General features: G+C 65.9%; 54 protein-coding genes and 1 pseudogene. 45 read left to right on the top strand and 10 right to left on the bottom strand.

Annotated features, from left to right (window positions below):
* Positions 1-19 precede the first annotated feature (19 nt).
* The 4 genes from ftsY (at position 20) to MSIMFI_RS20105 (ending at position 5,753) form a co-directional block, all read left to right on the top strand.
* Positions 20-1,327: a signal recognition particle-docking protein FtsY gene (gene ftsY / locus MSIMFI_RS20120; protein WP_191498841.1), complete on the top strand. Its 1,308-nt coding sequence runs from the start codon at positions 20-22 to the stop codon at positions 1,325-1,327.
* A 191-nt stretch (positions 1,328-1,518) separates the two neighbouring features.
* Positions 1,519-2,943, top strand: coding sequence for an ammonium transporter (locus MSIMFI_RS20115; RefSeq protein WP_186242410.1), 1,425 nt, complete (start codon positions 1,519-1,521; stop codon positions 2,941-2,943).
* Between the two features lie 2 nt (positions 2,944-2,945).
* Positions 2,946-3,284: a nitrogen regulatory protein P-II gene (gene glnB, locus MSIMFI_RS20110; protein WP_055577570.1), complete on the top strand. Its 339-nt coding sequence runs from the start codon at positions 2,946-2,948 to the stop codon at positions 3,282-3,284.
* A 24-nt stretch (positions 3,285-3,308) separates the two neighbouring features.
* A complete protein-coding gene (locus tag MSIMFI_RS20105; protein ID WP_191498840.1) occupies positions 3,309-5,753 on the top strand; it encodes a [protein-PII] uridylyltransferase in 2,445 nt (814 codons plus the stop codon).
* On the opposite strand, the gene MSIMFI_RS20100 is transcribed toward MSIMFI_RS20105, so the two are convergent.
* The gene (locus MSIMFI_RS20100; protein WP_191499094.1) at positions 5,750-7,423 is read right to left on the bottom strand and encodes a DEAD/DEAH box helicase; all 1,674 of its coding nucleotides are present in this window, start codon (positions 7,421-7,423) and stop codon (positions 5,750-5,752) included. The two genes, MSIMFI_RS20105 and MSIMFI_RS20100, sit on opposite strands and share 4 nt — an antisense overlap.
* Before the next feature lie 183 nt (positions 7,424-7,606).
* Between MSIMFI_RS20100 and ffh the strand changes: the two genes are divergently transcribed.
* The 5 genes from ffh (at position 7,607) to MSIMFI_RS20075 (ending at position 14,740) form a co-directional block, all read left to right on the top strand.
* Positions 7,607-9,202 carry a signal recognition particle protein gene (gene ffh, locus MSIMFI_RS20095; RefSeq protein WP_191498839.1) on the top strand — a complete coding sequence of 532 codons (1,596 nt, stop codon included), beginning with the start codon at positions 7,607-7,609 and terminating at the stop codon, positions 9,200-9,202.
* Positions 9,198-10,283, top strand: coding sequence for a metal-dependent hydrolase family protein (locus tag MSIMFI_RS20090; protein WP_224770360.1), 1,086 nt, complete (start codon positions 9,198-9,200; stop codon positions 10,281-10,283). Before ffh ends, MSIMFI_RS20090 begins: the two co-directional genes overlap by 5 nt.
* 183 nt (positions 10,284-10,466) lie before the next feature.
* A complete protein-coding gene (locus MSIMFI_RS20085) occupies positions 10,467-12,233 on the top strand; it encodes a serine/threonine-protein kinase (RefSeq protein ID WP_191498837.1) in 1,767 nt (588 codons plus the stop codon).
* A 70-nt stretch (positions 12,234-12,303) separates the two neighbouring features.
* Complete coding sequence (locus MSIMFI_RS20080) at positions 12,304-14,145, top strand: N-acyl-D-amino-acid deacylase family protein (protein ID WP_191498836.1); 1,842 nt, start codon at positions 12,304-12,306, stop codon at positions 14,143-14,145.
* A 1-nt stretch (position 14,146) separates the two neighbouring features.
* Complete coding sequence (locus MSIMFI_RS20075) at positions 14,147-14,740, top strand: TetR/AcrR family transcriptional regulator (protein WP_191498835.1); 594 nt, start codon at positions 14,147-14,149, stop codon at positions 14,738-14,740.
* A 20-nt stretch (positions 14,741-14,760) separates the two neighbouring features.
* Here MSIMFI_RS20075 and MSIMFI_RS20070 read toward each other — a convergent pair whose 3' ends face one another.
* Complete coding sequence (locus tag MSIMFI_RS20070) at positions 14,761-15,642, bottom strand: D-alanyl-D-alanine carboxypeptidase family protein (RefSeq protein WP_191498834.1); 882 nt, start codon at positions 15,640-15,642, stop codon at positions 14,761-14,763.
* Positions 15,643-15,689: 47 nt separating this feature from the next.
* Here MSIMFI_RS20070 and MSIMFI_RS20065 point away from each other — a divergent pair, with 47 nt between their 5' ends.
* From MSIMFI_RS20065 to trmD, 5 genes are all read left to right on the top strand, one after another.
* Complete coding sequence (locus MSIMFI_RS20065; RefSeq protein ID WP_191498833.1) at positions 15,690-16,109, top strand: nuclear transport factor 2 family protein; 420 nt, start codon at positions 15,690-15,692, stop codon at positions 16,107-16,109.
* 172 nt (positions 16,110-16,281) lie between these two features.
* Positions 16,282-16,794 carry a 30S ribosomal protein S16 gene (gene rpsP, locus MSIMFI_RS20060; protein WP_191498832.1) on the top strand — a complete coding sequence of 171 codons (513 nt, stop codon included), beginning with the start codon at positions 16,282-16,284 and terminating at the stop codon, positions 16,792-16,794.
* Positions 16,795-16,802: 8 nt separating this feature from the next.
* Entirely contained in the window at positions 16,803-17,045 is a 243-nt protein-coding gene (locus MSIMFI_RS20055; protein WP_085250341.1) for an RNA-binding protein, read from the top strand.
* Positions 17,046-17,070: 25 nt separating this feature from the next.
* The gene (rimM, locus tag MSIMFI_RS20050) at positions 17,071-17,604 is read left to right on the top strand and encodes a ribosome maturation factor RimM (RefSeq protein WP_191498831.1); all 534 of its coding nucleotides are present in this window, start codon (positions 17,071-17,073) and stop codon (positions 17,602-17,604) included.
* Positions 17,605-17,606: 2 nt separating this feature from the next.
* Positions 17,607-18,293: a tRNA (guanosine(37)-N1)-methyltransferase TrmD gene (trmD, locus tag MSIMFI_RS20045; protein ID WP_186242421.1), complete on the top strand. Its 687-nt coding sequence runs from the start codon at positions 17,607-17,609 to the stop codon at positions 18,291-18,293.
* A gap of 79 nt (positions 18,294-18,372) precedes the next feature.
* On the opposite strand, the gene MSIMFI_RS20040 is transcribed toward trmD, so the two are convergent.
* Entirely contained in the window at positions 18,373-19,329 is a 957-nt protein-coding gene (locus MSIMFI_RS20040; RefSeq protein ID WP_191498830.1) for a serine hydrolase, read from the bottom strand.
* 376 nt (positions 19,330-19,705) lie between these two features.
* Between MSIMFI_RS20040 and rplS the strand changes: the two genes are divergently transcribed.
* The 14 genes from rplS (at position 19,706) to MSIMFI_RS19970 (ending at position 34,019) form a co-directional block, all read left to right on the top strand.
* On the top strand, positions 19,706-20,047 hold the full coding sequence (rplS, locus tag MSIMFI_RS20035; protein WP_012393605.1) for a 50S ribosomal protein L19: 342 nt from the start codon (positions 19,706-19,708) through the stop codon (positions 20,045-20,047).
* Between the two features lie 78 nt (positions 20,048-20,125).
* A complete protein-coding gene (gene lepB, locus MSIMFI_RS20030; RefSeq protein WP_191498829.1) occupies positions 20,126-20,950 on the top strand; it encodes a signal peptidase I in 825 nt (274 codons plus the stop codon).
* Between the two features lie 13 nt (positions 20,951-20,963).
* Positions 20,964-21,701, top strand: coding sequence for a ribonuclease HII (locus MSIMFI_RS20025; RefSeq protein ID WP_191498828.1), 738 nt, complete (start codon positions 20,964-20,966; stop codon positions 21,699-21,701).
* Positions 21,702-21,795: 94 nt separating this feature from the next.
* On the top strand, positions 21,796-22,101 hold the full coding sequence (locus tag MSIMFI_RS20020) for a DUF2469 domain-containing protein (protein WP_067243032.1): 306 nt from the start codon (positions 21,796-21,798) through the stop codon (positions 22,099-22,101).
* A gap of 92 nt (positions 22,102-22,193) precedes the next feature.
* The gene (locus MSIMFI_RS20015) at positions 22,194-23,174 is read left to right on the top strand and encodes an NAD-dependent epimerase/dehydratase family protein (RefSeq protein WP_191498827.1); all 981 of its coding nucleotides are present in this window, start codon (positions 22,194-22,196) and stop codon (positions 23,172-23,174) included.
* Positions 23,167-25,530, top strand: coding sequence for an FdhF/YdeP family oxidoreductase (locus MSIMFI_RS20010; protein WP_191499093.1), 2,364 nt, complete (start codon positions 23,167-23,169; stop codon positions 25,528-25,530). The genes MSIMFI_RS20015 and MSIMFI_RS20010 overlap by 8 nt, the downstream gene beginning before the upstream one ends.
* Entirely contained in the window at positions 25,530-26,351 is an 822-nt protein-coding gene (gene fdhD, locus MSIMFI_RS20005; RefSeq protein ID WP_191498826.1) for a formate dehydrogenase accessory sulfurtransferase FdhD, read from the top strand. The genes MSIMFI_RS20010 and fdhD overlap by 1 nt, the downstream gene beginning before the upstream one ends.
* A gap of 111 nt (positions 26,352-26,462) precedes the next feature.
* Positions 26,463-26,840, top strand: a complete 378-nt coding sequence (locus tag MSIMFI_RS20000) for a YraN family protein (protein WP_191498825.1) — start codon at positions 26,463-26,465, stop codon at positions 26,838-26,840.
* The gene (locus MSIMFI_RS19995; RefSeq protein WP_191498824.1) at positions 26,840-28,351 is read left to right on the top strand and encodes a YifB family Mg chelatase-like AAA ATPase; all 1,512 of its coding nucleotides are present in this window, start codon (positions 26,840-26,842) and stop codon (positions 28,349-28,351) included. The genes MSIMFI_RS20000 and MSIMFI_RS19995 overlap by 1 nt, the downstream gene beginning before the upstream one ends.
* Complete coding sequence (gene dprA, locus MSIMFI_RS19990; protein WP_191498823.1) at positions 28,348-29,523, top strand: DNA-processing protein DprA; 1,176 nt, start codon at positions 28,348-28,350, stop codon at positions 29,521-29,523. Before MSIMFI_RS19995 ends, dprA begins: the two co-directional genes overlap by 4 nt.
* Positions 29,524-29,555: 32 nt before the next feature.
* Positions 29,556-30,404: a siderophore-interacting protein gene (locus MSIMFI_RS19985; protein ID WP_191498822.1), complete on the top strand. Its 849-nt coding sequence runs from the start codon at positions 29,556-29,558 to the stop codon at positions 30,402-30,404.
* A 34-nt stretch (positions 30,405-30,438) separates the two neighbouring features.
* Positions 30,439-31,599: a lactate 2-monooxygenase gene (locus tag MSIMFI_RS19980; RefSeq protein WP_191498821.1), complete on the top strand. Its 1,161-nt coding sequence runs from the start codon at positions 30,439-30,441 to the stop codon at positions 31,597-31,599.
* Positions 31,600-31,631: 32 nt separating this feature from the next.
* The gene (locus tag MSIMFI_RS19975; RefSeq protein WP_191498820.1) at positions 31,632-32,531 is read left to right on the top strand and encodes a tyrosine recombinase XerC; all 900 of its coding nucleotides are present in this window, start codon (positions 31,632-31,634) and stop codon (positions 32,529-32,531) included.
* 285 nt (positions 32,532-32,816) lie between these two features.
* On the top strand, positions 32,817-34,019 hold the full coding sequence (locus tag MSIMFI_RS19970) for a PPE family protein (RefSeq protein ID WP_263597431.1): 1,203 nt from the start codon (positions 32,817-32,819) through the stop codon (positions 34,017-34,019).
* A 9-nt stretch (positions 34,020-34,028) separates the two neighbouring features.
* Here the strand turns inward: MSIMFI_RS19970 and MSIMFI_RS19965 are convergent, their stop codons facing one another.
* Positions 34,029-34,520, bottom strand: coding sequence for a M23 family metallopeptidase (locus MSIMFI_RS19965; protein ID WP_191498818.1), 492 nt, complete (start codon positions 34,518-34,520; stop codon positions 34,029-34,031).
* Positions 34,521-34,778: 258 nt separating this feature from the next.
* On the opposite strand from MSIMFI_RS19965, the gene rpsB reads away from it, so the two are divergent.
* From rpsB to MSIMFI_RS19945, 4 genes are all read left to right on the top strand, one after another.
* Positions 34,779-35,615, top strand: a complete 837-nt coding sequence (gene rpsB, locus MSIMFI_RS19960) for a 30S ribosomal protein S2 (RefSeq protein ID WP_186242435.1) — start codon at positions 34,779-34,781, stop codon at positions 35,613-35,615.
* 13 nt (positions 35,616-35,628) lie between these two features.
* The gene (gene tsf / locus MSIMFI_RS19955; RefSeq protein WP_191498817.1) at positions 35,629-36,447 is read left to right on the top strand and encodes a translation elongation factor Ts; all 819 of its coding nucleotides are present in this window, start codon (positions 35,629-35,631) and stop codon (positions 36,445-36,447) included.
* A 32-nt stretch (positions 36,448-36,479) separates the two neighbouring features.
* Positions 36,480-37,880 (top strand): amidase, encoded by a 1,401-nt coding sequence (locus MSIMFI_RS19950; protein WP_191498816.1) that lies wholly within the window; start codon positions 36,480-36,482, stop codon positions 37,878-37,880.
* Positions 37,881-38,209: 329 nt separating this feature from the next.
* Positions 38,210-38,686 (top strand): MPT63 family protein, encoded by a 477-nt coding sequence (locus tag MSIMFI_RS19945; RefSeq protein WP_186242438.1) that lies wholly within the window; start codon positions 38,210-38,212, stop codon positions 38,684-38,686.
* Between the two features lie 113 nt (positions 38,687-38,799).
* Here the strand turns inward: MSIMFI_RS19945 and MSIMFI_RS19940 are convergent, their stop codons facing one another.
* Complete coding sequence (locus MSIMFI_RS19940; RefSeq protein WP_186242439.1) at positions 38,800-39,537, bottom strand: winged helix-turn-helix domain-containing protein; 738 nt, start codon at positions 39,535-39,537, stop codon at positions 38,800-38,802.
* A gap of 380 nt (positions 39,538-39,917) precedes the next feature.
* Between MSIMFI_RS19940 and pyrH the strand changes: the two genes are divergently transcribed.
* The 8 genes from pyrH to MSIMFI_RS19900 all read left to right on the top strand — a co-directional run bounded on the left by pyrH (position 39,918) and on the right by MSIMFI_RS19900 (position 46,489).
* Entirely contained in the window at positions 39,918-40,685 is a 768-nt protein-coding gene (gene pyrH, locus MSIMFI_RS19935) for a UMP kinase (RefSeq protein WP_186242440.1), read from the top strand.
* A 174-nt stretch (positions 40,686-40,859) separates the two neighbouring features.
* On the top strand, positions 40,860-41,417 hold the full coding sequence (gene frr, locus MSIMFI_RS19930; protein ID WP_186242441.1) for a ribosome recycling factor: 558 nt from the start codon (positions 40,860-40,862) through the stop codon (positions 41,415-41,417).
* Positions 41,418-41,449: 32 nt separating this feature from the next.
* Positions 41,450-42,364 (top strand): phosphatidate cytidylyltransferase, encoded by a 915-nt coding sequence (locus MSIMFI_RS19925; protein WP_191498815.1) that lies wholly within the window; start codon positions 41,450-41,452, stop codon positions 42,362-42,364.
* Positions 42,365-42,416: 52 nt separating this feature from the next.
* Positions 42,417-43,520, top strand: a complete 1,104-nt coding sequence (gene rlmN / locus MSIMFI_RS19920) for a 23S rRNA (adenine(2503)-C(2))-methyltransferase RlmN (protein WP_191499092.1) — start codon at positions 42,417-42,419, stop codon at positions 43,518-43,520.
* Positions 43,521-43,704: 184 nt separating this feature from the next.
* Positions 43,705-44,214, top strand: coding sequence for a protein disulfide oxidoreductase (locus MSIMFI_RS19915; RefSeq protein WP_191498814.1), 510 nt, complete (start codon positions 43,705-43,707; stop codon positions 44,212-44,214).
* 4 nt (positions 44,215-44,218) lie between these two features.
* Positions 44,219-45,085, top strand: a complete 867-nt coding sequence (locus MSIMFI_RS19910; protein WP_191498813.1) for a cytochrome c biogenesis CcdA family protein — start codon at positions 44,219-44,221, stop codon at positions 45,083-45,085.
* A 59-nt stretch (positions 45,086-45,144) separates the two neighbouring features.
* Complete coding sequence (locus MSIMFI_RS19905; protein WP_191498812.1) at positions 45,145-45,654, top strand: histidine kinase; 510 nt, start codon at positions 45,145-45,147, stop codon at positions 45,652-45,654.
* Between the two features lie 22 nt (positions 45,655-45,676).
* Positions 45,677-46,489: a DUF4097 family beta strand repeat-containing protein gene (locus MSIMFI_RS19900; RefSeq protein WP_191498811.1), complete on the top strand. Its 813-nt coding sequence runs from the start codon at positions 45,677-45,679 to the stop codon at positions 46,487-46,489.
* A gap of 3 nt (positions 46,490-46,492) precedes the next feature.
* On the opposite strand, the gene MSIMFI_RS19895 is transcribed toward MSIMFI_RS19900, so the two are convergent.
* From MSIMFI_RS19895 to MSIMFI_RS19880, 4 genes are all read right to left on the bottom strand, one after another.
* The gene (locus MSIMFI_RS19895) at positions 46,493-46,759 is read right to left on the bottom strand and encodes a DUF2631 domain-containing protein (RefSeq protein WP_186242447.1); all 267 of its coding nucleotides are present in this window, start codon (positions 46,757-46,759) and stop codon (positions 46,493-46,495) included.
* A 60-nt stretch (positions 46,760-46,819) separates the two neighbouring features.
* The gene (locus MSIMFI_RS19890; protein ID WP_191498810.1) at positions 46,820-47,416 is read right to left on the bottom strand and encodes a fasciclin domain-containing protein; all 597 of its coding nucleotides are present in this window, start codon (positions 47,414-47,416) and stop codon (positions 46,820-46,822) included.
* Between the two features lie 107 nt (positions 47,417-47,523).
* Positions 47,524-49,263, bottom strand: a complete 1,740-nt coding sequence (locus MSIMFI_RS19885) for a cytochrome c biogenesis protein DipZ (protein WP_191498809.1) — start codon at positions 49,261-49,263, stop codon at positions 47,524-47,526.
* A gap of 121 nt (positions 49,264-49,384) precedes the next feature.
* Positions 49,385-50,047, bottom strand: a complete 663-nt coding sequence (locus tag MSIMFI_RS19880; protein ID WP_191498808.1) for a fasciclin domain-containing protein — start codon at positions 50,045-50,047, stop codon at positions 49,385-49,387.
* 70 nt (positions 50,048-50,117) lie between these two features.
* Between MSIMFI_RS19880 and dxr the strand changes: the two genes are divergently transcribed.
* The 5 genes from dxr to MSIMFI_RS19855 all read left to right on the top strand — a co-directional run bounded on the left by dxr (position 50,118) and on the right by MSIMFI_RS19855 (position 56,670).
* The gene (gene dxr / locus MSIMFI_RS19875) at positions 50,118-51,389 is read left to right on the top strand and encodes a 1-deoxy-D-xylulose-5-phosphate reductoisomerase (protein ID WP_191499091.1); all 1,272 of its coding nucleotides are present in this window, start codon (positions 50,118-50,120) and stop codon (positions 51,387-51,389) included.
* A gap of 19 nt (positions 51,390-51,408) precedes the next feature.
* On the top strand, positions 51,409-52,623 hold the full coding sequence (locus MSIMFI_RS19870; protein WP_191498807.1) for a M50 family metallopeptidase: 1,215 nt from the start codon (positions 51,409-51,411) through the stop codon (positions 52,621-52,623).
* Positions 52,624-52,645: 22 nt separating this feature from the next.
* Positions 52,646-53,809 carry a flavodoxin-dependent (E)-4-hydroxy-3-methylbut-2-enyl-diphosphate synthase gene (gene ispG, locus MSIMFI_RS19865; protein ID WP_191498806.1) on the top strand — a complete coding sequence of 388 codons (1,164 nt, stop codon included), beginning with the start codon at positions 52,646-52,648 and terminating at the stop codon, positions 53,807-53,809.
* Between the two features lie 37 nt (positions 53,810-53,846).
* Positions 53,847-54,701 (top strand): GNAT family N-acetyltransferase, encoded by an 855-nt coding sequence (locus MSIMFI_RS19860; RefSeq protein ID WP_191498805.1) that lies wholly within the window; start codon positions 53,847-53,849, stop codon positions 54,699-54,701.
* 157 nt (positions 54,702-54,858) lie between these two features.
* The gene (locus tag MSIMFI_RS19855) at positions 54,859-56,670 is read left to right on the top strand and encodes a penicillin-binding transpeptidase domain-containing protein (protein WP_191498804.1); all 1,812 of its coding nucleotides are present in this window, start codon (positions 54,859-54,861) and stop codon (positions 56,668-56,670) included.
* A gap of 3 nt (positions 56,671-56,673) precedes the next feature.
* Here the strand turns inward: MSIMFI_RS19855 and MSIMFI_RS19850 are convergent.
* Positions 56,674-57,080, bottom strand: a pseudogene (locus MSIMFI_RS19850) (PE-PGRS family protein); the annotation flags it as partial.

Here is a 57,080-nt window from a genome sequence, read left to right as displayed (position 1 = left end):
ACTTGGAAGGATTGTCAGCGTGTCCGAAGGTCTGTGGATCGCCATCGCGGTCATTGCCGCCCTGGTTGTCATCGCCGCGCTGGTCTTTGGCCTGGTGCGCTATCGCCGGCGCCAGATCAGCCTGTCAGGCCGGCCCGACACCGGTGTAGTCGACCGCTCCGGTGGTTACACCGCCTCGTCCGGCATCACCTTCAGCCAGACGGCCCCGCCCGCCGAGACGGCCGAGCCCGCCGAACGGATCGACACCAGCGGATTGCCGGCCGTCGGCGACGATGCGACCGTTCCTCACGACGCGCCCAAGCGCACCATCTCCGATGTCTACCTGCCCGAGGTTGAGCCGGAGCCAGCGGCCCCAGAGATACCCGAGGCCGCCGAGACACCCAAGGCCCCCGAGATAGAGGCCATCGCACCGACCGAAGGCCGATTGGAACGGCTACGTGGACGTCTGGCCCGATCGCAGACCGCACTCGGGCGCAGCGTGTTGGGACTAATCGGTGGCGGCGACCTGGATGAGGACTCCTGGCAGGACGTGGAAGACACCCTGCTGGTCGCCGACCTCGGCCCGGTCGTCACCGAGTCCGTGGTGTCGCAGCTGCGCACCCGGCTGGCCAGCAGCAATGTCCGCACTGAGGCCGACGCTCGGGCGGTGCTGCGTGACGTCTTGATCAAAGAGCTGAAGCCCGGCATGGATCGCTCGATCCGCGCCCTGCCGCATGCCGACCATCCGTCGGTGCTACTGATCGTCGGTGTCAACGGCACCGGAAAAACCACCACGACCGGCAAGCTGGCGCGGGTGTTGGTCGCCGATGGCCGCCGGGTCGTGCTCGGCGCTGCCGACACCTTTCGCGCCGCGGCGGCCGATCAACTGCAAACCTGGGCGTCGCGGGTGGGCGCAGAGGTGGTGCGTGGGGCCGAAGGCGCCGACCCAGCTTCGGTTGCTTTCGACGCCGTCGGCAAGGGCATAGCGGCTGGAGCCGACGTCGTGGTCATCGACACCGCGGGCCGACTGCACACCAAGGTCGGGCTGATGGACGAGCTGCACAAGGTCAAGCGCATAGTGAGCCGCCGCGCATCTGTTGATGAGGTGTTATTGGTGCTTGACGCCACCATTGGGCAAAACGGACTGGCCCAGGCCAGGGTGTTTGCCGAGGTCGTCGACATCACCGGCGCGGTGCTCACCAAGCTGGACGGAACGGCCAAGGGCGGCATCGTCTTCCGCGTTCAACAAGAACTCGGGGTGCCGGTAAAGCTAGTCGGACTCGGCGAAGGGCCCGATGATCTGGCGCCGTTTGAACCTGCCGCCTTCGTGGATGCCCTGCTCGGCTGATCGGGACGGCGGCGACCCGCTGCGCCCGGCTGGTTGCGATGGTGGTGACCAGCTCTTACACAGCAAGTTTTACGTTAATCCTGATGAAACATCGCGGCCCCATTGTCGCAACAACTTATGCGCATGGTTCTGGATCAGGTCGCCAGTCATCAACCTGGGGCCTCCCCAACGCTGACTGGAGGTGATAGCGAGTGAGTGACTTCCCGGTAATGGGTGTGCCCAATACGGGTGACACCGCCTGGATGTTGGCAAGTTCCGCGCTCGTGCTGCTGATGACGCCGGGCCTGGCGTTTTTCTACGGCGGCATGGTGCGTGCCAAGAGCGTGCTGAACATGATCATGATGAGCGTCAGTGCGATGGGCGTCGTGACCGTGCTCTGGGTGCTCTATGGGTACTCGATGGCATTCGGTGACGACAAAGGCAACGTCGTCGGCAACCCGGCCGAGTTCTGGGGCCTGAAGGGTCTGATCGGTGGCAATGCCGTCGCGGCGGATCCGGCTACGGGGACTGCAGCCGTAAACGTTCCGTTGGCGGGCACCCTGCCGGCCACCGTATTTGTGGCATTCCAGTTGATGTTCGCGATCATCACGGTCGCGCTGATCTCGGGTGCGGTGGCCGACCGGCTGAAGTTCGGCGCCTGGCTGTTGTTCGCCGGGCTATGGGCGACTTTTGTCTACTTTCCGATCGCGCACTGGGTGTTCGCCTTTGACAAGTTCGCGTCCGCACACGGTGGCTGGATCGCCAACAAACTGCACGCGATCGACTTCGCCGGCGGGACCGCGGTCCACATCAACGCAGGTGTGGCCGGCTTGATGTTGGCGCTCGTCCTGGGCAAGCGCCGGGGTTGGCCGACGACCCTCTTCCGGCCGCACAACCTGCCGTTCGTGATGCTCGGAGCCGGGCTGCTGTGGTTTGGCTGGTACGGATTCAACGCCGGGTCGGCGACCAGCTCGAACGGCGCGGCGGGGTCGACTTTCATCACGACCACGGTAGCTACGGCCGCGGCCATGCTCGGCTGGCTGCTCACCGAGCGCATTCGCGACGGCAAGGCCACGACGCTGGGCGCAGCGTCGGGCATCGTCGCCGGACTGGTTGCCATCACGCCGTCCTGCTCGTCGGTCAACGTCCTGGGCGCGTTGGCGGTGGGCGTGTCGGCCGGTGTGCTGTGTGCGCTGGCGGTCGGGCTGAAATTCAAGTTTGGCTTTGACGACTCGCTCGACGTAGTCGGCGTGCACCTGGTCGGTGGCCTGGTGGGCACGCTGCTGGTGGGCCTGCTTGCCGCACCCGAGAGCGTGGCCATCAATGGGGTGGCTGGGGTGTCGAAGGGATTGTTCTACGGCGGTGGTTGGGCTCAGCTGGAACGGCAGGCCATCGGCGCCTTCAGCGTGCTCATCTACTCCGGCGTTGTCACGCTTATCCTGGCGCTTATCCTGAAGTACACGATTGGGCTGCGTCTGGGTGCGGAGCAGGAATCCGCGGGCATCGATGAGTCTGAGCACGCCGAGAGCGGCTACGACTTCGCGGTGGCCAGCGGTTCCGTTCTTCCCCGTGCCAGCCTGTCGGACAGCACAAACGGCCTGACGGAGCGTGTGGGCGAGAAAGTGGAGGCGGAATAGAAATGAAGCTGATCACCGCGATCGTGAAGCCGTTCACCCTCGACGACGTCAAGACCAGCCTCGAAGACGCGGGAGTCTTGGGTATGACGGTCAGCGAAATCCAGGGCTACGGGCGGCAGAAGGGCCACACCGAGGTCTACCGGGGCGCCGAATACTCCGTCGATTTCGTGCCGAAGGTTCGCATCGAGGTCGTCGTCGACGATTCCATCGTTGACAAGGTCGTGGACAGCATTGTCCGGGCGGCGCGCACCGGCAAGATCGGCGACGGCAAGGTGTGGGTCAGCCCGGTGGACACCATCGTGCGGGTGCGCACCGGTGAACGCGGATCCGATGCGTTGTGAGAAGAATCGCGAGAATAGCCCGGTGTGACACCGCATCGGCCTAACCCGACCGAAAGCGCCCGCGCGGCAGTCGATTTGGCTGCCGCGCGGCGCGCTCTGTTGGCCGCTGAAGGTTTGGACATGCCGCCCGCCGAGCTGCGGCAGGCGACGCTGGACCTACACGAGTCCTGGCTCACCGCTAAGGCCGCCGAAATCGGGATCACCGAGGACAGCGGCTTCGCGCTAGTGGGTGTCGGCGGGCTGGGTCGTCGTGAGCTGCTGCCGCATTCGGACCTGGATCTGGTGCTGTTGCACGACGGCAAGCCTGCCAACGTGCTGGGTGAGGTTGCCGATAAATTGTGGTATCCGTTGTGGGACGCCAACATTCGACTTGACCACAGCGTGCGCACTGTCAGCGAGGCGTTAGGTACCGCCAACTCCGATATGACGGCCGCGCTAGGCATGTTGGAAGCCCGCCACATCGCTGGTGAAGAGCGGCTGTCGACCGAACTGATCGGCGGGGGACGACGGCAGTGGCGCAGGGGAATTCGTTCCCGGATAGACGAACTCGTCGAAATGACGCACGCCCGCTGGCTGCGCTTGGGCCGGATCGCGCACCGCGCCGAGCCCGACCTCAAGTCGGGGCGCGGCGGCCTGCGCGACGTCCAGTTGCTGAACGCACTGGCGCTGGCTCAGCTCATCGACCGCCATGGCATGGCGAATCCGGACATGCCGGCCGGTTCGCTGGACAGTGCGTACCTCACGTTGCTCGATGTGCGTACCGAACTGCACTGGGTGTCGGGTCGCGGCCGCGATCAGCTGTTGGCCCAGTTCGCCGACGAGATCAGCGCCGCTTTGGGAGTCGGTGACAGATTCGACCTGGCGCGCATGCTGTCAGACGCGGGTCGCACCATCAGCTACCACGCCGTGACCGGCCTGCGGACGGCGGTCAACGCACTGCCGCGGCGCGGAATCTCGGCCTTGGTCCGGCGGCCCAAGCGGCGGCCCCTGGACGAGGGTGTCGTCGAGTACGCGGGCGAAATCGTGCTCGCCCGCGAGGCCCAGCCCGAAAACGACCCCGGCCTGGTGCTGCGCGTGGCCGCCGCGTCGGCCGACACCGGTGTGCCTATCGGCGCGGCCACGCTGAGTAGGTTGGCCGACAACGTCCCGCAGCTGCCCATTCCCTGGCCGCGTGAGGCGTTGGACGACCTGCTGGTGGTGCTTTTGGCCGGCCCGACCGCGGTGGCAACCATTGAAGCGCTCGACCGCACCGGGTTGTGGGGTCAGCTGTTGCCGGAGTGGGAGGCGATCCGCGACCTTCCGCCCCGCGACGTGTCCCACAAATGGACCGTGGACCGTCATGTCATCGAAACCGCGGTCAATGCGGCGCCGCTGACCACCCGCGTGGCGCGACCCGATTTGCTTGCCCTGGGCGCCCTGCTGCATGACATCGGTAAGGGTCGGGGTGTGGATCACAGCGTGCTCGGGGCCGAGTTGGTCCTACAGATCGGCAAGCGGCTGGGTATGGCGTCCCCAGACATCGAGACGCTCTCCAAAATGGTCCGCCATCACCTGCTGCTGCCCGTGACCGCCACCCGAAGCGATCTGAACGACCCCAAGACCATCGAGGTCGTCGCCGAAGCGCTGGCCGGGGACCCGCAATTGCTCGAACTGCTGCACGCACTGACCGAGGCCGACTCGAAGGCCACCGGACCCGGGGTGTGGAGCGATTGGAAGGCATCGCTGGTTGAGGAGCTGGTGCGTCGCTGCCGGATGGTGATGGCAGGCGAGCCGCTGCCGCAGGCCGAACCCACCGCGCCGCACTATCTTTCGTTGGCGGCCGACCACGGGGTCCATGTGGAGATCAAGCCGGACCAGAGCGAACGCATTCACGCGGTGATGGTGGCCCCCAACGAGCGGGGATTGGTGTCGAAGGCCGCCGCCGTGCTGGCCCTGAACTCGTTGCGGGTGCATTCGGCGACGGTCAATATCCACGACGGTGTTGCGATCACGGAATTTGTGGTCTCGCCGCTGTTCGGTTCGCCGCCCGCGGTCGACCTGCTGCGTCAGCAGTTCGTGGGTGCCCTGCATGGCGACATCGACGTCCTCGACACGCTGGAGCAGCGGGACAGCGATGCCGCCAGCTCGGCGTCCGCACGGGCGGGAGAGGTGCAGGTGGGGGTGCCCGTCACCCGTTCGACCGCCCCACCCCGCATCCTGTGGCTCGACACCGACACGCCAGGCCAGCTGATCCTGGAAGTGCGTGCCATGGATCGCACGGGTCTGCTCGCACTGCTGACCCGTGCGATGGAGCGCGCCCAGGCAGACATCGTCTGGGCTAAGGTCAACACCTTTGGATCGACCGCCGCGGACGTGTTCTGTGTGACCGTGCCCGCCGACTCCGATGCACGAGTCGCGGTCGAAAAGCACCTCTTGGCCGTCTTGGGCGCCCGAGCGGACGTATTGGTCGACGAGCCCGTCGGCGATTAAGTCTCCGCGTTGAGCTGCCGCACGGCATCGATGCGTGCTTTGAGCTGGTCCCGGGTTGCCGCGGCGATCGGGGGGCCGCCGCATCGCCGGCGCAGTTCGTTATGGATCCATCCGTGTGGTTTGCCGGTGCGGTGGTGGGCTATCGAGACCAGCGTGTTGAGTTCGCGGCGCAGCTCGCGGAGCTGACCGTGGGTGGTTAGCTGTGCCGGTGCTGCCTGGCCGGCCGCCGCGCGCTTCTGGAGTTGCTCGTCCTGGCGTCGGTGCAGCAGGGCGCGCATCTGCTCGGCGTCGAGCAACCCGGGGATGCCGAGGTAGTCGGCCTCTTCCTCGCTTCCAGCGGGTGCGGCGGTGCCGAACGAGGATCCATCGAAGATGACTTGATCCAGTTCGGCGTCGGCTCCCAGTGCGGTGAAGCCCTTCTCCACATCGTCCTGCTCGGTTTGCGTTCTCGTGGCAGGATCGCCGTCGAGGGGATCATCCATCGATTCCCGATCCGGTTTGCCGAGCACATGGTTGCGCTGGGCCTCCAGCTCACTGGCCAGCTGCAAAAGATTGGGTACCGACGGCAGGAAGATGCTCGCCGTTTCGCCTGGGCGGCGTGACCTGACGAACCGGCCGATGGCTTGTGCAAAGAACAGCGGCGTCGAGGCGCTGGTGGCGTAGATCCCAACCGCCAGCCGGGGCACGTCGACGCCTTCGGACACCATGCGCACCGCCACCAGCCACCGGCCGGTACTCGCGGCGAATTCGGTGATGCGGGCCGATGACCCCGGGTCGTCAGAGAGCACCACGGTCGGGGTTTCGGAGGTCAGCTTCTTTAGCAAGGCGGCGTATGCGCGTGCCGCGGTCCGGTCGGAGGCGATGATCATGCCGCCGGCGTCGGGCACGTGCGTACGCAGTTGGCGTAGCCGCTGGTCGGCGGCGGTGATCACCGCCGGCATCCACTCCCCGGCGGGGTCCAGTGCGGTGCGCCACGCTCGCGCGGTCTGTTCGGCGGACAGCGGCTCGCCCAGGCGCGCCTCGTGCTCTTCGCCGGCGCTGTCCCGCCAGCGCGCCTGCCCCGAGTAGGCGAGGAACACCACCGGCCGGACCACACCGTCGGCCAGCGCTTCGGCGTAGCCGTAGGTGTGATCGGCCTGCGACCGCGGCACCCCGTCAGCGTCGGGCTCGTAGGTGACGAAGGGGATGGGGCTGTCGTCGCTGCGAAATGGCGTGCCCGTCAACGCAAGTCGGCGGGTGGCGTCGGTGAATGCTTCCCGGATGGCGTCGCCCCAGGTTTTTGCGTCACCTCCGTGGTGGATCTCGTCGAAGACGACCAAGGTCTTGCGTTGCTCGGTGCGCACCCGGTGCAGCGTCGGATGCGCAGCGACCTGGGCATAGGTGACGACGACGCCGTGGTACTCCGGCGAGGTCTGGGGATTGGAGTTGGAAAACCTCGGGTCAAGCGAAAGGCCATGACGTCCGGCCGCCTGCGCCCACTGGATCTTGAGGTGCTCGGTCGGCACGACGACCGTGATCTGGTCGACGGCGCGATGGCCCAGCAGTTCGGCCGCGACGCGCAGGGCGAATGCCGTTTTCCCCGAGCCGGGAGTCGCCACGGCCAGGAAGTCCCGCGGTTGGGTGCCGAGGTACTTGACTAATGCCCGGCGCTGCCAGCCGCGGAGCTGCATCGACAACAGATCCCCCCCGTAGCTGCCCGACCGTGAGTGCGGCTGTGAAATGTAGCATGGCAACGCATTTCGGCGTAGTTGCGACATGATTCGCCGAAACTCAACCCAGGGCGATGTGTGTCGGCGTGTCGTCGCCGCAGTGTGAGTGTCGCGCTGCACCCGTACACCATTAGGCTGGCGGGCGTGTTTGAATCGCTGTCCGACCGGTTGACCGCTGCCCTTCAGGGGCTGCGCGGCAAAGGCCGACTTACCGACGCCGATATCGATGCCACCACCCGCGAAATCCGGCTGGCGCTGCTGGAAGCCGATGTTTCGCTGCCGGTGGTTCGTGCGTTCGTTCACCGGATCAAGGAACGCGCCCGGGGCGCCGAGGTGTCCGGCGCCCTCAACCCGGCGCAACAGGTCGTCAAGATCGTCAACGAAGAACTCATCGGCATCCTCGGCGGCCAGACCCGCGAGCTGACGTTCGCGAAGACACCGCCGACCGTGGTGATGCTTGCCGGCCTGCAGGGCTCCGGTAAGACGACGCTGGCCGGCAAATTGGCGGCACGGCTCAAAGGCCAGGGGCACACACCGCTGCTGGTGGCCTGCGACCTGCAGCGCCCGGCCGCGGTTAACCAGCTGCAAATCGTTGGCGAGCGTGCCGGGGTTCCGGTGTTCGCACCGCATCCCGGCGCTCCGCCTTCTGGCCCGGATACCGGGCCTGCCGGTGACCCGGTAGCCGTCGCCGCGGCGGGGCTCGCCGAAGCTCGGGCCAAACACTTCGACGTGGTCATCGTCGACACCGCCGGACGGCTGGGTATCGACGAAGAGCTGATGGCCCAGGCAGCCGCCATCCGCGATGCGGTCAATCCCGATGAGGTGCTGTTCGTCCTGGACGCGATGATCGGCCAGGATGCCGTCGCCACCGCTCAGGCGTTCGGTGAGGGCGTCGGATTCACCGGTGTGGTCCTGACCAAGCTCGACGGTGACGCCCGTGGTGGTGCCGCATTGTCGGTCCGTGAGGTGACCGGTGTTCCCATCCTCTTCGCCTCCACCGGGGAGAAGCTGGAGGACTTCGACGTCTTCCACCCGGACCGGATGTCCAGCCGCATCCTGGGCATGGGCGATGTGCTGAGCCTGATCGAACAGGCCGAGCAGGTCTTCGACGCTCAGCGGGCCGAAGAAGCCGCGGCCAAGATCGGTGCCGGCGAGCTGACCCTGGAAGATTTCCTCGAGCAGATGCTCGCGGTGCGCAAAATGGGGCCGATCGGCAACCTGCTGGGCATGCTGCCCGGTGCGGGGCAGATGAAGGAGGCGCTGGCCGAGGTCGATGACAAACAACTCGACCGGATCCAAGCCATCATCCGCGGGATGACGCCCGAAGAGCGGGCCGACCCCAAGATCATCAACGCGTCCCGGCGGTTGCGTATCGCCAACGGCTCGGGTGTGACGGTGTCCGAGGTCAACCAGCTGGTCGACCGCTTCTTCGAAGCCCGAAAGATGATGTCGTCCATGCTCGGCGGCATGGGAATACCGGGCCTGGGACGCAAATCTGCGACACGAAAGTCCAAGGGAGCCAAAGGAAAAGCCGGCAAGAAGGGCAAGAAGGGCGGGCGGGGTCCGACGCCGCCCAAGGCCAAGAGCCCATTCGGGCCGGGTATGGCCGGCATACCGGGCATGGCCGGCCTACCCGGGGGGTTCCCCGATCTGTCGCAGATGCCCGAAGGGCTCGACGAGCTGCCGCCCGGGTTGGCCGACTTCGATCTGTCCAAGCTGAAGTTCCCGGGCAACAATTAGCCGGGCCGTGCGCCTGCACGTGCGAGGTCGGGGGCTTCCCGACGAGACGGCGATCGAACTGTGGGCGGTCGACGGCCGTATCAGCGCGGAGCCGGTGGCCGGCGCAGACACCGTCTTTGACGGCGGCTGGATCCTGCCCGGATTGGTGGACGCCCACTGTCACGTCGGGTTAGGTCAGCATGGCGCCATCGAACTTGACGAGGCGATCGCTCAGGCCCAGACCGAACGCGACGTCGGCGCCCTGCTGTTGCGTGACTGTGGCTCACCCACGGATACCCGCAGCCTCGACGATCATGAAGACCTGCCGCGCATCATCCGGGCCGGGAGGCATCTGGCCAGACCCAAGCGCTATATCGCCGGTTTTGCGGTCGAGATCGAGGACGAATCTCAGCTGCCGGCCGCCGTGGCCCAGCAGGCGCGGCGCGGCGACGGCTGGGTCAAACTGGTCGGCGACTGGATCGACCGCGAGATCGGTGATCTCGCCCCACTGTGGTCCGACGACGTCCTCAAAGCCGCGATCGATGCCGCACACTCCCACGGGGCACGCGTCACCGCACACGTCTTCAGTGAGGACGCGCTACCCGGACTGATTACCGCTGGGATCGACTGCATCGAGCACGGCACCGGGCTCACCGACGAGACCATCGCCCTGATGCTCGACCACGGCACCGCGTTGGTCCCCACGCTGATCAATCTCGAGAACTTCCCGGGCATTGCCGACGCCGCGGGGCGCTATCCGACCTACGCGGCCCACATGCGCGACCTCTATTCCCGCAGCTATCGACGGATCGCCGCGGCGCGGGAGGCGGGGGTGCCGGTCTACGCCGGCACCGATGCCGGCGGCACGATCAAACACGGGCGGATCGCCGACGAGGTTGAGGCCCTCAAGAGCATCGGCATGAGTCCCACCGAGGCGCTGGGGGCGGCGTGCTGGGATGCCCGGCGCTGGCTGGGCCGGCCCGGCTTGGACGATGGGGCCCCGGCTGGTCTCTTGTGCTACTCCGCGGATCCGCGGCAGGGGCCCGGTGTGCTGAATCAGCCCGATCTCGTGATCCTGCGCGGCAAGGTGTTTCGGATCTAGTCCCCGCAGCGATCGCAAGCGCGGCGAAGCCGGGCGCGGCGGGTCGCTGCGCATCAAGCCCGCCGCGATCGCAAGCGCGGCGAAGCCGGGCGCAGCGGGTCGCTGCGCATCTAGTCCCCGCAGCGGGTCGCTGCGCATCTAGCCTGCCGCGCGGGGTGCCGCCAACGCGGTTACGATCGCGGAATGGCGTTGGCCAACGGCGCGATCTTTGCCGGCTACACCGTTGTCCGGATGCTGGGTTCCTCGGCGACCGGCCAGGTCTACCTGGTCCAGCAGCCGGGATCGCCGGGCTGGCAGGCGCTGAAGGTTCTTCCGCTGGCGATGTCGGCCGACGACGAATTCTGTCGGCGATTCCACCGGGAGACAGCGATCGCCGCAAACCTTTATCACCCCAACATCTTGGAGGTCCATGAGCGCGGCGAATTCGACGGACAGCTGTGGATCGCCATGGACTACGTCGACGGCATCGACGCCGTGCAGCACATGGCCAACCGTTTCCCGACCGTCTTGCCCGTCGGTGAGGTGCTCTCCATCGTCACAGCGGTGGCCGAAGCACTCGATTACGCGCACCAGCGGGGACTGCTCCATCGCGATGTCAAGCCGGCCCACATCCTACTGACAAATCCCGGCGTAGGTGAACCCCGAATCCTGTTGACCGACTTCGGGATTGGGCGCCAACTGGGCGGCCCCGACGGCGGGGTCGCCTACCCCGCACCAGAACAACTGATGGGTGCCCCAGGCGACGGGCGCGCCGACCAGTACGCGTTGGCGAGCACCACGATGCACCTGCTCACCGGTGCACCGCCGGTCGATAGTGCCGATGCCGCGCCGCCGCCGCTCAGCGTTCTACGCCCAGATCTGGCACGCCTGGACGGCGCGCTATCCAAAGCGCTTGCCAACCAACCCGCTGACCGCTTCGGCAGCTGCCGCGAGTTCGCCGCCGCGCTCGCCGAACGAGCTGGTATCGCGATCGGTGACCGCAGTCCCGACGCCCTCGCGACCATTGAGGACGCGGCGCCCGTGTACGTGGTCGACTACCCGGCTTACGACTGGCCGGAGATCGCGCACGCCAAAGAACAAGGCGCCCCGGACCCGCCACCGCCGGCCGCGACCCCGAAACGGCGCGCCACGATCCTGCAGTCGGCAGCCGCGGCGTTGGCCCGGCGCTTGGACGAGTTTTCCACCGAGACCAAGGAATCCGCGGCGCCGAGGCGGCTTAATACGCGTCGGATCGTCGTCGGCGTCGCAGCGGCGTTGCTGCTCGTTGGCCTGTTCGCCGTCGGCATCACCATCGGGCGAGAGACGAGCACGACCTCCACGCAGGCGAGCAGTCCCGCGACAAGCGCAGCGGCCGTGCCCAGCGCCCCCACGACCACCGCCGTGGGCACCCCGCCGGTACCACTCGACGGTACGTACCGCATCGAGGTCGAACGTTCAAAACAGACGTTTGACTACACCCCGACCCCGCAACCGCCGGACGTGAACACCTGGTGGGCAATCCGGTCGTCCTGCACGCCCACGAGGTGCCTCGCCGCGGCAAGAATGCTCGATGACAATGACCACACACTGCCGAAACCAGGGGTTCGTCCGTTAGTCATGGAGTTCGGCGACGGCCAGTGGCGGACCCGGCCCGAAACGGTGCAGTTCGCCTGCATCGGGCGCAACGGTGCGGCGAGTACTCAGACCACGACGCAGGTACTGTCGCTGCGTCCGCAACCGGAGGGCGATCTCGTCGGTGAGATGGTCGTCACCGTGGAAACCAATGAGTGCAATCAACAGTTCGCCGTCATCCGGATCCCGTCGGTGGCAAGCCGCAGCGGCGATGTGCCGCCGTCGGTCGCCATGCCGGACCCGGCGCAAGTTCCCGCACCGTCCCCGGCTAACCCATCGCAATCCTCCACAGCCAATCCAACACCGCCGTCCACAACGGCGTCGGGCCCCGGTCGCTGATAGAACTTGACCAGCACTTTCAGTCGAGAAGCGGCGCACCCAAATAAAAGATTGCGAGTGATCACTATCTATGTTAGCTTCGTTGCAACTCGACCACCTGGAGGGAACCGTGACTTACGACGTGATCATTCGCGACGGGCTGTGGTTCGACGGCACCGGCAGCGCACCACGCACCCGCACGCTGGGCATTCGCGACGGCGTGGTTACCACGGTTTCCGCGACACCGCTGGACGAGGCCGGCTGCCCGGAGGTGATCGACGCGGCGGGGAAGTGGGTCGTTCCCGGCTTCATCGACGCACACACCCACTACGACGCCGAGATCCTGCTGGATCCGGGGCTGCGGGAGTCGGTGCGCCACGGGGTCACCACGGTGCTGCTGGGCAACTGCTCGCTGTCGACGGTCTACTCCAATTCCGAAGACGCCGCCGACCTCTTCAGCCGAGTGGAAGCGGTGCCGCGCGAATTCGTCTTCGGCGCCCTGGAAAGCCACAAGACGTGGTCGACAGCCGCGGAGTACATCCAGGCGATCAACGCCTTGCCCCTTGGGCCGAATGTGAGCTCGCTGCTTGGTCATTCGGACCTGCGCGCTGCGGTCCTTGGCCTCGACCGTGCCACCGACACCACCGTCCGGCCCACCGATGCCGAAGTGGACAAGATGGCGAAGCTGCTCGACGAGGCACTCGATGCTGGTCTGCTCGGTATGTCCGGGATGGACTCGGCGATCGACAAGCTCGACGGCGACCGTTTTCGGTCGCGTGCGCTGCCGTCCACCTTCGCGACCTGGCGCGAGCGGCGCAGGCTGATCAAGGTGCTGCGCAAGCGCGGGCGGATTTTGCAGAGCGCGCCCGACGTGGCTAGCCCGATGTCGGCGCTGATGTTCTTCTTGACCAGCAGCCGGATACTCAACCGTCGCAAGGGCGTTCGGATGAGTCTGCTGGTCTCGGCCGATGCCAAGGCGATGCCGCTTGCGGTGTACGTCTTTGGGCTCGGCACTCGCGTGCTCAACAAGCTGCTGGGCTCCAGTATCCGGTTCCAGCACCTGCCCGTCCCATTCGAGTTGTATTCCGATGGAATCGATTTGCCGGTCTTCGAAGAGTTCGGCGCCGGAACGGCGGCCCTACATCTACGAGACCAGTTGGAGCGCAACGAGTTACTGGCCGACGAGACTTACCGCCGGAAGTTCCGGCGTGAATTCGACCGCATCAAACTTGGACCGTCGTTGTGGCATCGCGACTTCCATGACGCGGTGATCGTCGAATGTCCCGATAAGTCGTTGATTGGCAAGAGTTTTGGGAAGATCGCCGACGAGCGCGGACTGCACCCGCTGGACGCGTTTCTGGATGTGCTCGTGGAGAACGGGGAGCGCAACGTGCGGTGGACCACCACCGTCGCCAACCACCGGCCCAAGCAGCTCAACAAACTCGCCGCCGAGCCGAGCGTCCACATGGGCTTCTCCGATGCCGGCGCGCACCTGCGAAACATGGCGTTCTACAACTTCGGGTTGCGTCTGCTCAGGCGCACGCGGGACGCCCAGCTGGCCGGGACGCCGTTCATGCCCCTGGAGCGGGCGGTGTATCGCCTGACCGGCGAATTGGCCGAATGGTTTGGCATCAATGCCGGTACCTTGCGCACGGGTGACCGTGCGGACTTCGTGGTGATCGATCCGGCGTTCCTGGATGACTCGGTGGACGGCTACCACGAGGACGAGGTGTCGTTCTACGGCGGTTTGCGTCGCATGGTCAATCGCAACGATGCGACCGTGGTCGCCACCGGCGTGGGCGGCGCCGTGGTCTTCCGCGGAGGCCAGTCTGGAGGCCAATTCCGCGAGGGTTACGGTCAGACCGTGAAGTCGGGCCGGTTCTTGCGGGCAGGGGAGCGGCAACGGCAGGCGGCCCTGAGCGTCGGAGCCTGAGATGGCCAGGACCCAACAGGAACGCCGCGAGGAAACCGTCGGGCGGCTGCTCGAGGCCAGCATCGACACCATCATCGAGGTGGGTTACGCCCGGGCATCGGCCGCCATGATCACCAAGCGCGCAGGGGTGTCCGTGGGGGCGCTGTTCCGCCACTTCGAGACGATGGGCGACTTCATGGCGGCAACGGCGTCCGAAGTGTTGCGTCGACAACTGGATACGTTCACCAAGCGGGTTGCCGAAATACCGGCCGACCGGCCGGCGCTGGACGCGGCGTTGGCCATACTGCGGGACATCACCAGCGGACCCGCCAACGCCGTGCTGTACGAGCTGATGATCGCCGCGCGCACCGACGACAAGCTCAAAGACACCTTGCAACACGAGCTTGGGCAGTACTCCGCAAGGATTTGCGATGCCGCCCGGGCGCTGCCCGGCGTCGAGAGCATTCCGGAGGAAACATTTCCGGTCATCGTGGCACTGCTGACCAACGTGTTCGACGGCGCCGCCGTAGTGGAAGGGGTGCTGCCACAACCGGAAATCGAGCAGCAACGAATTCCGGTGCTGGCGGCGCTGCTGACCGCAGCACTACTGCAATAACCCTGCGCGTCGGCGCGGCACTAAAGGGAGCCGATGCTGGCATGCGGGTTGAGCGCGAAACCCCAGTCAAACAAGCTTGCGGCCTGATCCCAATAGGTCGGTCCGCCCTCTTTCACCAGTCCGTACATCATCGCGATCACCAATCTGCGGCCCCCGTGGGCAGCCGCGCCGACAAACGTCTTACGCGCGGCGTTGGTGAAGCCCGTTTTGCCGCCGATCGCGCCCGGATACCGCTGCAGCAGCTCGTCCTGGTTGACGATCGGCTGATCACCGTTATCGCCGGGGAACATCGCCGAGGGCTCGGCGGTAATCTGCGCGAACTCCGGATTGGCCATGGCGGCCCGGAAGATGACCGCCAAGTCGTGTGCCGTCGACCAACCCGAGCCGCCGGGGCCGTCCAGGCCTGATGGGGTCGCGGCGTGGGTGTTCGACGCGCCCAACGCCGCGGCCTTGGCGTTCATCTTGCCCACGGCCACGTCTTGGCCGCCCAGCATGTGCGCCAGAGTGTTCGCGGCATCGTTGCCCGAAACCAGCAGCAAGCCGTCGAGCAGTTGGCGTGCGGTGTAGGTGCGGCCCGGCTTGACGCCGACGCAGTTGCACTCGACCTGGGTGTCGGCGACGTCGGCGACGACGGTGGAGTCCAGGTTCAATTCGTCCAGGGCCACCAGCGCCAACAACACCTTGATGGTGCTTGCGGGCGGGTGGGCCACATCCTGGTCGCGGCCGGCCAGCACCTGACCGCTGTCGAGGTCCGCCACGATCCAGGTCTGGGCCGGGCCGTCGGGGATTGGCACTGAGCCGGCGGGTTGTACATCGGTGTCCGCTGATGCGGTGCCCACACCATAGGCACCGACCGCAACCAGCGCAGCGGCCACCCGAATCCCAGCCATGAGCTTTCGCATGGGCGCAGAGTTTAACGGGCTGCCCCACCGCGGTGTTGAATCGATGCATGTTGAGCTTGGCCGAAATCTCCGACCGCTTGGAAATCCAGCAGCTGCTGGTGGACTACTCCACCGCTATTGACTTGCGCCGATTCGACGACCTCGACAAGGTGTTCACCCCCGACGCCTATATCGACTATCGAGCCCTGGGCGGCATAAACGGCAAGTACCCCGAAGTCAAGCAATGGCTGTCGCAGGTGCTGCCGAACTTCCCGGTGTATTCGCACATGTTGGGCAACTTCTCGGTCACCATTGACGGCGACACCGCGTCGTCGCGGGTGATCTGCTTCAACCCCATGGTGCTGGGCGGAGATAAAGAACAGGTGCTGTTCTGCGGGCTGTGGTACGACGACGAGTTCGTACGCACCCCCGAAGGTTGGCGGATGACGCGCCGGGTCGAAACCAAGACCTTCCAGAAAGTGATTTAGGGGAATTTCCGCCGGAGGACCCGTTCTGGCACAATTGGCCGCTGTCCGCCGCGCGGCCGTGCCCCTTTTGCGGGCCGTTGCGTGGCGACACACGCGAGGCAAAACCGGATCCGGGCATCCCGCCCGGGTCGCTGAATTGCAGCGTGACATACACAGGAGAAATCGCTTAATCATGGCTGTGAAGATCAAGCTCACCCGGCTTGGCAAGATCCGCAATCCCCAGTACCGAATCGCCGTCGCCGATGCCCGCACTCGGCGCGACGGTCGTTCCATCGAAGTCATCGGCCGATACCACCCCAAGGAAGAGCCGAGCCTCATCGAGATCAACTCCGAGCGCGCCCAGTACTGGCTTTCCGTGGGCGCCCAGCCCACCGAACCGGTCCTCAAGCTGCTGAAGATCACCGGCGACTGGCAGAAGTTCAAGGGCCTGCCCGGCGCCGAGGGCCGGTTGAAGGTCGCCCCGCCCAAGCCCAGCAAGCTCGAGCTGTTCAACGCCGCGCTGGCGGCCGCCGAGGGCGGTCCCACCACCGAGGCCGCGAAGCCGAAGAAGAAGTCTCCGGCCAAGAAGGCCGCGAAGGCTGCAGAGGCCGCTCCGGGCGCCGAGGCCGAGAAGGCGGAGACGCCGGCCGAAGGCAGCGAGCAATCCGAGTCGACCCAGCCGTCCCAGCCAGCTACCGAAAGCTGAGCGGCGAGATGAGCACCGTCGTGGCCGACGCCGTCGAACACCTCGTCCGCGGAATTGTCGACAACCCCGATGATGTCCGGGTGGACATGGTAACCAGCCGTCGCGGGCGCACCGTAGAAGTTCATGTCCACCCGGACGATCTGGGCAAGGTGATCGGGCGCGGGGGACGTACCGCGACCGCGCTGCGCACGCTGGTCGCCGGCATCGGCGGCCGCGGTATCCGCGTCGACGTGGTGGACACCGACCAGTAGCGGAACTCACGCTCATGGAGTTCCCATGGAGCTGGTAGTCGGGCGCGTGGTCAAGGCGCACGGCATCAACGGCGAGATCGTCGTCGAGGTTCGCACCGACGATCCAGATAACCGGTTTGCGCCGGGTACCACGTTGCGTGCCAAGAGATTCCGCGGTGCCGATCAAGAAGGCGATAACGAGCGCGGCTACGTCGTCGACAGTGCGCGTGATCATGGAGCACGGCTGCTGGTGCGATTGGTCGGAGTGACCGACCGCGACGCCGCGGACGCGCTGCGCGGCAGCTTGTTCGTCATCGACTCCGATGAGCTGCCTCCGATCGATGAGCCGGATACCTTTTACGACCATCAGCTCGAAGGCCTGCGGGTCCGGACGACCGTGGGGCAGGACATCGGCGTCGTCGCCGAGGTGCTGCACACCGCCGCCGGAGAACTATTGGCGGTCAAACGTGATGCGGGTGAAGTCTTGGTGCCGTTCGTGAGCGCCATCGTGACGACGGTGTCGTTGGACGACGGGGTCCTCGTCATCGATCCGCCAGAGGGTCTGCTGGATCTGGGCTAGCCGTGCGCATTGACGTCATCACGATTTTTCCGGGCTACCTGGACCCGTTGCGGCAATCGTTGCCGGGCAAGGCGATTGCGTCGGGCCTGGTCGACCTGCAGGTGCATGACCTGCGGCGGTGGACTCACGATGTGCACCACTCGGTAGACGACGCGCCCTATGGTGGCGGTCCTGGCATGGTGATGAAGGCGCCGGTGTGGGGCGAGGCGCTCGACGAAATCTGTTCCGGAGAGGCGCTATTGGTCGTCCCTACCCCCGCCGGCGCGTTGTTCACCCAGGCCACCGCCGCGCGCTGGAGCACCGAGGCGCACCTGGTGTTCGCCTGTGGCCGCTACGAGGGCATCGATCAGCGCGTCGTTGAGGATGCGGCGCGTCGGATGCGTGTCGAAGAGGTCTCGATAGGCGATTACGTGTTGCCCGGCGGGGAATCGGCGGCTGTCGTGATGATCGAAGCCGTATTGCGGCTGGTGGCTGGGGTGCTTGGCAATCCCGCTTCCCTCCAAGAGGATTCGCACTCGCCCGGGCTGGACCGGCTGCTGGAGGGGCCCAGCTACACCCGGCCGCCGAGCTGGCGCGGTCTCGACGTCCCGGAGGTTCTGCTCTCCGGTGACCACGCCCGCATTGCCGCCTGGCGTCGGCAGGTTTCGGTGCAGCGCACTCGGGAACGGCGCCCCGAGCTGCTGGACTGAAGACTGGCCGAGCAGACGCATAATCGCCCTGGAACGAGCGTTCCAGGGCGATTATGCGTCTGCTCGTGCGGGTGAGTGGTCAGATCCGGCCGTTGGGAAAAATCGTCTTAACGGCCTCGGTTATCGTCGCGCGCGCGGTGGCATCGTCGGAGGGCTGCAGCGACTCGATCACCATGATGTAGCGGTGGTCCGCGCCGATCACACCGGTGGACAGATGCATCCAGTCGGCGCCGATACAGCACATCCAGCCCTGTTTGACGGCGACCGGTTCGGCGTACAAACCGTCGGGGATTCCGAATCGCTGTGGGTAGCCGTCGATCCCGGTCGGCGTTGATTGAGCTAGGTCGTTGACGATAATCCGGGCGCGCTCCAGCGGTAGTCCGCCCGAGCCATCGAGCAGTCTGTCGTAGTAGCGGATCAGGTCTTGCGCCGAACTGATTGTGTTCCACCAGCGCCCGTCGCTGGGCGGTGCGGTCGATGTAAGTCCGTACCGGCTCGCGACCTGGGTGATGATCGCGTCTCCGCCGTCCTGGCCCCAGAATCGTTCTGCCGCGCCATCGTCGGATGACTGCAACATGACGTCCAATGCCCGGTGGTCATCTGGGGACAATGCGGCTTTGCCTTCGGATTCGTGAAGCAGCAGATTGTCGGCGATAAAGAGCTTGGCCACCGACGCGGTGGCGATGATCTGGGTGTTGCCGTTGGAGACCAACTGGTGGGTAGCGCGATCGAGGATCGCCACCGACAAGGTGGCGCCCCTGGCGGCGGCTTGTTCGGTTGCCTGCTGGATGCGGGCCTGCACGCCGCTGAGCCCGGTGCCGGGAAACACGTCCGGCAGCGTCTCGGGCACCCCGAGCGGAGTGACGGCGCGCAGCAGCAGTTCGACCAGTTGTTGTTGTGGTTGTGCTGGTGCTTGGGACGAATTGCGAGCGGGCGCGTTATACGTCTTTGCCTGTACCTTTGCTTCGCAGCCAGCGATCACCACCAACGTCACCGCTGCCGCGGCGGTAAGCACCGTTAGCGGCCGTGCTCGCATTCCACTCCTTCTGACATCCTTGTGACGGCGTTGACATCCGTCGACATCACAAGACGTACAGGTGGGCGGCCGCTTTGCCATCTGCCCTGGGCGTCACGAACAGCTTCGGGTTTGACTCGCGCGGTCTGACCCCAGTCATATGTACCATTTGCCGGCGCTTTCGGGCGGTCGTGAACACCGGAGTTTTCTTGTGATTTTCACTGCATGCGCACCGTCTGGCACAATTGACCAGTTGTCTCCAGCGGTTGTCGGTGGGCCGGTGCTCCCGCCTGCTAGGAGATACACCCCAGAAGCCCGAAACCCATCGGCTGGGTGACCGACACACGCCTGCGTGTGGGCGGTTCACGAAGCCGCGACCTCGAGGAAGTGTTTTCCAATGAACAGGCTGGACTTCGTCGACCAGGCGTCGCTGCGCGACGACATCCCGGCCTTCAGCCCGGGCGACACCATCAACGTGCACGTCAAGGTGATCGAGGGCGCCAAGGAACGTATCCAGGTGTTCAAGGGCGTGGTTATCCGCCGACAGGGCGGCGGCATCCGCGAGACGTTCACGGTGCGCAAGGAGAGCTACGGCGTCGGCGTGGAGCGGACCTTTCCGGTGCATTCGCCGAACATCGACCATATCGAGGTGGTGACCCGTGGCGACGTCCGTCGCGCCAAGTTGTACTACCTGCGGGAACTTCGCGGTAAGAAAGCCAAGATCAAGGAGAAGCGCTGACCGGGACCGCCGTGGCGCCCATGCGTCGTCGCCTCGGCGGTTATCTAGGCCACGACCCGTGCTGGCTACGCTGATCTCGTGACCGAAACCACGGACTCCCCATCCGAACGCCAGCCCGATGCTGGTCAATCGGAGTCGAAGCCCGCTGCCGACGACTCAACGACAGAGGCTGAGGAACCCGAAGCCGAGTCGAAGCCCAAGAAGTCCACGCTGCGGGAGTTCGCGACTCTGGCGGTGATTGCGGTGGTCCTCTATTACGTCATGTTGACGTTTGTGGCGCGCCCGTACCTGATCCCATCCGAGTCGATGGAACCCACGCTGCACGGGTGCTCGACTTGTACCGGCGATCGCATCCTGGTGGACAAACTTACCTATCGTTTCAGCTCACCCAAACCCGGCGACGTCATCGTCTTCAAGGGACCGCCGTCGTGGAATGTCGGTTACAAGTCGATCCGGTCTTCCAACACCGCGGTGCGCTGGTTGCAGAACGGGCTTTCGTTCATAGGTTTTGTGCCTCCCGACGAGAACGACCTGGTTAAGCGCGTGATCGCGGTCGGCGGTCAGACGGTTCAGTGCCGCGCCGACACCGGTTTGACGGTCAATGGCAAGCCCCTCAAGGAGCCGTATTTGAATCCCGGCACCATGATGGCCGACCCGTCGGTGTACCCGTGCCTGGGCAGCGAGTTCGGCCCGGTCACAGTTCCACCGGGACGTCTGTGGGTGATGGGCGACAACCGGACCCACTCGGCGGATTCGCGCGCCCATTGTCCGATGCTGTGCACCGGTGATCCGATGGCGGGAACCGTGCCGGTGTCCAACGTCATCGGCAAGGCTAGATTTATCGTGTGGCCGCCGTCGCGATGGGGTGGTGTGGGTTCGGTGAACCCCCAGCAGGGCCAGTAGCCGTGGCTGGAATATGACTAAGACTTGGCCGCCGCGGACGGTGATCCGTAAGTCTGGGGGTTTGCGGGGGATGCGCACCCTGGAGTCCGCGCTGCACCGCGGCGGTCTGGGCCCGGTGGCCGGGGTCGACGAAGTCGGTCGGGGTGCATGCGCCGGTCCGCTGGTGGTCGCGGCCTGCGTGCTTGGCCCAAATCGGTTGGAAAGTCTTGCTGCTCTTGATGATTCGAAGAAACTCACGGAGACGGCGCGGGAAAGGCTGTTTCCGTTGATCCGCCGTTACGCGCTTGCCTACCACGTGGTGTTCATCCCGTCGGTTGAGGTCGACCGCCGCGGGGTGCATGTGGCAAATATCGAAGGCATGCGGCGTGCGGTGGCCGGCTTGTCGGTGCGGCCCGGTTATGTACTCACCGATGGCTTTCGGGTGCCTGGGCTGCCGGTGCCGTCGTTGCCGGTGATCGGTGGCGATGCGGCGGCTGCCTGCATCGCCGCGGCAAGCGTGCTGGCGAAAGTCAGCCGGGACCGGTTGATGGTCGCGATGGACGCCGAGCACCCCGGGTACGGCTTCGCCGAGCACAAGGGCTACTGCACTGCCGCGCACAGCCTCGCCCTGGCCCGGCTGGGCCCCTGCCCCGAGCACCGCTACTCGTTTATCAATGTGCGGCGGGTGGCGAGCGGGTCCAACGGGAGGGTGGTAGCCGAATTCAAACCGAACCCTCCGGACGACGAGACGACGACCGGTAAAGACTGGTAAAGACTGGTAAAAACTGGTGAGGAATGATGAGACGCGTGTTCTGTTCACCGGGCAAATTGGCTGGGAGAAGGACGTCTGAGCGGATGAGTGGCAGATGAGTGCAGAGGATCTCGAAAAGTACGAAACCGAGATGGAGCTCTCGCTGTACCGCGAATACAAGGACATCGTCGGCCAGTTCAGCTACGTCGTGGAAACCGAGCGCCGCTTCTATCTGGCAAACAGTGTGGAGCTGATGCCGCGCAATGCCGACGGTGAGGTGTACTTCGAGCTGCGACTGGCCGACGCCTGGGTGTGGGACATGTATCGCCCGGCCCGGTTCGTCAAGCAGGTGCGGGTGGTCACCTTCAAGGACGTCAACATCGAAGAGGTCGAGAAACCCGAACTGCGGCTGCCCGAGTAGCCCACTAGGCGTTCATACCGCGACCGCGCGTTCCACACCTGACCGCCTCGTTCGGCGTTTGGCTGCCCGCCCCCGCGGGAAGATTATTCCGGGTGGGACTCACTGTGGCCGTCACCGGACCAACCGGAGAGATCGGCACCTCGGCGGTCACCGCACTGGAGCGCGAACCAGCGGTGCAGTCAATCGTCGGAATGGCGCGTCGGCCGTTCGATCCCGCGGTGCACGGGTGGGTGAAGACCACTTACCTGCAGGGCGACATCCTGGACCGCGACTCGGTAGTTGCGTTGGTGGCGGACGCCGACGTCGTGATCCACCTGGCGTTCATCGTGATGGGTTCGCGCGATGAGAGCGCACGCATCAACCTGCAGGGCACCCGCAATGTCTTCGAAGCGACCGTCGCCGCACTACGGCCACGGCGGCTGGTCTACACCTCGTCGGTGGCGGCCTACGGCTATCACTCCGACAACCCGGTGCCGCTCACCGAGGACGTACCGACGCGCGGATCCCCCGAGCACTACTACTCGGAACAAAAGGCGGCGTGCGAGGCGGAACTCGCCGAGATCACCAAGGGCTCCTCGCTCGAAGTATTTGTGCTGAGGCCTTGCATCGTCGCCGGTCCCGATGCTCACGCACTGGCCGATGCGATGCCGTGGAAACAGCTGCCGGCCCCGGTGCGCGCGGTGAGCAAGGCTGTGCCGATATTGAAGCCGGTCGTGCCGGACCCCGGTATTCCCCTGCAGCTGGTACATCACGACGACGTCGCGGCCGCCATCGCACTCGCCGCCACAGCTCCGGCGCCGCCCGGGGCATACAACATTGCCGGCGACGGGATCGTGACGGTCAGCGACGTGGCCAACGCGCTGGGAGGTCGCCCGGTCCGGGTTCCTGCAGCCGCTGCCTCGGCCGCGTCTGTGGCGATCGCTCGGTTGCCGTTGGTTCCCTCCCTGCTCGAATGGCTACATGTCGCAAGGACATCGGTGGTGATGGACACAAGTAAGGCCAAGCGCGAACTCGGCTGGCACCCGACGCACTCCTCGGCGGAGACCTTGGCCTCGTTGGCTTCAGCTGTGTGAGGCTGCCAGGCAGTCGCGGTACGTTGAGGCAGTGAGCTTCCAGCGCTTCGCCGGGTCACGCGACGTCCCCGCCGATTACAACGAGCATGCCGTCACGGTTTCGCCGCGTAAGCACGAGGCGGCGGGCGTGCGCGCGGTGCTGGTGTCGGTGCAGCGCGGGCTGGAACAGATGGGCGCGCTGCGTACCGCGGCGGCGCTGGCACGGCTGAATCAACGTCATGGCTTTGACTGCCCCGGGTGCGCGTGGCCCGAGGAGCCCGGTGGCCGCAAATTGGCCGAGTTCTGCGAAAACGGCGCCAAAGCCGTCGCGGAGGAAGCCACCAAGCGCACCGTGACGCCGGAGTTCTTCGCTCGGCACTCCATCTCTCAGTTGTCCGCCAAGCCGGAGTATTGGCTGTCGCAGCAGGGCCGCCTTGCCCACCCGATGGTGCTGCGCCCGGGAGACAACCACTATCGGCCGATCGGCTGGGAGGCCGCCTATCAGCTGATCGCCGAGCACCTCACGGCGCTGGCTAGCCCCGATGAGGCCGTGTTCTACACCTCGGGACGCACCAGCAATGAGGCCGCGTTCTGCTACCAGTTGCTGGTGCGAAGTTTTGGCACCAACAACCTGCCCGACTGTTCCAACATGTGCCACGAGTCATCGGGCTCGGCGCTTAGCGAGTCCATCGGGATAGGCAAGGGATCGGTCACCGTCGACGACGTTGCGCACGCCGACCTGATCGTCATCGCCGGGCAGAATCCGGGCACCAACCACCCGCGGATGCTGTCGATACTCGAGAAGGCAAAGGCCAACGGCGCCAAGATCATTGCGGTGAACCCACTCCCGGAGGCCGGGTTGATCCGGTTCAAAGATCCGCAGAAGGTGAACGGGGTTGTGGGACATGGCATCCCGATAGCCGATGAGTTCGTCCAGATCCGCCTCGGCGGGGACATGGCATTGTTCGCCGGGCTCGCCAGGTTGTTGCTGGAGGCCGACGAGCGCGCGCCGGGCAGCGTAGTCGACCAGTCGTTCGTCGAACAGCATTGCGCCGGCTTCGACGAGTACCGGCGCAGGACCCTGCACGTCGACATCGACACGGTGCTCGTGGCCACCGGCATCGATCGAGTCCAACTCGACCGCGTCGCGGCGATGCTGATGGCTTCGGAACGCACGGTTGTGTGCTGGGCGATGGGCCTCACCCAGCATGCCCACGCGGTCGCCACCATTGGCGAGGTCACCAACCTGCTGCTGCTGCGCGGCATGATCGGCAAGCCCGGCGCAGGCGTGTGTCCGGTGCGCGGGCACTCCAATGTCCAAGGCGACCGCACCATGGGCATCTGGGAGCAGATGCCCGAACAGTTCCTGGCCGCCCTGGATCGTGAGTTCGGCATCACCAGTCCCCGCAAGCATGGCTATGACACCGTGGCCGCGATCCGCGCCATGCGCGACGGGCGGGCCAAGTTCTTCATGGGAATGGGCGGCAACTTCGCGTCGGCGACCCCGGACACCGCCGTCACCGAGGCGGCGTTGCGCAGTTGCGCGCTGACGGTGCAGGTCTCGACCAAACTCAACCGCAGCCACCTCGTGCACGGCGCTACCGCGCTGATCCTGCCGACACTGGGCCGCACCGACCGCGACATCCGCAACGGGCGCAAACAACTTGTGTCAGTAGAAGATTCGATGTCGATGGTGCACCTCTCGCGCGGCAGCCTGCATCCGCCCAGCGACCAGGTGCGCAGCGAGGTCGAGATCGTCTGCCAGCTGGCCCGCACGCTGCTCGGGCCGGCGCATCCGGTGCCGTGGGAGCGGTTCGCCGGTGACTACGACACGATCCGCGACGCGATCGCGGCGGTGGTCCCCGGCTGCGGTGACTACAACCGCAAGGTGCGCGCGCCCGACGGGTTCCAACTGCCGCACCCACCGCGGGACGCGCGCGAATTCCACACCAGCACAGGCAAAGCCAACTTCGCGATCAACCCGCTGCAATGGGTGCCGGTGCCGCCCGGCCGGTTGGTGCTGCAGACACTGCGCAGCCACGACCAGTACAACACCACGATCTACGGGCTCGACGATCGATACCGCGGTGTCAAGGGCGGCCGCCGGGTGGTGTTCGTCAACCCGGCTGACATCGAGGCGCTAGGTTTAACGGCAGGCGACCGCGTCGATTTGGTTTCGGAGTGGACCGACGCCGAAAGTGGTCTACAAGAGCGCCGCGCGAAAGACTTTCTGGTGGTGGAGTATTCGACTCCTGTTGGCAACGCCGCGGCCTATTATCCGGAGACCAATGCACTGGTCCCGCTCGATCACACCGCGGCCAAGTCGAACACCCCGGTGTCCAAAGCGATCATCGTCCGATTGGAGCCGGCGTCTTAGTGGGCCACGTAACGGTGCGCTGGCGGGCGACGCATCTCACCGCCGATCGAGCGACCACCCGACCGGAGACCTTGGCCGTCGAAGAGCCGCTGGAGATTCGCCTCAACGGGATTCCGGTGACGGTGACCATGCGCACACCGGGCTCGGATATCGAACTCGCGCAAGGTTTTCTGCTGACCGAAGGGGTTATCGCGCGCCGCGAGGATGTATTGACCGCCCGCTATTGCGGGGGGCAAGGTGAAAATAGCGTCAACACGTACAACGTTCTTGACGTTACGCTGGCGCCGGGTGTCCGACCGCCCGAGCTCGATGTGACCCGTAACTTTTACACCACCTCGTCGTGCGGGGTCTGTGGCAAGGCGTCGCTGGACGCTGTGCGCCTGATCAGCCGGTACTCACCCGGCGACGATCCGGCCACCGTCGCTGCGACCACGCTGCAGGCGATGCCGGACCAACTTCGCGGCGCCCAAAAGGTTTTCGCCAGTACCGGTGGGTTGCATGCCGCGGCGTTGTTCGGGGTGGACGGCGCCATGCTGGCGGTGCGCGAGGACATCGGTCGGCACAATGCCGTGGACAAGGTGATCGGCTGGGCGCTGGAACAGGACCGGATACCGATGGGCGCCGCGGTGCTTCTGGTCAGTGGGCGGGCTTCGTTCGAGTTGACCCAGAAGGCGCTGATGGCCGGGATTCCGGTGTTGGCCGCCGTATCCGCGCCGTCGTCGCTGGCCGTCGCGCTGGCCGAGGAATCTGGGATCACGCTGGTGGCGTTTCTGCGCGAGGATTCGATGAACGTTTACACAAGGGCCGACCGAATCATTTAGCGGGCGGCCCGCGCTGTGGATCGATGTCCAACTGGGGATAGCCCGTCGCTAGCCCGGCGCTGAGGCGCTTACGGCGGCAGATGTGTCGGAGCTGGTGTGCAGGTTGGTCGCATGACGACCCAGAAGACGATGACCCGGGTCCAGCTGGGAGCGATGGGCGAGGCGCTCGCGGGGGACCATTTGACCAGGCTGGGCCTGCGGATCTTGGACCGCAACTGGCGCTGCCGCTACGGCGAATTGGACGTAATCGCCGCCGACGCGCCCACTCGCACGGTGGTGTTCGTGGAGGTCAAGACCCGTACCGGCGACGGTTACGGGGGCCTGGCGAACGCGGTGCCCGAGCGCAAGGTCCGGCGGCTGCGCCGGCTGGCCGGCCTGTGGTTGGCCGGTCAGGACGGGCGGTGGGCGGCGGTGCGCATCGACGTGATCGGCGTGCGGATCGGCCGTCGCCGAACCCCGGAGATCGTCCACCTGCGAGGGGTCGGCTGATGGCGCTGGGACGCGCATTCTCGGTCGCCGTACGTGGATTGGACGGAGAGACAGTGGAAATCGAAGCCGACATCACCTCGGGGCTGCCGGGTGTTCATCTCGTGGGATTGCCCGACGCCGCATTGCAGGAGTCCCGCGACCGGGTTAGGGCGGCCGTCACCAACTGCGGAAACACCTGGCCCATGGCGCGGCTCACGCTCGCCCTGTCACCGGCGACGCTGCCGAAAATGGGATCGGTCTACGACGTGGCTTTGGCGGCGGCGGTGTTGTCGGCGCAACGAAAAAAGCCGTGGGATCGGTTGGAGAAGACGGCGCTGCTGGGCGAGCTGTCGCTGGACGGGCGGGTCCGGCCGGTGCGCGGGGTGTTGCCCGCCGTTTTGGCCGCTAAACGCGACGGCTGGCCGGCCGTCGTGGTTCCGGTCGACAACCTGGCCGAGGCCAGCCTGGTCGACGGCATCGACGTGTGGGGGGTGCGCACCCTCGGGCAACTGCAGAATTGGCTCAATGGGTCCGCCGGCCTGGACGACAGGATCGCCGCGGCCGCCCCCACCCAGGAGCCGACGGTCGATCTGGCCGACGTGGTGGGGCAATCCCAGGCCCGGTTCGCCGTCGAGGTGGCCGCGGCGGGGGCGCATCACCTCATGTTGACCGGTCCGCCGGGTGTGGGCAAAACGATGCTGGCGCAACGCCTTCCGGGATTGCTACCGCCGCTGACCGAGAGCGAGTCGCTGGAGGTCACCGCGATCCACTCGGTGGCCGGCCTGTTGTCGGGGGACACGCCGTTGATCACCAGGCCGCCGTTCGTGGCGCCGCACCACAGTTCCAGCGTCGCGGCACTGGTCGGCGGGGGTTCCGGAATGGCCCGTCCGGGTGCGGTCAGCCGGGCACATCGCGGGGTGTTGTTCCTAGACGAGTGCGCCGAGATCAGCCTCAGCGCGCTGGAAGCGCTGCGGACGCCGTTGGAAGACGGGGAAATTCGGCTTGCCCGTCGCGACGGCGTGGCCTGCTACCCGGCGCGGTTTCAACTGGTATTGGCCGCCAACCCGTGTCCATGTGCGCCGGCTGATCCACAGGACTGCATCTGTGCGGCCGCGGCCAAGCGGCGCTATCTTGGCAAGCTGTCCGGCCCGTTACTGGACAGGGTCGATCTGCGGGTGCAGATGCATCCGGTTCGGGCTGGGGCATTTGCACCCGAGGACGGGGAGTCGACGCTGCAGGTGCGTCACCGGGTGGCGGTGGCACGCGACGCGGCCGCTGCGCGCTGGCGACCACACGGATTCCGCACCAACGCCGAAGTCAGCGGGCCACTGCTGCGGCGCAAGTTCCGCCTCAGCTACACCGCGATGGAGCCGCTGCGCACGGCGCTGGACCGGGGACTGCTCAGCATCCGCGGCCTGGATCGCACGCTGCGCGTCGCGTGGAGTTTGGCCGATCTGGCCGGTCGCAGCTCGCCCGGGGTCGACGAAGTGGCCACCGCCCTGAGCTTCCGGCAAGCAGGAGCGTCGCGATGAACCCCAGCGATCCGCGGCTGCGGGCCTGGGCCTATCTGTCCCGGGTGGTAGAACCGCCCTGCGCGGAGCTCGCCGCACTGGTTAATTGTGTTGGCCCAGTGGAGGCGGCCGACCGGGTCCGCCGCGGGCAGGTCACCGGCGACTTGGCGCGCGACACTGAGGCCCGACGCAAAAACGACCAAGCCGCAGCGGATCTCGAGCTTCTCGCTCGCCGCGGGGGGCGATTGATTACGCCGGACGATGACGAGTGGCCGGTGCTCGCGTTCGCCGCATTCGCGGGCTCCACGGCGCGGGGAAGGCCTCGCGGCGTGCAGCCGATGGTGTTGTGGGCGCTGGGTCCGGCGCGGCTGGACGAGGTGGCGCAGCGCGCCGCCGCGGTGGTCGGAACTCGGGCCGCGACCGCCTATGGCGAGCATGTGGCGGCGGACCTGGCAGCCGGGCTGGTCGAACGCGACGTCGCGGTTGTCTCCGGTGGCGCGTATGGCATCGACGGCGCGGCGCACCGCGGAGCGCTCAATTCCGAGGGCATCACCGTGGCGGTATTGGCCGGGGGACTGGACATCTTTTATCCGGCCGGTCATTCGGCGCTGCTGCATCGCATCGCGCAGCACGGGCTGCTGTTCACCGAATACCCGCCGGGTGTCCGCCCGGCCCGGTACCGCTTTCTGACGCGCAACCGCCTGGTGGCTGCCGTGGCAGGGGCAGCGGTGGTGGTGGAGGCAGGCGTGCGCAGCGGCGCCGCCAACACCGCCGCCTGGGCGCGGGCGTTGGGTCGGGTGGTGGCCGCGGTGCCCGGGCCGGTGACATCGTCGGCGTCAGCGGGTTGCCATGTCTTGTTGCGCAACGGCGCCCAGTTGGTCACCCGCGCCGACGACATTGTTGAGTTAGTTGGTCATATCGGTGAGTTGGCGGCCGACGAAACAGGTCCTACCAGCGTGTTCGATGGGCTCAGCGGGACCGAGCGTCAGGTGTACGAGGCGCTGCCCGGCCGCGGCGTGGCCACCGTCGATGAGATCGCCGTCGCGTCCGGGCTGGTACCCGAACAGGTACTGGGGCCGTTGGCGATGCTCGAGGTGATCGGGTTGGCAGAGCGCTACGAAGGCCGCTGGCGAATCGTGCGAGCCGGTCCTGCACGGGCTTCGGCCAGGTCTCCAGAGGCGCGACTCGTATAGTCGACGAGGGTTGGTTTGAACAGGAGGATAGGTTGGCGGGTCGACCCCTGCACAGCTTTGAAATTGTCGGTACCCGACAGCTCACACCGCACATGGTCCGGGTGCTCCTGGGCGGCAACGGCTTCGAAACCTTCGTTCCCAGCGACTTCACGGACTCCTACGTCAAGTTGGTCTTCGTCGCTGACGACATTGATGTCGCCGGGTTGCCGCAGCCGTTGACTTTGGACAGCTTCGCGGCCCTACCCCCGGAGAAGCGGCCGTCGGTGCGCACCATCACCGTTCGTAGCGTCAACACCGCGGACCGCCAGATCGCCCTAGATATTGTGACGCATGGCGAACACGGGGTAGTTGGCCAGTGGGCGGCGGCGGCCCAACCCGGCCAGCCCATTCACCTGATGGGACCCGGCGGGGCCTACACGCCGGACCCGGCCGCCGACTGGCATCTGTTGGCCGGTGACGAGTCCGCGCTGCCGGCCATCGCCGTCGCGCTAGAAGCGTTGCCCGCCAATGCAATCGGTAAGGCATTCATCGAAGTTGCCGGCCCGGATGACGAGATCGGTTTGACCGCACCAGAATCCGTCGAGGTGAACTGGGTTTATCGTGGCGGGCGTGCCGATCTGGTTCCCGAAGACCGTGCCGGCGATCATGCGCCGCTGATCGAGGCGGTCACCAGCACACAGTGGCTGCCCGGACAGGGTCAGGTCTTCATCCATGGCGAGGCGCAAGCCGTCATGCACAACCTGCGGCCCTACATCCGCAACGAGCGCGGCGTGAAAGGCAAGTGGTCGGCGTCGATCTCCGGTTACTGGCGGCGCGGACGCACCGAAGAGTCATTCCGGCAATGGAAGAAAGAACTGGCCGAGGCGGAGGCAGGGCCTTAGTAGGGGCGTCCGCCTGCGCTGGCATTCTCATCGCATGGCATTTGGCGACTACCAGATCGAAATCTACTTCCAGGGCCTGGCCGGAGTGGTGCCATCGCTGCCGATGGCGTTCGCGGAATTGGAAGCCAAGGCGAAGATGGCCCTGCCGGCGTCGGTGTGGTCATACGTCGCCGGGGGAGCGGGTGACGAATGCACCCAGCGAGCGAATTGCGAGGCCTTCCAGCGATGGGGGTTGGTGCCGCGCATGTTGGTCGGAGCCACCGAGCGCGACCTGTCCGTCGAAATGTTCGGCCTGACCCTGCCGACTCCGCTGTTCATGGCGCCGATCGGTGTCATCGGGCTGTGCGCCCAAGACGGCCACGGCGACCTGGCCACCGCACGGGCCGCGGCCCGCACCGGCGTCCCGATGGTCGCGTCGACCCTGACGGTCGACCCCATGGAAGACCTGGCCGCCGGGTTTGGCGACACCCCTGGGTTCTTTCAGCTGTACACACCGACCGACCGTGAGGTGGCCGCCAGCCTGGTACATCGCGCGGAAGCGGCCGGCTACCGGGGCATTGTCGTCACGCTCGACACCTGGGTCACCGGCTGGCGTCCGCGCGACCTGAGCACCGCGAACTTTCCTCAACTCCGGGGACACTGTCTCGCCAACTACTTCAGCGATCCCGTGTTCCGAGCCGGCCTGCAGCGCCCGCCGGAAGAAGATCCGCGAGGCGCGACGCTGCGCTGGGCGCAAATCTTCGGAGCCCCGCTCACCTGGGATGACCTGGGCTGGCTGCGTTCGCTGACCGATCTGCCGCTGATCCTCAAAGGCATCTGCCATCCAGACGACGTTCGGCGCGCCAAGGACGGCGGCGTGGACGGCATCTACTGCTCCAACCACGGCGGCCGGCAAGCCAACGGCGGCCTGCCTTCGCTGGATTGCCTGCCGGGAGTGGTCGAGGCGGCCGACGGACTGCCGGTGCTGTTCGACTCGGGGATCCGCAGCGGCGCCGATGTCATCAAGGCGCTCGCCCTGGGAGCGACCGCGGTCGGTGTGGGCCGTCCGTACGCGTACGGTCTGGCGCTCGGCGGCGTCGACGGGATTGTGCACGTGCTGCGCATGATGCTCGCCGAAACCGACCTGATCATGGCCGTCGACGGGTACCCGACCCGCAAAGATCTCACCCCGGACACATTGCGGCGCGTCGGCTGAGCCGAACCCCCGGCGCCTGCGAATGTAACGGCGTGGAGCCGATACTCGAGGAGTTCGACGAGTACCTGGACCTGCAGTGCGGCCGTTCAGCGCACACTCGTCGGGCATACCTGGGCGACCTGCGCTCACTGCTGGCGTTCCTCGATGGCCGCGGCTTGGACGCGTTGAGCCTGCCAGTCCTGCGGTCGTGGCTGGCCGCCGCGGCCGGTGCCGGAGCGGCCCGTACGACCCTGGCCCGGCGCACCTCGGCGGTCAAGGCATTCACCGCGTGGGCGGCGCGTCGGGGACTGCTGGCCACCGACCCTGCAGCCCGCCTGCAGGTGCCTAAGTCGCGTCGCGCACTGCCGGCGGTGCTGCGCCAGGATCAGGCACTCGCAGCCATGGCGGCCGCGAAGTCCGGTGCCGAGCAAGGCGATCCGCTGGCTTTGCGGGACCGGCTGATCGTCGAGCTGTTGTATGCCACCGGAATCCGGGTGAGCGAGCTGTGCGGCCTAGACGTCGACGACGTAGACGCTGGGGACACTGGGCATCGGCTGCTTCGGGTGCTTGGCAAGGGCAACAAGCAGCGCACCGTGCCGTTCGGGCGGCCGGCTGTCGATGCCTTGCATGCCTGGCTTGCCGACGGGCGTCCCGCGCTGGTCACCGCGGAGTCCGGGCCGGCACTCCTGCTGGGTGCCCGCGGCCGGCGTCTCGATGTGCGGCAGGCGCGCACTGTGGTGCACCAGACCGTTGCCGCGGTCGACGGTGCGCCTGACATGGGGCCGCACGGGTTGCGGCACAGCGCGGCCACCCATCTGCTCGAAGGTGGGGCCGATCTGCGGGTTGTTCAGGAGGTGCTAGGGCATTCCAGTCTGGCCACCACGCAGCTGTATACCCATGTCGCGGTTGCCAGGTTGCGTGCTGTGCATGATCAGGCCCACCCGCGGGCCTAGCCTGGCGACGATGCGCGCCGCGAAGTGGCGTGAGGTGGGGGCACGTGCCGCTTGCGAGGGAGAGTTGGGCGATGCGGCCTTGCCGGGAATTGCGCCCAGAATCCAAACTTTCGGTGAACGACGGCTGGCTGGAAAGCGATAGGTCTGGCGCTTGCCGCGAGATGACCGTCTAATCGCACTAGCAAGCGGCTGGCAATGACGCCAAATATCGCGCTTTCGGTTAAGCGATGAGGGCACAGGTTGTTCGACTTCGGCGTGTTACCGCCCGAGATCAACTCCGCTCGTATGTATGCCGGTCCGGGATCGGGGTCCATGATGGCTGCCGCCGCGGCCTGGGATGGGCTTGCGGCCGAGTTGAGTGGGATGGCCGCGGTGTATGGCTCCGTCATCTCGGAACTGACCAGTGCGCAGTGGGTAGGGCCAGCGTCACTGGCGATGGTCGCCGCCGCCATGCCCTACGTTGAGTGGCTCAGCGCCACGGCTCAGCAGGCTGAGCAGGCGGGAATGCAGGCCCGGTCGGCCGCGGCAGCCTACGAGCTTGCCTTCCTGATGACGGTCCCCCCGCCGGTCATTGCGGCTAACCGCGCCTTGCTGACGGCGTTGATCGCGACCAATTTTTTCGGCCAGAACACCCCGGCGATCGCCGCCACCGAGGTGCTGTACGCAGAGATGTGGGCGCAGGACGCCGCGGCCATGTACGGCTATGCCAGCGCCTCGCTGACGGCCATGGAGTTGACCCCGTTCACGCCACCGGTAAATACCACCGACCCTGCTGCGCTGGCCAGGCAGGCCGCGGCGGTCGGCGCGGCCGCCGCACCTGCCAGCGCAGCGCTGACCGTATCGTCAGGCATCGCCGCCGCAGTGCCGTCAACCGCACCGGCGATCGCATTGCCCGCGTGGTACTGGGCGTTCGTCGACTGGATGAACGCGCATCTGCCCCATCTGACAATCGCGAACCGGACGACGATTGTCCGGCTCCTGGGGCTCTCGTATTTCGACGAGGGGATGTTGCAGTCTTTTGTGTCGATGTCCCAGACGCTGATCCCGGGCTCTCCGTCCGCTGGTGCCGGTGACTCCGGGTCTTCGGTGGTTGACAGTTGGGGTACGTCCGTCTTAGCCGGTCCCCGGGTGGGTCCAGCGGTCGGCGCAGGCGCGCGTGTTGGCGCCGCGCCCCCTTCCGCGCCGAACTGGTGGGCACTCAATCGCGAAACGCTTGGCGTCACGGCCAGTATGGGCAAAGGCGGTTCTATCGGGGGGTTGTCGGTGACGCCGGACTGGGCGGCGCGCGCTCGCATGTTTAATCCCGCTGCGTGGGGGAGGCCGGTCGAACAGGACATCACCGAGATCCTCAAGCAACCAGCGGAAAACGCAATTCTTCGCGGGATCCCGATGGGCGGCGCCGGCCACGCCGCCAGTGGTGGCGGCGGCTTTACGCACAAATACGGATTCCGTTACGCGGTAATGCAGCGCCCGCCGTTCGCCGGTTAGTGCGCGGCGTCAGCCACCCAACGGTTTGAGCCGTATCGGTGTCGCCTTCAGCAGGCCGAGCGGATCGACGTAGTCGGCGCCCGAAGCCGGACCCCACATCGCGCCCCAATGTAGGCATGCCCGGGCTGGACAGCCGGGATGCCCGGCCACTAGCTCACCGATCACGGTCTGCGCCGTCACCAGCTGACCGGCCCGCACCGTCGCGCGGACCGGCTCATAACTGGTGTGCAGTCCGCCCGAGTGTGCCAACGAAACCACCGGCCGTCCCGCTAGCAGCCCGGCGAACACCACGGTCGCGTCGCCGGCCGCGTAGACGTGCTGTTGCGGCGCGCCGGCCAAGTCCACGCCCCGGTGCCCGGGATGCCAATCGGGCGACGGCGCGTCGAATCCCCTAACGACCGCCTGGGGTGGCCGCAACGGCCAGTCCAGTCGCGCGTTGTCGGCAGACGCCGTCGGCGCGCATGCCAGCGTCCAGCACAGGACCAGCACTATCCGTCGCACCTGTTCAGTCCAGCGCCCCCACGTTGTCGGGGCCACTCACCGCTGTGGACAAACCACCTGCTGGATCGGTGTAAACTTCTCGTCGCAGCTCGCGTTAGCGGGCTGACTTCGCGCGTCTGCACCGCGACTCCCGTTGTTGAGGATTTCGCAACCGCGTGCCGGGCGGTCCCGTAATAGGGTCCGGCATCGCCGCAGGCGCCAGGGCCCGGCCTCACCCGAAGCCGGGCGACAACCGACAACAAGAGGACATGGCTGGCTATGGCCGTTGTAACCATGAAGCAGCTGCTGGACAGCGGCACCCACTTCGGGCATCAGACCCGTCGTTGGAACCCCAAGATGAAGCGGTTCATTTTCACCGACCGCAACGGCATCTACATCATCGACCTGCAGCAGACGCTGACCTTCATCGACAAGGCGTACGAGTTCGTCAAGGAGACCGTCGCCCACGGTGGGTCGGTGCTGTTCGTCGGCACCAAGAAGCAGGCGCAGGAGTCCGTCGCGGCCGAGGCGACCCGCGTCGGCATGCCGTACGTGAACCAGCGCTGGCTGGGCGGCATGCTCACCAACTTCTCCACCGTGCATAAGCGGCTGCAGCGCCTCAAGGAACTCGAGGCGATGGAGCAGACCGGCGGCTTCGAGGGCCGCACCAAAAAGGAGATCCTGGGCCTGACCCGGGAGAAGAACAAGCTGGAGCGCAGCCTCGGCGGTATTCGTGACATGGCTAAGGTGCCGTCGGCGATCTGGGTTGTCGACACCAACAAGGAGCACATCGCGGTCGGAGAGGCCCGCAAGCTGGGCATCCCGGTCATCGCGATCCTCGATACCAACTGCGACCCCGACGAGGTCGACTACCCGATCCCGGGCAACGACGACGCGATCCGCTCGGCGGCGCTGCTCACCAAGGTGATCGCCTCCGCGGTGGCCGAGGGCCTGCAGGCCCGCGCCGGCCTGGGCCGCGGCGACGGCAAGCCGGAGGCCGAGGCCGCCGAGCCGCTCCCCGAATGGGAGCAGGAGCTACTGGCCAGCGCCAGTGCGAGCGCAGCGTCCGGGGCCGAGGGCGCCGGCACAACCGAATCAACCACAGATGCATCCTAGGAAAGGCTGAGCATTGGCGAACTACACCGCTGCCGACGTCAAGCGACTTCGGGAGCTGACCGGTGCCGGAATGCTCGACTGCAAGAACGCGCTGGTCGAAACCGACGGCGACTTCGACAAGGCCGTCGAGGCGCTGCGGATCAAGGGCGCCAAGGACGTCGGCAAGCGTGCCGAGCGGGCGACGGCGGAGGGACTGGTTGCGGCGCGCGCCGGGGCCCTTATAGAGCTGAACTGCGAGACGGACTTCGTCGCCAAGAACGCGGAGTTCCAGGCGCTGGCCGACCAGATCGTGACCGCGGCTGTATCGGCGAAAGCCGCCGACGTCGAGGCGCTCAAAGCGGCCAGCACCGGCGATAAGACCGTCGAGCAGGCGATCGCGGAGCTGTCGGCCAAGATCGGCGAGAAGTTGGAGCTGCGTCGCGTCGCGATCTTCGAGGGCACGGTCGAGACCTACCTGCACCGGCGGTCGGCTGACCTGCCACCTGCGGTCGGGGTCCTGGTCGAGTACCAGGGCGACGGCGGCGGCGAGGCGGCGCACGCGGTGGCGCTACAGATCGCCGCGCTCAAAGCGCGCTACCTGTCCCGGGACGACGTGCCCGCAGACGTCGTGGCCAGCGAACGCCGCCTCGCGGAGGAGACCGCGAAGGCGGAGGGCAAGCCGGAGCAGGCGCTGCCCAAGATCGTCGAAGGCCGGCTCAACGGCTTCTTCAAAGACTCCGTGCTGCTCGAGCAGCCATCGGTGTCAGACAACAAGAAGACCGTCAAGGCCCTGCTTGACGAGGCCGGCGTGACGGTGACGAAGTTTGTGCGCTTCGAGGTGGGGCAGGCCTAACCGCGCAAGCGGGTGCGGGCTAGCGTCGTCACATGGCTCGCGTACACGCTTTCGGAGACGATGCCCTTGGCGACCTTGACGCGGTCGCCCTAGTCGACGCCATCCGATCCGGCCGGGTGGGCCGGGCCGAACTCGTCGAGGCCGCGATCGCGCGTGCCGAAGCTGTCGATCCCGCGCTCAACGGATTGGCGTATGCGGCCTTCGATCAAGCGCGAGCCCTAGCGTCCCGGGACGTCAAGGGCTTCTTCGGCGGCGTGCCGACGTTCATCAAGGACAACGTCGACATCGCCGGACTGCCGTCGATGCGGGGCACCGATGCATGGCAACCGTACCCGGCGCGCACCGACAGCGAGATAACGCGTGTGTTGCTGGACAGCGGGCTGGTGGCACTGGGCAAAACGCAGATGTCGGAGTTCGGGTTCAGCGCCGCCGCCGAACACCCCCGCCTGGGACCGGTCCGTAATCCGTGGAACACCGATTACACCGCGGGTGCTTCGTCGTCGGGATCGGGGGCATTCGTCGCCGCCGGAGTGGTGCCGATGGCGCATGCCAACGACGGTGGCGGTTCCATCCGAATACCCGCCGCCTGCAACGGGTTGGTCGGGCTCAAGCCATCGCGGGGACGGTTGCCGCTGGATCCCGAGTACCGGCGGATGCCGGTGGGCATCGTGGCCAACGGGGTGGTGACCCGCTCGGTCCGCGACACCGCGGCCTGTTACCGGGAGGTCGAGCGCATCTGGCGCAACCCCAAACTGCCGCCTATCGGTGATGTCACCCGGCCGGGCAAGCAGCGGCTCAAGATTGCTGTGGTGACCAGTTCGGTCCAGCGTGACGCAAGCCCCGAAGTGCGGGAGCTGACGCTGAAGACGGCCGCCCTGCTGGAAGAACTCGGCCATCGAGTCGAGTCCATCGACAACACCTGGGTGCCGGCCAGCTTTGTCGACGATTTCGTGTTGTATTGGGGTCTGCTGGCGCTGGCGCAAATTGGCACCGGTCGCCGCACGTTCGGTAATAGCTTCGACCGCGGCCGGCTGGACAACCTGACATTGGGCCTGGCTCGCCATACCAGACGCAACATCCACCGGCTCCCGCTGGCGATCACCCGGCTGCGCCGGCTGCGCCGACGCAGCGCACAGTTCTTCGCCGGCTATGACGCGTTGCTCACGCCCACGCTCGCCGACGTGACGCCACAGATTGGTTACCTGGCGCCCAACGACTACGACCAGGTGCTTGATCGGCTATCGGACTGGGTCGCGTTTACGCCGCTGCAAAACGTGACCGGGGATCCTGCGATTTCGCTGCCGCTGGCTCAAACCTCGGAAGGTCTTCCGGTCGGCGTGATGCTCGCGGCCGACATCGGTGACGAGGCGCGACTGCTGGAACTGGCCTATGAACTTGAGGAAGCCCAACCGTGGGCCCGGATTCAGGATTGAACTGGGCGCGGAAACCTGTTCAGCCATTTTCGCTCCTGACCTAGCGCGTTTGATGCTTGTCACGCCAGGGTTTCAGTGCGGGACCGGACCGATGCCCAATAAGTCGTAGTAATGGTTTCGTGACCATCGGCATTAGTGCCGAGCGTTTCATGAGGGTCCATTTGGCTTGGCCCGGCGAAGGGCTTATCGCAGGTCCGAGCGGCTGTGCACCAGCGTGGATGTTTGAGGGCCGCGTCAAGCGGTTATGGAGACACGTGGGGGCGGTCCTCGTAATGCAAATGGAGCGTGCGCTTCAGCGAGGAACGTGGTCGACTCAAGGGAGGAGTCACATGAAATTCACAAAAACCGCAGTTAAAACGGCTATCGGTGCCGCCGGAATTGCTGCCGCCGCTTTCACTGCCGCAACCGCTATTGCTATCCCCAGCGTCCAGCAATTTGGCACCAGCGCGCCGATCGTCAGCGGGCCGCTTGTTACCGCTTACACGGTTCACGACCTAGAGCCAACCAACATGACCATCCCTGGCTACGCACCGCAGGGGCAGCTGTGGCAGGCCGAGGTTACCGCAGTGGCGGATAGCGGCACGGTGACTCCGCTTGTGTCGTCCTTCAACGCGCGCACGGCGACCGGCCAGAACTACCGGGTCGTCAACAATGTGCCCGCGCCGGCCGGAATCAACCCGTCACCCATCCCTCAGGGTGGACAGACAAGCGGGAAGATCTTCTTCGACGTCACCGGTGCGCCTCCGAACGGGGTTGTCTACAACGATGGCGTCCAGGATGTTCTCATCTGGACCAACAACGCTTAATGCGGGTTCTGGCCTGATGGCGTAACGCTCGACCTCCCCGTGTCAATGGCGACGCGGGTAGGTTGCGTTTGTGCCCCGCCGCTGTTGGGGTGATCAGCTTCCTATTGGGTGATCTATTGGGCGATCGAGTCCTCGGCTGGCCCCGTCGACGTCCAGACGGGACTTAGCATCGGCTCCCTGATTACCCATCGGGGCTGCGGTGGCGTGACGGCCATATAACCGACGCCGCGGACCGTCTCGATCACCGATTCGTGCTCGGTTCCCAGCTTTGCGCGTAGTCGTCGTACGTGCACGTCGACCGTACGAACGCGGCCAGTGCAGTCATAACCCCACACCTCATGCATGAGCCGAGTACGGGTGAATGCCCGACCGGCATGCTGCACAAGAAAATTCAACAGTTTGAACTCGGTGAGAGTCAGGCCCAGATCCTTGCCGGCCAGTGACACGGTGAAGCTGGCCGGGTGCAGGACGAGGTCGCCGAATTGGAGCGTGCCTTCGAGCGCGCTGCGCCGACGCGTAATCGCCAGCCGCAACCGGGCCTGCAGTTCCGCCGCGCCCGCTGCGGCCAGCAACACGTCATCGAATTGCCAATCGACGTCGACCTCCACAAAGTCGGCAGGCGCGACGACGGCAACCACCGCCAGTGCTGGCGCGTTGGCCGTCAGCCGTCGGCAAACCCTGCGAGCTGCCGTAAGGTCGGTGCGCGCATCGATGACCGCGACGTCGGCAGTGGAATCTACCCCCTTGTCGGGATCGTCCAAAGGAACCCGCCGTAGCACCTGGGCGAACGATTCCAGCGTCGGTAGAGCCGATTCAAATCCGGCATCATTGGAAATGAGAAGAACTTCCAACAGATGTCTCCAAATCTTGCGCGGGTGCGCGACCTGCCAGCGCAGCGCTGAATACCCGGTTCAGAACAAAACTATTCCAAGTTTGTTCAATTGAGTTCTGCCCAGCCCAGACCAGCCGGGCTGATTCGGCCCAGATACGGGTTGCTTCCGCGACGATGCAGCGGATTCCCGACGCGCCGATTGCCCAAACATCAGGGGCGGAGAAATAGTTGGCAGGACACGGCTACGAGACACAACCGCTGCGCCCGGCACCGGCGGCGGCCCGGATTGCCAGCTGGGCAAATACTCCACCCCGCCCACGCGGGAGTGATGCGATGAGGCAGGATAAGAGATGCCGTTCCGGGTAGTTGCCGGGATGGCACTCTCATGCGAGGAGTCTGATGAAGGAGCCCAAGCCAACGAGCGCCAACGGTGTGCCGGCTTCTCCAGTTTCCGGCGCGCCGTCGAAGTATTCGCGAGTATTGCTCAAGCTCGGCGGCGAAATGTTCGGTGGCGGCCAGGTCGGGTTGGATCCCGATGTCGTGTCGCAGGTAGCTCGCCAGATCGCCGACGTGGTCCGCGGCGGCGTACAGGTTGCTGTCGTGATCGGCGGTGGCAATTTTTTCCGTGGCGCACAGCTTCAACAGCTAGGCATGGAGCGCACCCGGTCGGACTACATGGGCATGCTCGGAACGGTCATGAACAGCCTTGCCCTGCAAGACTTCCTCGAGAAGGAAGGCATTGTCACTCGAGTCCAGACGGCGATCACGATGGGCCAGGTGGCCGAGCCCTATCTCCCGCTGCGGGCGGTGCGCCACCTGGAGAAGGGTCGGGTGGTGATCTTCGGTGCCGGCATGGGGCTGCCGTACTTCTCCACGGACACGACCGCAGCTCAGCGGGCATTGGAGATCGACGCGGACGTGGTGTTGATGGCCAAGGCCGTCGACGGTGTGTTTGCGGAGGATCCGCGGGTGAATCCCAACGCCGAACTACTCACCGCGGTTAGCCATCGCGAAGTCATTGACCGAGGGCTGCGAGTGGCCGATGCCACGGCGTTCAGTCTTTGCATGGACAATGGCATGCCGATCCTGGTGTTCAACCTGCTGACCGATGGCAATATCGCCCGAGCAGTCGCTGGTGAGAAGATCGGAACGCTGGTCACCACCTGAAGAGGAGCGGCGCAGATGATCCGCGGCGGCGACGAAGCAGAGCGAAGCGATGAGGAGGAGCGGCGCAGATGATCCGCGGCGGCGACGATGCAGAGCGAAGCGATGAGGAGGAGCGGCGCAGATGATCCGCGGCGGCGACGATGCAGAGCGAAGCGATGAGGAGGAGCGGCGCAGATGATAGATGAGGCACTCTTCGACGCCGAAGAGAAAATGGAGAAGGCCGTGTCAGTGGCCCGGGACGACCTGTCAACCATTCGCACCGGCCGCGCCAACCCTGGCATGTTTTCGCGGATCGCCATCGATTACTACGGTGCGACCACCCCGATCACGCAGCTGGCCAGCATCAATGTTCCCGAGGCTCGGCTTGTCGTCATCAAGCCCTACGAAGCCAACCAGCTGCATGCGATCGAGACCGCTATCCGCAACTCCGATCTCGGAGTGAATCCCACCAACGATGGCACCCTCATCCGGGTGGCTGTACCCCAGCTCACCGAGGAACGCCGGCGAGAGCTGGTCAAGCAGGCCAAACATAAGGGCGAGGAAGCCCGAGTCTCGGTGCGCAACATCCGTCGTAAAGCGATGGAGGAACTGCACCGCATCCGCAAGGACGGCGAAGCCGGCGAGGATGAGGTCGGGCGCGCCGAAAAGGATCTGGATAAGACCACCCACCAATACGTCGCTCAAATCGACGAGCTGGTCAAACACAAAGAAGGCGAGCTGCTGGAGGTCTAGGGGCCGCTCAGCAGCTAAGTACGTTTACGCCTGTGGCAACCACTGATGCCGACCCCGGCAGCCCAGATGAGCCCGCGCACCCGGCTAAGAAGACGCCCCGGGCGGGGCGTGACCTGCGGGCCGCCAATCTGGTGGGCTGGAGCATCGGCTTCGTTCTAATTGCGGCGCTGGTGTTCGTTCCACACGTCTGGGTGGCCATTTGTGCTGTGGCAATCCTGGTTGCCAGCCACGAGGTGGTGCGGCGACTGCGTGAAGCCGGGTACCTGATTCCGGTTATCCCGTTACTGATCGGTGGCCAGGTGACCGTCTGGCTGACCTGGCCTTATCGCGCCGTGGGCGCTCTGGTGGGATTCGCCGGCATGGTAGTGGTTTGCATGATCTGGCGGCTTTTCATGCAGGGTGAACGGTCCGACGGCCAGGGCGAACGTGCCGACGGTCAGCCGTCTTCGACCAACTACCTCCGCGATGCGTCGGCCACCATTTTCCTGGCCGCGTGGGTGCCGCTGTTCGGTTCGTTCGCCGCGATGCTGGTCTACGAACCGGAGCACGGCCCGGGGTGGGTGTTTTGCATGATGATCGCGGTCATCTCGTCGGATGTGGGTGGCTACACCGTGGGCGTGCTGTTTGGCAAACATCCGATGGTTCCCAGGATCAGCCCGAAGAAATCCTGGGAGGGCTTCGCCGGTTCGTTGGTCTGCGGGATCACCGCAACCATCCTGACCGGGACCTTCTTGGCAGGCAGGACTCCGTGGGTCGGTGCTCTGCTGGGCCTACTTTTTGTGCTCACCACCACGCTGGGCGACCTGGTGGAGTCCCAAGTGAAGCGTGATCTCGGCATCAAAGACATGGGTCGTCTGCTGCCGGGCCACGGTGGCTTGATGGACCGGTTGGATGGCGTGCTCCCGTCTGCAGTGGCGGCCTGGACGGTGTTGACGCTCTTGCCTTAGGCAGCCGTTGGCTGCCATGGGTTGTCCCGACTTGGTCGATACTGGACAGATCATGGTCCAAGAGCTGATTTTCGATGCGCCGCGCCGCGCCAAGCCGCCGCGGCACCTGGCCGACCTCGACGCCGCCGGCCGGGTGTCGGCTGTTGCCGAGCTTGGCCTGCCGGCGTTTCGCGCCAACCAGCTCGCCCACCAGTACTACGGCCGGCTGATCGCCGATCCGCGGCTGATGACCGACCTTCCGGCGGCGCTTCGCGCCCAGATCGCCGAGGCGATGTTCCCCAACCTGCTCGTTGCCGTCCGCGAAGTCACCTGCGACGCCGGCCAGACACGAAAGACGTTGTGGCGGGCCGTCAACGACCCTGCTGGCGCCACTGTCGAGTCGGTGCTGATGCGCTATCCACAGCGCAACACGGTGTGCATTTCGTCGCAGGCAGGCTGTGGCATGGCTTGCCCGTTCTGCGCGACCGGCCAAGGCGGCTTGACCCGCAACCTGTCCACCGCGGAGATCCTCGAGCAGGTGCGCGCCGCTGCTGTTGCGCTGCGCGACGACTTCGGCGATCGGTTGTCGAACGTGGTGTTCATGGGCATGGGGGAGCCGCTGGCCAACTACACCAGGGTGCTGGCCGCAGTGCGGCGCATCACCGAGCCGCCGCCATCCGGTTTCGGGATTTCCGCGCGCTCGGTGACGGTGTCGACGGTGGGCCTGGTCCCGGGTATCCACAAACTTGCCGATGAGCGACTCGGCGTGACTCTGGCGCTGTCGTTGCATGCGCCAGACGACGAGTTGCGCGACACGTTGGTACCGGTCAACAACCGGTGGAAGATCAGCGAGGCGCTGGACGCCGCCCGCTACTACGCCGACGTCACCGGCCGGCGGGTGTCCATCGAATACGCGCTGATCCGTGATGTCAACGACCAACCGTGGCGGGCCGATCTGCTGGGTAACCGGTTGCATCGTGCGTTAGGTCCGCTGGTCCATGTGAACTTGATCCCGCTCAACCCAACGCCGGGCAGCGATTGGGACGCCAGTCCCAAACCGGTGGAGCGAGAGTTCGTCAAACGTGTTCGCGCGAAAGGGGTTTCGTGCACGGTGCGAGACACCCGCGGTAGGGAGATAAGTGCCGCCTGCGGACAGCTGGCCGCCGAAGGCGGGTAGTTGGAGCGCAGGCGAATCTGGCTTCAGCCTGCGGACAGCTAGCCGCCGAAGGCGGGTAGTTGGAGCGCAGGCGAATCTGGCTTCAGCCTGCGGACAGCTGGCCGCCGAAGGTTGCGGCGGGGTGATGAACCCTAGCGGCGAGTAATCCGTGTTCAAGACAAAACACCAGCGAACGAGGTCAGCCATGATTTTTCGCGTTGTGTCATCAATCAAAGCGTGTGCCGCCCTTGTAGCTGCGCTTGTCCTGATGTTCGGTCTGGCCACCGCACCGCGTGCGGCGGCAGCCGATGAACGGCTGAATTTCAGCGCCACCACCCTGGCCGGTGCCCCCTTTAATGGCGCCAGCCTGCAGGGCAAGCCAGCGGTGTTGTGGTTCTGGACGCCGTGGTGCCCATTCTGCAACGCAGAAGCGCCCGGCCTAAGCCAGGTGACGGCGGCCAATCCAGGCGTCACCTTCGTGGGCGTTGCGGCCCATTCCGACGTCGGGGCGATGCAGAACTTCGTTTCGAAATACGGCCTGAACTTCACCAACCTCAATGACACCGACGGCGCGATTTGGGCCCGTTACAACGTCCCATGGCAGCCGGCGTGGGTGTTCTACCGCGCGGATGGCTCCTCCACCTTCGTCAACAACCCCACCTCGGCGATGTCCCAGGAGGAGCTGTCCGGTCGGGTGGCCGCGCTGGCGTCGTAAACCAGTGGACCAGGCCCTAATTGGGTTGGCCTTCGCCGCCGGCTTGGTGGCAGCGCTGAACCCCTGCGGGTTTGCCATGTTGCCCGCTTATTTGCTGCTGGTGGTGCGTGGGCAGCCCGAGCGGCCGCAGCCTATCCGCGCATTCGGTCGAGCCCTGGCAGCCACCGTGGGCATGTCGCTTGGCTTTGTGACGGTATTCGGCTTGTTCGGCGTGCTGACCATCTCGGCGGCCACGACCGTGCAGCGCTACCTGCCGTATGTGACGGTGGCGATCGGCGTCGTGCTCATCGCTTTGGGGCTTTGGCTGGTGTCGGGTCACGAGCTAACCGCACTTACCCCGCGACAGGGGAGCCAGCGATGGGCTCCGACGATTCGGGTGAGTTCCATGTACGGATATGGCGTCAGCTATGCGATTGCGTCGTTGTCCTGCACTATCGGGCCGTTCTTGGCGGTCGCCGGGGCCGGCCTGCGGGGCGGTTCGATCATCGGGAGCGTGGCCATCTCCCTCGCCTACGTCGGGGGACTCACCCTGGTCGTCGGCGTGCTTGCGATGGCGGCCGCGACCGCCAGTTCGGCGCTGGCCGACCGGATGCGACGGATCTTGCCGTTCGTCAATCGGCTTAGCGGCGCGGTGCTGGTGCTGGTCGGGCTGTACGTGAGTTACTACGGCGTTTACGAGGTGCGGTTATTCCATGCGGCGGCAAATCCGCAGGACGGCGTGATCGCCGCGGCGGGGCGCCTGCAAGGGGCGTTGGCCGGTTGGGTACATCGGCACGGCGTATGGCCGTGGACGGGGGCACTGGCCGTGCTAGTGATTGGCGGGCTAGTCAGCGCCTGGTACCGACGAGCACGTCGTCAAGACCGTAGCTGACATCAGTTCGCACCATAGTGGAGTTGCATATGACATCAATGTGATGTCACCATGACACCATGGATCTGCAGCCCTATGTGGAGGCCGTTCGTCACGAGCTGAATCTGGCCGCCGCGGCGGCCGGCAGCGCGGCACAGGATCTCGCCGACCGGTTGAGCGCCCCGCTGGAGTCGGCACTTCGGCTGGCACTGCTGGAGGCTTTGTCGGCGGCTGCCGAAGAAATCACCGGCGAACTTGCACCCCGATCGGTGGAGGTCCGGCTGCGTGGCCGCGATCCGGAATTCATCGTCAGCGCACCGCTTGACGACCCGGCACTTGAAACGGGTGATGGCGAGGCGGACCAGGAGTTCGGGGCCGGATACGACCCCCCTGGTAAGTGGGACGGCGGCGGCACCTGGCGCGTCACACTGCGGCTGCCCGAGGGGCTACGGGCCGCCGTGGAGGCGGCCGCGCGGCGGGAGGGAGCGTCGATCAACACCTGGCTGGTCCGGGCCGCGGCTGCGGCCAGTCAAGCGCCACGCGCTTCCACCCGAAAAACCGGCCACCGCGTCACCGGCTGGGTGCGCTGACCCATTCAACGAAGGAGACAAGATGCCGACGTTTGAAACTCCCGAACCGATCATGGCGCGCATCGATGCCGGTGCGGGTGCTGTCCGGCTCACTGCGACCGACCGTTCCGACACCGTCGTCGAGGTGCGACCCCGCGACGAGTCATGCGGCTCCGACGTCTGGGCCGCCGAGCACACTCGTGTGGAGTTCCGCGATGGCAAGCTGGTCGTTTCCGGTGCCAAACGCGGCCTGCCTCGTTTTCGGGGCGGGGCCATTGACCTCGAGATCGCGCTGCCATCTCGGTCGCGGGTGTACGCGTCGCTGGCATCGGCCGACATGCGTGCCGACGGCGAGTTCGCCGACTTCCGGTTCGGATCGGGCAGCGGAACGGTGCACGTCGGTTCCGTCGCCGGAAAGATCAAGGGCGCCAGCGCATCCGGATCTTTCAGCGTCAACACGGTGGAAGGCTACGCGTCGCTGGCAACTGCTTCGGGCGCGGTGAGCGTCGGCAACCTCGATGGCGAACTGAGGTTCAAGGCCGCCAGCGGCTCACTCAACGTAGCGACGTTGCGTGGCGGCGTGAAGTCGCGCACCGCATCCGGATCGGTGACCGTATCAGCGGCCGTTCGCGGTGCCGTGTCGGCGCACACCGGCAGCGGTGATGTTGCGGTCGGCATCCCTGAGGGCACTGCGGCCCGGCTGGACGTCACCACCGGATCCGGTTTCGTCACCAACCAGCTTCAGCCGTCGGAAGGCCCCGAACTCGGCGATCAAACCCTCGTTCTGCAAGTGCGCAGCGGCTCCGGCGATGTCAACATCCATCGAGCACCCGCCCACGAAACCGTGGGCGGGTGAGCATTACCTGATCCAGCCGCGCCGCCGGCCCCACAGATCGCGCACCAGCACGAACAGCACCACCGCGGCAAACCCGATCAGGAACCAGTCCTCGACGTGGCCGACGTGGTTGCCCCGCAGCATCGCCAACAGAAACCCGAAGATGCACAGACCGACGATGTGCCAGGTGCGGTGATTGATCCTGCTCCAGCCCCACGCTGCGGACGGCACCTCAGCGGTGTCCACCTCATGTTGTGGGCCGGTGAACTGCTCCACCTCAGTACTGGCCACGGCGATTCCTCCGGATCGGCTTGCAGGTTGCAGAACATTCTGGCACACGCTGCGCGGGCGTTACCGCGGCGGCATCAGCACCGTGTCGATCATGTACACCGTCGCGTTCAGGGTCTGCACGCCGCCACACACCACCGAAGCGTTGTTCGCGTTGAGGCTGTTGCCCGAACCGGTCACCGTCACCGACGCGCCCTGAACCGTGGCGTGCGTGCCCACGACCTGAGACGGGCTTAGCTGTCCGGGGACCACGTGGTACGTAAGGATCTTATTCAGTAGCGGCGCATCGGTTTTCAACGTGTCGATGGTCGCGGCGTCCAGCTTGCCGAACGCTTGATCGGTGGGAGCAAACACGGTGAACTGGCCGCCGTTGAGGGTGTCCACCAGGTTCACCTGCGGGTTGAGCTTGCCCGAAACCGCTGAGGTCAGCGTGGTGAGCATCGGGTTGTTCGATGCCGCCACCGCAACGGGGTCGGCCGCCATCCCGTCCACCGATCCCGGCCCGGTGGGTACCTGTTGTGCGTAGGCTTGGCAACCGGGGCCGACCAGATTGGTGGCCGGACTGGCCGCCGCGGTAGGTGCGATGGCCACAGCGAGACCGACGGCGGCCGCCGCTGCCGCGAAAGTGGTTGCCGCAGTGCTCTTTTTGCGTAGCTTCATTGTCTGAGCTCCTCAATAGTTGTCGGCGACGGTAGCGCCGCCTGGTTCGTAGTGACATGAATGATTCGGAGCCGGACGGGTTTTGGATGGCCTCGTAGCAGAGTCGGTCATCCGTAGGTGAACGAATACACCTGCAATCCTTGGCTGGGAACCACTTCGAGCGTCCCGTCGGCCACCCGATCGCCAGCGACGACCTGATGAGCAGTCGGCGGTCCGCTGATCGGAAGCGTCGTCGACTTTCCGTCGCGGATCACGGTGACGGTTCCGGTGCCGCCGACGACGAGATAGACGTTCTTGGCGTGGTAGTCGAGTTTGATGCGGGAGTTATCGCTGTCGGCCATCGCGCCCTGGTAGTCCAGCGACCACCGGCCGCTCAGCGCGAAGGCGTTGGCTCTCAGTGTCGGCGGGTAATTGAACGTCGCCGAACCCTGGTCGTAGAGCTCGCTGCCAGCGAAGTTGACCATTTTGCCCACCCCGAAGTAGGTCTCGGGAGTAAGCCCGGGACCGGGCGTGGAGTCCGCGGTATCCACCGGCGGCGGCAACGTAGCGCCACGATTGGCATCGACCAGCAACTGGCGGATCAGCCTTTCGGTGCCGTCGTAGTCACCTTCTCCGAATTTGATGTGGCGCACTGTGCCATTGGCGTCGATCAGATACTCGGCCGGCCAGTAGCGGTTGCGGTAGTTCGTCCAGGTTGCGTAGTTGTTGTCCAGCGCCACTGGGTATTTGATGTGCAGGTCGGCGGCACCGGTCGCCACATTGCCGGCGACTCTCTCGAATGCGTACTCGGGAGTATGCACGCCGATGACCTCGAAGCCGTTGTTCTTGTACGCCTGGTACCAGCCGGTCACGTGGGGGATGGCGCGTTGACAGTTGATGCAGGAATAGGCCCAGAAGTCGATGAGGACGACGCGGCCCCGCAACGAGCTGAGGTCGACCGGTTTGTTGCCCGGGGTGTTCAGCCAGGACTCAATGCCCTTGATGTCTGGTGCGGGACCGCAATTTTCGAGTTCGTCGGCGCCGTTGCTGCAGTTTGACAACTGCGCGTTCTGATCGTTGACGAGGCCGCTCAGATTCAGCTTTTGCCGAATCTGGTTGTCACCACCGACTTTCCGCTGCAATGCGCTGGTGTAGTCGGGAATTGCCCGCTGCAGCAACGCGGGTACGTTGAATACCAGCGCCACCGCCAGCAGAATCGTCACCACCCCCGCCGCGATGCGGATCTCACGCTGCCGGCGGCGAAACGCGCTAACCCGCGCGGCCACCTGCTGGCCGGCCAGCGCGAAAAACAGCAACGGCAAAGCGGCACCGACAGCAAATGAGCAGGTGAGCACGACGGTGTTGACGCCGATGTTGGAGGTGGCCCCGGCCACCACGATCGCGGCGAGTACCGGGCCCGCACAAGGCACGTAGAGGGCGCCCAACGCCAGGCCAAGACCGAACCCGTTGCCGCCTCCGGTGTCGACTTGCTTTTGCGGGATTCGCGAAAACGGCCGCTCCAGCAGCTGCTCGAATCGCGGGAAGATCAGCCCGAGACCGATCGCGACCAGTGCAACCAACGCGACCCAGCGAATTGCGTCCTGCCGCAGGTGTAGCAGCGACAGCAACGCGGTGCCCACCAGGGTAACCACACCGAAGCTCAACACCAGACCCGCGATCACCCGGTACGGGCGCAGGGTCTCCGATAGCGGACGCTTCCGCTTGACCGCGACGGCGACGCCGGAGGTATCGGGTGCGGCGCTGGTGCGCGCGCCGGAGAAGAAGATCACCGGCAGTACCGGCAGGATGCATGGGGATATTCCGGTGATCAGGCCTCCGATGAGGCCGATGAGTGCAAGCGTGAACATACCCACTATTCGAAGCTGAAGCCGCACCGGATGGGAACGAAACCTATTGCGTGGTAAAGCTTTTGAGAGGCAGGAAAGGGCGGCCCGGCAGAGCCGGGCCGCCCATAGCGACTGCCGCGAGCTACAACGCCGGCGGCATCAACACCGTGTCGATCATGTACACCTGCGCGTTGGCGGTGGACACGCCGCCGCAGACCAGGCCCGAGTCGTTGACCTTGAGGTCATTGCCTGCGCCTACGACATTTACCGTGCCGCCTTGCACAGTGGCGTGCTGACCGCCCACCCGTGCCGGACTGAGCTGTCCACTCACCACGTGATACGTGAGGATCTTGTTCAACAACGGTGCGTCGGTCTTGAGACGGTCTATCGTCGCCGCGTCGAGTTTGCCAAACGCCTGGTCGGTGGGGGCGAACACGGTGAACTGGCCGCCATTGAGGGTGTCGATCAGATTCACCTGCGGGTTGAGCTTGCCCGAAAGTGCCGAGGTGAGCGTGGTCAGCTGCGGATTGTTCGAGGCTGCGACCGTCACCAGGTCTTGTGCCATGCCGGCCACCGAGCCGGGTCCGTTGGGCACCTGCTCCGCGTAGCTCGCGCAGCCGGCGCCGATGAGGTTGGCCGATGGGTTCGCCGTCGGCGGCGCGGCCATCGAGGTGGCCATCGGTTCGGACGGCTTGGAGCTGGTGGAGCTGGCCACCCCTCCGTTGCTCGAACAGCCTGCCAACACCGCGACCGCGATCGCGCCGACACCGGCAGCGGCACATGCCTTGTGCTTCAAATCCTTCATGGTTGATCCGACTCCCTTGTCTCTCCTGTCGTGGGCTTGCATCTCCTATTCGGTGCCGTTGGCGGACCGGATGGGTTGCCGCGAGAGGCACAATGATGAGGTGACCAATCCGAGCGAGGGCCGCCTGCGCGTCCTGGTGCTGGGCAGTACTGGCTCGATCGGCACCCAGGCGCTGGAGGTCATCGCCGCCAATCCGGACCGCTTCGAGGTGGTCGGGTTGGCTGCCGGGGGCAAAAACCTCGACACGCTGCTGCGGCAACGTGCCGAGACCGGGGGGACCAACATCGCCGTCGCCGACGATCACGCGGCGCAACGGGCCGGCGACATTCCCTACCGCGGCGCCGATGCCGTCACCCGGCTGGTCGAGGACACCGAGGCCGACGTCGTCCTCAACGCGTTGGTCGGGGCGTTGGGCCTGCGTCCGACGCTGGCTGCGCTTGCGACGGGCGCCCGGCTGGCCCTGGCCAACAAGGAATCGCTGGTCGCCGGCGGTCCGCTGGTGTTGCGGGCAGCGCGGCCCGGTCAGATCGTGCCCGTCGACCCCGAACACTCCGCGCTGGCCCAGTGCCTGCGCGGCGGTGCTCCCGATGAGGTCGCCAAGCTGGTGCTGACCGCATCGGGCGGGCCGTTTCGGGGCTGGTCATCCGCGGACCTCGCGCACGTCACCCCCGAGCAGGCCGGTGCCCATCCGACGTGGTCAATGGGCCCGATGAACACGCTGAATTCCGCGTCACTGGTCAACAAGGGTCTGGAGCTCATCGAAACCCACTTGTTGTTCGGCATCCCCTATGACCGGATCGAGGTGGTGGTACACCCGCAATCGATCATTCATTCGATGGTCACCTTCATCGACGGCTCGACCATCGCCCAGGCCAGCCCACCGGACATGAAGTTGCCGATTTCGTTGGCGTTGGGCTGGCCGCACCGGGTACCCGGCGCGGCCACCTGCTGTGATTTCACTAACCCGCAGGTCTGGGAGTTCGAGCCGCTGGACACCGACGTTTTCCCCGCGGTCGAACTGGCCCGGTACGCCGGCGAGGTCGGCGGTTGCATGACCGCGATTTACAACGCCGTTAACGAGGAGGCGGCCGAGGCATTTCTCAACCGCCGGATTCCGTTCCCCGCCATCGTCCGCACAATCGCGGACGTGCTGCACACTGCCGACCAATGGGCCGGTTCACCCGCTACCGTGGATGACGTACTCGACGCGCAGCGCTGGGCGCGGGAACGGGCGCAGCTCGCGGTCACCACAGCGAGCCCCGCAAGCGTTTCTGGAATGGCTTCGGTGGCGATCGCAAGCGCGGCGAAGCCGGGCGAAGCGGGTCGCCACGCCTCGACTTGAGAAAGGTCCTTACTGGCTGATGATGTTCGTTATCGGCATTGTGCTGTTCGCACTCGCCATCATGATCTCGGTGGCGCTGCACGAGTGCGGCCACATGTGGGCGGCGCGCGCTACCGGCATGAAGGTGCGTCGCTACTTCGTCGGCTTCGGCCCCACATTGTGGTCGACCCGGCGTGGTGAGACCGAGTACGGATTCAAAGCCATTCCGGCGGGTGGCTTCTGCGACATCGCCGGCATGACCCCGGTCGAGGAGCTTGCGCCCGACGAACGTGACCGCGCGATGTACAAGCAGGCGACCTGGAAGCGCGTCGCGGTGCTGTTCGCCGGGCCCGGGATGAACTTCGTGATCTGTGTGGTGCTGATCTATGCCATCGCGCTGATCTGGGGGCTGCCGAACCTGCACCCGCCCACCCAGGCCGTGGTCGGCGAAACTGGCTGCGTCGCATCGGAAACGACGCAGGGCCAGCTCGAAAAGTGCAATGGCCCCGGGCCGGCCGCGCTGGCCGGAATCCGCGCCGGCGATGTCGTCGTCAAGGTCGGTGACACCCCGGTGTCCACCTTCGATGACATGGCTGCCGCGGGGCGCAAACTGCACGGCACCGTTCCGATCGTCGTCGAGCGTGACGGCACCACGATCACGACCAACGTCACTATCGAATCCACCCGGCGCTGGCTCCCCAACGCCCAGGGCAGTCGCCTCGAGCCCAGCACCGTCGGCGCCATCGGGGTCGGTGCCCCGCACAGTGGGCCCACGCAGTACGGCGTGTTCTCCGCGATACCGGCCACCCTTACGTTCACCGGCGACCTAACTGTCGAGGTGGGCAAGGCGTTGATCGCCATCCCGACCAAGGTTGGCGCGCTGATGCATGCCATCGGCGGCGGACAGCGTGACCCGCAGACCCCGATCAGCGTGGTCGGTGCCAGCATCATCGGCGGCGACACCGTCGACCACGGGTTGTGGGTGGCGTTCTGGTTTTTCCTGGCCCAGCTGAATCTCATCCTGGGGGCCGTCAACCTGCTGCCGCTGCTGCCATTCGATGGCGGCCATATCGCCGTCGCGGTCTTCGAGAAGATCCGCAATATGATCCGGATGGCTCGCGGCAAGGTGGCGGCCGCGCCGGTGAACTATCTCAAGCTCATGCCGGCGACCTACGTGGTGTTGGTTTTGGTCGTCGGGTACATGCTATTGACCGTCACCGCCGATCTGGTCAACCCGATCCGGCTTTTCCAATAGATACGAGAGAGAAGGACTGACAGTGACCATTGGCCTGGGCATGCCACAGCCACCGGCGCCCACGCTTGCCCCCCGGCGCGGCACGCGTCAGCTGATGGTCCGCAACGTCGGGGTCGGCAGCGATTATCCGATCTCGGTGCAATCGATGTGCACCACCAAGACTCACGACGTCAACTCCACCCTGCAGCAGATCGCGGAGTTGACGGCCGCCGGCTGCGACATCGTGCGGGTGGCGTGCCCGCGTCAGGAGGACGCCGACGCGCTGGCCGAGATCGCCCGGCACAGCCAGATTCCGGTGATCGCCGACATCCACTTCCAGCCGAAGTACATCTTCGCCGCTATCGATGCGGGGTGTGCCGCGGTGCGGGTGAACCCGGGCAACATCAAGGAATTCGACGGCCGGGTCGGCGAGGTCGCCAAGGCCGCCGGCGAGGCGGGCATCCCGATCCGCATCGGTGTCAACGCCGGCTCACTCGACAAGCGGTTCATGGCCAAGTACGGCAAGGCCACGCCGGAGGCGCTGGTCGAGTCGGCACTGTGGGAGGCCTCGCTCTTCGAGGAACACGGCTTCGGCAACATCAAGATCAGCGTCAAGCACAACGACCCCGTGGTGATGGTCGCCGCCTACGAACAGCTGGCCGCCCAGTGCGACTACCCGCTGCACCTCGGGGTCACCGAGGCTGGACCCGCTTTCCAGGGCACCATCAAGTCGGCGGTCGCCTTCGGTGCACTGCTGTCCAAGGGCATCGGCGACACCATCCGGGTGTCGTTGTCGGCCCCACCGGTCGAGGAAGTCAAGGTCGGCAGTCAGATTCTGGAGTCGCTGAATCTGCGGCCGCGTTCGCTCGAGATCGTGTCCTGCCCCTCGTGCGGTCGAGCGCAGGTCGACGTCTACACCCTGGCCAACGAGGTGACCGCCGGTCTGGACGGTCTCGACGTGCCGTTGCGGGTGGCCGTAATGGGGTGTGTCGTCAATGGTCCGGGTGAAGCTCGCGAGGCGGATCTGGGCGTGGCTTCCGGCAATGGCAAGGGCCAGATCTTTGTGCGTGGCGAAGTAATAAAGACCGTGCCCGAGGCGCAGATCGTCGAGACGCTGATTGAGGAAGCGTTGCGAATCGCGGAAGAAATCGGCGACAACGATCCGGGCACGACAGCGAGCGGTTCGCCTATTGTGACCGTAAGCTAATAGTGGCCTAATTCACTGCCTTCAGAGAGTTCCCCAGATGTCGGCTCCGCCCATCTTGCGCCTGGTTGGCGAGCGACGGGTGTCCGTGGTGCGCGATGCGGCGGCCGTTTGGCGGGTACTCGACGACGACCCGGTCGAATCGTGCATGGTCGCCGCGCGGGTCGCAGACTACGGCATCGAACCGAATTCGATTGGCGGAGAACTGTGGACCCTTCGCGGCGCGCAGGAGTCGCTATGTTTCGCCGGAGCCAATCTCATCCCGCTGCGCGGCGGACTAATCGATCTGAATGCATTCGCGGATGAGGCGATGAGCGCATCGCGGCGGTGCTCGTCACTAGTCGGCAGGGCGGATCTGGTGTTGCCGATGTGGCGTCGGCTCGAGTCAACCTGGGGCCCGGCGCGTGACGTGCGCGACCACCAACCGCTCATGGCCATCAACACCCATCCCAGCTGCCCGATCGATCCGGGCGTCCGCCAGGTCCGGCCCGACGAACTGGACGCGTATCTGGTGGCCGCCGTCGACATGTTCATCGGCGAAGTGGGTGTGGACCCGCGGCTCGGCGACGGAGGCCGCGGCTATCGCCGTCGGGTGGCCAGCCTCATTGCGGCCGGGCGTGCCTGGGCCCGCTTCGAGCATGGCCAGGTCGTCTTCAAGGCCGAGGTGGGTTCGCAATCTCCGGCCGTCGGGCAGATCCAGGGCGTCTGGGTCCACCCTGAGGGGCGGGGCCTGGGCATTGGCACCGCCGGCACCGCGACGCTGGCTGCCGTGATCGTGGGTAGCGGGCGCATCGCGAGCCTGTATGTGAACAGCTTCAACACGGGGGCCCGTGCCGCGGACGCCCGCGGCGGCTTCAGGGAAGTCGGCACCTTCGCGACGGTGCTACTGGACTAGCCCCATACGCCAACCGGGTGAGCGCCGCTCTTGCGTGACGCTGGGCGCTCAACCGCGCGCTGGCGTGACGTCCGGCGAAACGAGTGGGCACGCGTAACGGTTCGGTCTCGGTGTGTCGGCGCCGATGTCCAAGTCACAGTTCTTAACATCAGCAACGATGGTCACTAGAACAACATTCGCCTCAACCGCCTCGTGTTTGCTGTTGGTCGCGATTACCGCACTGCCAGGGTGCACCCCGCGGCCCGAAGGTCCTGGTCCAGCTGCCGAGAGGTTCTTCGCCGCACTCGCCGTCGGTGACACCGCGACCGCCGCCCAGCTCAGTGACAACCCCAACGAGGCACGCGAGGCGCTCAACGCGGCCTGGGCAGGGCTACAGGCGACGCATTTGGATGCTCAGGTCCTCAGCGCGAAGTACGCCGAAGACGTGGGCACGGTCGCATACCGCTTCACCTGGCATCTGCCCAAGAACCGGACGTGGAGCTACGACGGGCAGCTGAAAATGGCCCGTGACGAGGGGCGCTGGGAGGTCCGCTGGGCGACCACGGGGTTGCATCCCAAGCTGGGGGAGCATCAGACGTTCGCGCTGCGGGCCGACCCGCCGCGACGCGCCTCGGTGAACGAACTCGGCGGCACCGATGTGCTGGCGCCGGGCTACCTGTATCACTACGCGCTCGACGCTACTCAGGCGGGGCCGGACCTGATCGGGACGGCGCACGCGGTGGTGGATGCGCTGCGGCCCTTTAACGACGCTCTCAACGACCCGCAGTTGCTTGCCGAACAGGCCAGCTCGGCGACTCAGCCGATGGACCTGGTCACGCTGCTTCCTGACGACAGCAACAAGGTCTTCCCGGCGATCGGCAAGCTGCCCGGGGTGGTCATCACACCCCAGGCCGAGCTGTTGCCGACAGACCCACATTTCGCGCCGGTCGTGATGACTGAGGTGAAGAAGGCCGTCATCGACGAACTCGACGGCCAGGCGGGCTGGCGGGTCGTCAGCGTCAACCAGAACGGCGTCGACGTCGCGGTGCTGCACGAGGTAGAGCCCTCGCCGGCGCCGTCGATCTCCATCACCTTGGACCGGACCGTGCAGAACGCCGCCCAGCACGCCGTGGATACTCGCGGCGGCAAGGCGATGATTGTCGTGATCAAGCCGTCGACGGGAGAGATCCTGGCTATCGCGCAGAACGCGGGTGCCAACGCCGACGGCCCGATCGCCACCACCGGCCTGTTCCCACCCGGGTCGACGTTCAAGATGATCACCGCCGGCGCGGCCGTCGAACGCGATATGGCTACCCCCAACACGATGATGGGTTGCCCTGGCCACATCGACATCGGACACCGCACCATTCCCAACTACGGCGGCTTCGATCTCGGAGTGGTGCCGTTGTCGCGGGCGTTCGCCAGTTCGTGCAACACCACATTCGCCGAGCTGAGCAGCAAGTTGCCGCCCCGCGGTCTGACGCAGGCGGCCGCACGCTATGGGATCGGGCTCGACTATGAGGTCGAGGGCATCACCACCGTGACGGGCTCGGTGCCGCCGACGGTGGACCTGTCCGAGCGGACCGAGGACGGTTTTGGGCAGGGTAGGGTGCTGGCCAGCCCGTTCGGGATGGCGTTGGTGGCCGCCACGGTAGCTGCTGGCAAGACCCCGGTTCCGCAGCTAATCGCCGGCCGCCAGACGAAGGTCGAAGGCGACAGCACGCCGATCACACCGAAAATGATCGATGCGTTGCGGCCGATGATGCGGCTGGTGGTGACCAACGGCACCGCAAAGGAGATCGCGAGCTGCGGCGAGGTGTTCGGTAAGACCGGTGAGGCCGAATTCCCGGGCGGATCGCACTCCTGGTTCGCCGGCTACCGCGGTGACCTCGCGTTCGCGTCATTGATTGTCGGTGGTGGCAGCTCGGAATACGCGGTCCGGATGACGAAAGTGATGCTCGAATTGCTGCCGCCCGGCTTCCTCGCCTAAGGCTTAGGCCTGCCCCATCCCGGGCAGTCCGTTCTGGCCGATGAGCATTCCGCCCTTGCCGCCACTACCGGGAGTTGCCGGAGCCTTGCCGGTGCCGGCGCTGCCGCCGTTACCGCCGTCGCCGATGAGCCATGCGTCGCCGCCCCGGCCACCGTCTCCACCTTGGTCGATTCCATCGATCGACTGCCCGCCCGAGCCACCCGAGCCGCCGTTGCCGATCAGCCCGGCTTTGCCTCCGGCCCCGCCTGCTCCGCCGAGGGCGGTGCCGTTTCCGGCCGACCCGCCATTGCCGCCGGAACCGCCGGAGCCAAAGAGGAAGGCGCCGGCACCGCCGTCGCCGCCGATACCGCCGTTGTTTTGGCCGAAGCCGCCGGCCCCTCCGGCGCCGCCATCGCCGAACAGCCCGATCG

The organism is Mycobacterium simulans (assembly GCF_900232995.1).
GTDB classification, from domain to species: domain Bacteria; phylum Actinomycetota; class Actinomycetes; order Mycobacteriales; family Mycobacteriaceae; genus Mycobacterium; species Mycobacterium simulans.
This window is presented reverse-complemented; position numbering and strand designations above follow the sequence as displayed.

What these genes read in the sequence shown, in the direction of transcription:
- rimM (WP_191498831.1), top strand. Translation starts at nt 17,071, where the DNA reads ATGGAGCTGGTAGTCGGGCGCGTGGTCAAGGCGCACGGCATCAACGGC.
- MSIMFI_RS20000 (WP_191498825.1), top strand. Translation starts at nt 26,463, where the DNA reads ATGACGACCCAGAAGACGATGACCCGGGTCCAGCTGGGAGCGATGGGC.
- MSIMFI_RS19950 (WP_191498816.1), top strand. Translation starts at nt 36,480, where the DNA reads ATGGCTCGCGTACACGCTTTCGGAGACGATGCCCTTGGCGACCTTGAC.
- MSIMFI_RS19905 (WP_191498812.1), top strand. Translation starts at nt 45,145, where the DNA reads ATGGATCTGCAGCCCTATGTGGAGGCCGTTCGTCACGAGCTGAATCTG.
- dprA (WP_191498823.1), top strand. Translation starts at nt 28,348, where the DNA reads ATGAACCCCAGCGATCCGCGGCTGCGGGCCTGGGCCTATCTGTCCCGG.
- rplS (WP_012393605.1), top strand. Translation starts at nt 19,706, where the DNA reads ATGAACAGGCTGGACTTCGTCGACCAGGCGTCGCTGCGCGACGACATC.
- rpsP (WP_191498832.1), top strand. Translation starts at nt 16,282, where the DNA reads ATGGCTGTGAAGATCAAGCTCACCCGGCTTGGCAAGATCCGCAATCCC.
- MSIMFI_RS19995 (WP_191498824.1), top strand. Translation starts at nt 26,840, where the DNA reads ATGGCGCTGGGACGCGCATTCTCGGTCGCCGTACGTGGATTGGACGGA.
- pyrH (WP_186242440.1), top strand. Translation starts at nt 39,918, where the DNA reads ATGAAGGAGCCCAAGCCAACGAGCGCCAACGGTGTGCCGGCTTCTCCA.
- MSIMFI_RS19915 (WP_191498814.1), top strand. Translation starts at nt 43,705, where the DNA reads ATGATTTTTCGCGTTGTGTCATCAATCAAAGCGTGTGCCGCCCTTGTA.
- MSIMFI_RS19885 (WP_191498809.1), bottom strand. Translation starts at nt 49,263, where the DNA reads ATGTTCACGCTTGCACTCATCGGCCTCATCGGAGGCCTGATCACCGGA.
- MSIMFI_RS20020 (WP_067243032.1), top strand. Translation starts at nt 21,796, where the DNA reads ATGAGTGCAGAGGATCTCGAAAAGTACGAAACCGAGATGGAGCTCTCG.
- MSIMFI_RS20055 (WP_085250341.1), top strand. Translation starts at nt 16,803, where the DNA reads ATGAGCACCGTCGTGGCCGACGCCGTCGAACACCTCGTCCGCGGAATT.
- MSIMFI_RS19860 (WP_191498805.1), top strand. Translation starts at nt 53,847, where the DNA reads ATGTCGGCTCCGCCCATCTTGCGCCTGGTTGGCGAGCGACGGGTGTCC.
- rlmN (WP_191499092.1), top strand. Translation starts at nt 42,417, where the DNA reads ATGGTCCAAGAGCTGATTTTCGATGCGCCGCGCCGCGCCAAGCCGCCG.
- MSIMFI_RS20085 (WP_191498837.1), top strand. Translation starts at nt 10,467, where the DNA reads ATGGCGTTGGCCAACGGCGCGATCTTTGCCGGCTACACCGTTGTCCGG.
- MSIMFI_RS20070 (WP_191498834.1), bottom strand. Translation starts at nt 15,642, where the DNA reads ATGCGAAAGCTCATGGCTGGGATTCGGGTGGCCGCTGCGCTGGTTGCG.
- MSIMFI_RS20025 (WP_191498828.1), top strand. Translation starts at nt 20,964, where the DNA reads ATGACTAAGACTTGGCCGCCGCGGACGGTGATCCGTAAGTCTGGGGGT.
- MSIMFI_RS20065 (WP_191498833.1), top strand. Translation starts at nt 15,690, where the DNA reads ATGTTGAGCTTGGCCGAAATCTCCGACCGCTTGGAAATCCAGCAGCTG.
- MSIMFI_RS19980 (WP_191498821.1), top strand. Translation starts at nt 30,439, where the DNA reads ATGGCATTTGGCGACTACCAGATCGAAATCTACTTCCAGGGCCTGGCC.
- MSIMFI_RS19870 (WP_191498807.1), top strand. Translation starts at nt 51,409, where the DNA reads ATGATGTTCGTTATCGGCATTGTGCTGTTCGCACTCGCCATCATGATC.
- MSIMFI_RS20100 (WP_191499094.1), bottom strand. Translation starts at nt 7,423, where the DNA reads ATGCAGCTCCGCGGCTGGCAGCGCCGGGCATTAGTCAAGTACCTCGGC.
- rpsB (WP_186242435.1), top strand. Translation starts at nt 34,779, where the DNA reads ATGGCCGTTGTAACCATGAAGCAGCTGCTGGACAGCGGCACCCACTTC.
- glnB (WP_055577570.1), top strand. Translation starts at nt 2,946, where the DNA reads ATGAAGCTGATCACCGCGATCGTGAAGCCGTTCACCCTCGACGACGTC.
- MSIMFI_RS19945 (WP_186242438.1), top strand. Translation starts at nt 38,210, where the DNA reads ATGAAATTCACAAAAACCGCAGTTAAAACGGCTATCGGTGCCGCCGGA.
- MSIMFI_RS19855 (WP_191498804.1), top strand. Translation starts at nt 54,859, where the DNA reads ATGGTCACTAGAACAACATTCGCCTCAACCGCCTCGTGTTTGCTGTTG.
- MSIMFI_RS19970 (WP_263597431.1), top strand. Translation starts at nt 32,817, where the DNA reads ATGTATGCCGGTCCGGGATCGGGGTCCATGATGGCTGCCGCCGCGGCC.
- MSIMFI_RS20040 (WP_191498830.1), bottom strand. Translation starts at nt 19,329, where the DNA reads ATGCGAGCACGGCCGCTAACGGTGCTTACCGCCGCGGCAGCGGTGACG.
- MSIMFI_RS20075 (WP_191498835.1), top strand. Translation starts at nt 14,147, where the DNA reads ATGGCCAGGACCCAACAGGAACGCCGCGAGGAAACCGTCGGGCGGCTG.
- MSIMFI_RS19890 (WP_191498810.1), bottom strand. Translation starts at nt 47,416, where the DNA reads ATGAAGCTACGCAAAAAGAGCACTGCGGCAACCACTTTCGCGGCAGCG.
- MSIMFI_RS19880 (WP_191498808.1), bottom strand. Translation starts at nt 50,047, where the DNA reads ATGAAGGATTTGAAGCACAAGGCATGTGCCGCTGCCGGTGTCGGCGCG.
- MSIMFI_RS19900 (WP_191498811.1), top strand. Translation starts at nt 45,677, where the DNA reads ATGCCGACGTTTGAAACTCCCGAACCGATCATGGCGCGCATCGATGCC.
- frr (WP_186242441.1), top strand. Translation starts at nt 40,860, where the DNA reads ATGATAGATGAGGCACTCTTCGACGCCGAAGAGAAAATGGAGAAGGCC.
- MSIMFI_RS20080 (WP_191498836.1), top strand. Translation starts at nt 12,304, where the DNA reads ATGTTAGCTTCGTTGCAACTCGACCACCTGGAGGGAACCGTGACTTAC.
- dxr (WP_191499091.1), top strand. Translation starts at nt 50,118, where the DNA reads ATGGGTTGCCGCGAGAGGCACAATGATGAGGTGACCAATCCGAGCGAG.